Source organism: Mammaliicoccus fleurettii, assembly GCF_003970575.1.
GTDB lineage: Bacteria > Bacillota > Bacilli > Staphylococcales > Staphylococcaceae > Mammaliicoccus > Mammaliicoccus fleurettii.
The window spans coordinates 1-57,671 of the sequence record NZ_RXWZ01000036.1 but is presented as its reverse complement, the minus strand read 5'-3'; the positions used below and the strand labels follow the sequence as shown (position 1 = coordinate 57,671).

General features: G+C 34.4%; 58 protein-coding genes, 1 pseudogene and 1 other annotated feature (1 of these 60 running past the window's edge). Of the genes and pseudogenes, 47 read left to right on the top strand and 12 right to left on the bottom strand.

Annotated elements, in window-relative coordinates:
- Positions 1–1,060 carry the 5' portion of a MocR-like pyridoxine biosynthesis transcription factor PdxR gene (pdxR, locus tag CD129_RS03040; protein WP_115337870.1) on the bottom strand. The gene continues 326 nt to the left of window position 1, outside the view, so only the first 1,060 of its 1,386 coding nucleotides appear in the window; the start codon lies at positions 1,058–1,060; the stop codon falls past the left edge of the window.
- Positions 1,061–1,170: 110 nt separating this feature from the next.
- Here pdxR and pdxS point away from each other — a divergent pair, with 110 nt between their 5' ends.
- A complete protein-coding gene (gene pdxS / locus CD129_RS03035) occupies positions 1,171–2,058 on the top strand; it encodes a pyridoxal 5'-phosphate synthase lyase subunit PdxS (protein ID WP_078357754.1) in 888 nt (295 codons plus the stop codon).
- A 1-nt stretch (position 2,059) separates the two neighbouring features.
- Positions 2,060–2,638 carry a pyridoxal 5'-phosphate synthase glutaminase subunit PdxT gene (pdxT, locus tag CD129_RS03030; protein WP_078357755.1) on the top strand — a complete coding sequence of 193 codons (579 nt, stop codon included), beginning with the start codon at positions 2,060–2,062 and terminating at the stop codon, positions 2,636–2,638.
- Between the two features lie 213 nt (positions 2,639–2,851).
- On the opposite strand, the gene CD129_RS03025 is transcribed toward pdxT, so the two are convergent.
- Positions 2,852–4,072: a NupC/NupG family nucleoside CNT transporter gene (locus CD129_RS03025; RefSeq protein ID WP_078357756.1), complete on the bottom strand. Its 1,221-nt coding sequence runs from the start codon at positions 4,070–4,072 to the stop codon at positions 2,852–2,854.
- A gap of 174 nt (positions 4,073–4,246) precedes the next feature.
- Here CD129_RS03025 and CD129_RS03020 point away from each other — a divergent pair, with 174 nt between their 5' ends.
- The 30 genes from CD129_RS03020 (at position 4,247) to tuf (ending at position 35,259) form a co-directional block, all read left to right on the top strand.
- On the top strand, positions 4,247–4,708 hold the full coding sequence (locus tag CD129_RS03020) for a CtsR family transcriptional regulator (RefSeq protein WP_078357757.1): 462 nt from the start codon (positions 4,247–4,249) through the stop codon (positions 4,706–4,708).
- Positions 4,709–4,722: 14 nt separating this feature from the next.
- Positions 4,723–5,259, top strand: a complete 537-nt coding sequence (locus tag CD129_RS03015) for an excinuclease ABC subunit B (RefSeq protein ID WP_078357758.1) — start codon at positions 4,723–4,725, stop codon at positions 5,257–5,259.
- Positions 5,260–6,264, top strand: a complete 1,005-nt coding sequence (locus tag CD129_RS03010) for a protein arginine kinase (protein WP_115337869.1) — start codon at positions 5,260–5,262, stop codon at positions 6,262–6,264.
- Between the two features lie 19 nt (positions 6,265–6,283).
- Positions 6,284–8,746 carry an ATP-dependent Clp protease ATP-binding subunit gene (locus CD129_RS03005; protein ID WP_115337868.1) on the top strand — a complete coding sequence of 821 codons (2,463 nt, stop codon included), beginning with the start codon at positions 6,284–6,286 and terminating at the stop codon, positions 8,744–8,746.
- Between the two features lie 153 nt (positions 8,747–8,899).
- Entirely contained in the window at positions 8,900–10,270 is a 1,371-nt protein-coding gene (gene radA, locus CD129_RS03000; protein ID WP_078357761.1) for a DNA repair protein RadA, read from the top strand.
- A gap of 22 nt (positions 10,271–10,292) precedes the next feature.
- On the top strand, positions 10,293–11,351 hold the full coding sequence (locus tag CD129_RS02995; protein ID WP_078357762.1) for a PIN/TRAM domain-containing protein: 1,059 nt from the start codon (positions 10,293–10,295) through the stop codon (positions 11,349–11,351).
- 1 nt (position 11,352) lies between these two features.
- Positions 11,353–12,039: a 2-C-methyl-D-erythritol 4-phosphate cytidylyltransferase gene (gene ispD / locus CD129_RS02990; protein WP_115337867.1), complete on the top strand. Its 687-nt coding sequence runs from the start codon at positions 11,353–11,355 to the stop codon at positions 12,037–12,039.
- Complete coding sequence (gene ispF / locus CD129_RS02985) at positions 12,032–12,511, top strand: 2-C-methyl-D-erythritol 2,4-cyclodiphosphate synthase (protein ID WP_115337866.1); 480 nt, start codon at positions 12,032–12,034, stop codon at positions 12,509–12,511. Before ispD ends, ispF begins: the two co-directional genes overlap by 8 nt.
- A 15-nt stretch (positions 12,512–12,526) precedes the next feature.
- A complete protein-coding gene (gltX, locus tag CD129_RS02980; RefSeq protein WP_078357765.1) occupies positions 12,527–13,981 on the top strand; it encodes a glutamate--tRNA ligase in 1,455 nt (484 codons plus the stop codon).
- Positions 13,982–14,236: 255 nt separating this feature from the next.
- Complete coding sequence (cysE, locus tag CD129_RS02975) at positions 14,237–14,878, top strand: serine O-acetyltransferase (protein ID WP_078357766.1); 642 nt, start codon at positions 14,237–14,239, stop codon at positions 14,876–14,878.
- Positions 14,862–16,265: a cysteine--tRNA ligase gene (gene cysS, locus CD129_RS02970; protein ID WP_115337865.1), complete on the top strand. Its 1,404-nt coding sequence runs from the start codon at positions 14,862–14,864 to the stop codon at positions 16,263–16,265. The genes cysE and cysS overlap by 17 nt, the downstream gene beginning before the upstream one ends.
- A gap of 13 nt (positions 16,266–16,278) precedes the next feature.
- Entirely contained in the window at positions 16,279–16,668 is a 390-nt protein-coding gene (locus tag CD129_RS02965) for a Mini-ribonuclease 3 (RefSeq protein ID WP_170167664.1), read from the top strand.
- Positions 16,661–17,407 carry a 23S rRNA (guanosine(2251)-2'-O)-methyltransferase RlmB gene (gene rlmB, locus CD129_RS02960; RefSeq protein WP_078357769.1) on the top strand — a complete coding sequence of 249 codons (747 nt, stop codon included), beginning with the start codon at positions 16,661–16,663 and terminating at the stop codon, positions 17,405–17,407. Before CD129_RS02965 ends, rlmB begins: the two co-directional genes overlap by 8 nt.
- Positions 17,407–17,925: an NYN domain-containing protein gene (locus CD129_RS02955; protein WP_078357770.1), complete on the top strand. Its 519-nt coding sequence runs from the start codon at positions 17,407–17,409 to the stop codon at positions 17,923–17,925. Before rlmB ends, CD129_RS02955 begins: the two co-directional genes overlap by 1 nt.
- Positions 17,926–18,004: 79 nt before the next feature.
- Positions 18,005–18,619 carry a sigma-70 family RNA polymerase sigma factor gene (locus CD129_RS02950; protein ID WP_115337863.1) on the top strand — a complete coding sequence of 205 codons (615 nt, stop codon included), beginning with the start codon at positions 18,005–18,007 and terminating at the stop codon, positions 18,617–18,619.
- A 50-nt stretch (positions 18,620–18,669) separates the two neighbouring features.
- Positions 18,670–18,810, top strand: coding sequence for a 50S ribosomal protein L33 (gene rpmG / locus CD129_RS02945; protein WP_078357772.1), 141 nt, complete (start codon positions 18,670–18,672; stop codon positions 18,808–18,810).
- A 14-nt stretch (positions 18,811–18,824) separates the two neighbouring features.
- A complete protein-coding gene (gene secE, locus CD129_RS02940; RefSeq protein WP_025904856.1) occupies positions 18,825–19,004 on the top strand; it encodes a preprotein translocase subunit SecE in 180 nt (59 codons plus the stop codon).
- Between the two features lie 14 nt (positions 19,005–19,018).
- A complete protein-coding gene (gene nusG / locus CD129_RS02935) occupies positions 19,019–19,567 on the top strand; it encodes a transcription termination/antitermination protein NusG (RefSeq protein WP_078357773.1) in 549 nt (182 codons plus the stop codon).
- A gap of 147 nt (positions 19,568–19,714) precedes the next feature.
- Positions 19,715–20,137 (top strand): 50S ribosomal protein L11, encoded by a 423-nt coding sequence (rplK, locus tag CD129_RS02930; protein ID WP_025904858.1) that lies wholly within the window; start codon positions 19,715–19,717, stop codon positions 20,135–20,137.
- A 115-nt stretch (positions 20,138–20,252) separates the two neighbouring features.
- Positions 20,253–20,945, top strand: coding sequence for a 50S ribosomal protein L1 (gene rplA / locus CD129_RS02925; RefSeq protein WP_078357774.1), 693 nt, complete (start codon positions 20,253–20,255; stop codon positions 20,943–20,945).
- Positions 20,946–20,986: 41 nt separating this feature from the next.
- Positions 20,987–21,127, top strand: a sequence feature (ribosomal protein L10 leader region).
- A gap of 43 nt (positions 21,128–21,170) precedes the next feature.
- Entirely contained in the window at positions 21,171–21,677 is a 507-nt protein-coding gene (rplJ, locus tag CD129_RS02920) for a 50S ribosomal protein L10 (RefSeq protein ID WP_078357775.1), read from the top strand.
- 40 nt (positions 21,678–21,717) lie between these two features.
- On the top strand, positions 21,718–22,080 hold the full coding sequence (gene rplL / locus CD129_RS02915) for a 50S ribosomal protein L7/L12 (RefSeq protein ID WP_237687749.1): 363 nt from the start codon (positions 21,718–21,720) through the stop codon (positions 22,078–22,080).
- An 82-nt stretch (positions 22,081–22,162) separates the two neighbouring features.
- Positions 22,163–22,771 carry a class I SAM-dependent methyltransferase gene (locus CD129_RS02910; RefSeq protein ID WP_115337862.1) on the top strand — a complete coding sequence of 203 codons (609 nt, stop codon included), beginning with the start codon at positions 22,163–22,165 and terminating at the stop codon, positions 22,769–22,771.
- A 206-nt stretch (positions 22,772–22,977) separates the two neighbouring features.
- The gene (gene rpoB, locus CD129_RS02905; RefSeq protein ID WP_115337861.1) at positions 22,978–26,532 is read left to right on the top strand and encodes a DNA-directed RNA polymerase subunit beta; all 3,555 of its coding nucleotides are present in this window, start codon (positions 22,978–22,980) and stop codon (positions 26,530–26,532) included.
- Positions 26,533–26,632: 100 nt separating this feature from the next.
- Positions 26,633–30,250 (top strand): DNA-directed RNA polymerase subunit beta', encoded by a 3,618-nt coding sequence (gene rpoC / locus CD129_RS02900; RefSeq protein WP_115337860.1) that lies wholly within the window; start codon positions 26,633–26,635, stop codon positions 30,248–30,250.
- 135 nt (positions 30,251–30,385) lie between these two features.
- Positions 30,386–30,640 carry a ribosomal L7Ae/L30e/S12e/Gadd45 family protein gene (locus CD129_RS02895; RefSeq protein WP_078357780.1) on the top strand — a complete coding sequence of 85 codons (255 nt, stop codon included), beginning with the start codon at positions 30,386–30,388 and terminating at the stop codon, positions 30,638–30,640.
- Positions 30,641–30,731: 91 nt separating this feature from the next.
- The gene (gene rpsL, locus CD129_RS02890) at positions 30,732–31,154 is read left to right on the top strand and encodes a 30S ribosomal protein S12 (RefSeq protein WP_078357781.1); all 423 of its coding nucleotides are present in this window, start codon (positions 30,732–30,734) and stop codon (positions 31,152–31,154) included.
- Positions 31,155–31,239: 85 nt separating this feature from the next.
- Positions 31,240–31,710 (top strand): 30S ribosomal protein S7, encoded by a 471-nt coding sequence (rpsG, locus tag CD129_RS02885; RefSeq protein WP_115337859.1) that lies wholly within the window; start codon positions 31,240–31,242, stop codon positions 31,708–31,710.
- Between the two features lie 142 nt (positions 31,711–31,852).
- Entirely contained in the window at positions 31,853–33,934 is a 2,082-nt protein-coding gene (gene fusA / locus CD129_RS02880; RefSeq protein ID WP_078357783.1) for an elongation factor G, read from the top strand.
- Between the two features lie 134 nt (positions 33,935–34,068).
- Complete coding sequence (tuf, locus tag CD129_RS02875) at positions 34,069–35,259, top strand: elongation factor Tu (protein ID WP_078357784.1); 1,191 nt, start codon at positions 34,069–34,071, stop codon at positions 35,257–35,259.
- A 120-nt stretch (positions 35,260–35,379) separates the two neighbouring features.
- Here tuf and CD129_RS02870 read toward each other — a convergent pair whose 3' ends face one another.
- Genes CD129_RS02870 through CD129_RS02860 form a run of 3 tightly spaced genes read right to left on the bottom strand, consistent with a single transcriptional unit; the run spans position 35,380 to position 38,909 of the window.
- A complete protein-coding gene (locus CD129_RS02870; RefSeq protein WP_115337858.1) occupies positions 35,380–36,555 on the bottom strand; it encodes a M20 metallopeptidase family protein in 1,176 nt (391 codons plus the stop codon).
- Positions 36,539–37,738, bottom strand: a complete 1,200-nt coding sequence (locus CD129_RS02865) for an amidohydrolase (protein ID WP_126577729.1) — start codon at positions 37,736–37,738, stop codon at positions 36,539–36,541. Before CD129_RS02865 ends, CD129_RS02870 begins: the two co-directional genes overlap by 17 nt.
- A 1-nt stretch (position 37,739) precedes the next feature.
- A complete protein-coding gene (locus tag CD129_RS02860; RefSeq protein ID WP_115337856.1) occupies positions 37,740–38,909 on the bottom strand; it encodes an amidohydrolase in 1,170 nt (389 codons plus the stop codon).
- Between the two features lie 153 nt (positions 38,910–39,062).
- Between CD129_RS02860 and CD129_RS02855 the strand changes: the two genes are divergently transcribed.
- The 4 genes from CD129_RS02855 (at position 39,063) to CD129_RS02840 (ending at position 43,486) form a co-directional block, all read left to right on the top strand.
- A complete protein-coding gene (locus tag CD129_RS02855) occupies positions 39,063–40,250 on the top strand; it encodes a glycine C-acetyltransferase (protein ID WP_078357788.1) in 1,188 nt (395 codons plus the stop codon).
- A 298-nt stretch (positions 40,251–40,548) separates the two neighbouring features.
- Complete coding sequence (locus CD129_RS02850; RefSeq protein ID WP_115337855.1) at positions 40,549–41,511, top strand: L-threonine 3-dehydrogenase; 963 nt, start codon at positions 40,549–40,551, stop codon at positions 41,509–41,511.
- 106 nt (positions 41,512–41,617) lie between these two features.
- Positions 41,618–42,712 (top strand): branched-chain amino acid aminotransferase, encoded by a 1,095-nt coding sequence (locus CD129_RS02845; protein ID WP_078357790.1) that lies wholly within the window; start codon positions 41,618–41,620, stop codon positions 42,710–42,712.
- 63 nt (positions 42,713–42,775) lie between these two features.
- On the top strand, positions 42,776–43,486 hold the full coding sequence (locus tag CD129_RS02840; RefSeq protein ID WP_115337854.1) for an HAD family hydrolase: 711 nt from the start codon (positions 42,776–42,778) through the stop codon (positions 43,484–43,486).
- A gap of 57 nt (positions 43,487–43,543) precedes the next feature.
- On the opposite strand, the gene CD129_RS02835 is transcribed toward CD129_RS02840, so the two are convergent.
- Positions 43,544–44,212 carry a deoxynucleoside kinase gene (locus tag CD129_RS02835; protein ID WP_115337853.1) on the bottom strand — a complete coding sequence of 223 codons (669 nt, stop codon included), beginning with the start codon at positions 44,210–44,212 and terminating at the stop codon, positions 43,544–43,546.
- On the bottom strand, positions 44,202–44,816 hold the full coding sequence (locus tag CD129_RS02830) for a deoxynucleoside kinase (RefSeq protein ID WP_115337852.1): 615 nt from the start codon (positions 44,814–44,816) through the stop codon (positions 44,202–44,204). The genes CD129_RS02835 and CD129_RS02830 overlap by 11 nt, the downstream gene beginning before the upstream one ends.
- 68 nt (positions 44,817–44,884) lie before the next feature.
- On the opposite strand from CD129_RS02830, the gene tadA reads away from it, so the two are divergent.
- From tadA to CD129_RS02815, 3 genes are all read left to right on the top strand, one after another.
- Positions 44,885–45,367: a tRNA adenosine(34) deaminase TadA gene (tadA, locus tag CD129_RS02825; protein ID WP_115337851.1), complete on the top strand. Its 483-nt coding sequence runs from the start codon at positions 44,885–44,887 to the stop codon at positions 45,365–45,367.
- Between the two features lie 59 nt (positions 45,368–45,426).
- Positions 45,427–46,296, top strand: a complete 870-nt coding sequence (locus CD129_RS02820) for a Cof-type HAD-IIB family hydrolase (RefSeq protein WP_078357794.1) — start codon at positions 45,427–45,429, stop codon at positions 46,294–46,296.
- A 106-nt stretch (positions 46,297–46,402) separates the two neighbouring features.
- Positions 46,403–46,984, top strand: a complete 582-nt coding sequence (locus CD129_RS02815; RefSeq protein ID WP_115337850.1) for an NADPH-dependent FMN reductase — start codon at positions 46,403–46,405, stop codon at positions 46,982–46,984.
- A 270-nt stretch (positions 46,985–47,254) separates the two neighbouring features.
- Here the strand turns inward: CD129_RS02815 and folE2 are convergent, their stop codons facing one another.
- The 4 genes from folE2 to CD129_RS02795 form a co-directional block, all read right to left on the bottom strand.
- A complete protein-coding gene (folE2, locus tag CD129_RS02810; protein ID WP_115337849.1) occupies positions 47,255–48,133 on the bottom strand; it encodes a GTP cyclohydrolase FolE2 in 879 nt (292 codons plus the stop codon).
- Positions 48,134–48,151: 18 nt separating this feature from the next.
- On the bottom strand, positions 48,152–48,820 hold the full coding sequence (bshB2, locus tag CD129_RS02805; protein ID WP_078357797.1) for a bacillithiol biosynthesis deacetylase BshB2: 669 nt from the start codon (positions 48,818–48,820) through the stop codon (positions 48,152–48,154).
- Positions 48,821–48,832: 12 nt separating this feature from the next.
- Complete coding sequence (locus tag CD129_RS02800) at positions 48,833–49,192, bottom strand: YojF family protein (RefSeq protein WP_078357798.1); 360 nt, start codon at positions 49,190–49,192, stop codon at positions 48,833–48,835.
- 77 nt (positions 49,193–49,269) lie between these two features.
- A complete protein-coding gene (locus tag CD129_RS02795; protein WP_078357799.1) occupies positions 49,270–50,076 on the bottom strand; it encodes a MurR/RpiR family transcriptional regulator in 807 nt (268 codons plus the stop codon).
- Positions 50,077–50,199: 123 nt separating this feature from the next.
- On the opposite strand from CD129_RS02795, the pseudogene ptsG reads away from it, so the two are divergent.
- The 4 genes and pseudogenes from ptsG to CD129_RS02775 all read left to right on the top strand — a co-directional run bounded on the left by ptsG (position 50,200) and on the right by CD129_RS02775 (position 53,601).
- Positions 50,200–51,735, top strand: a pseudogene (ptsG, locus tag CD129_RS02790) (glucose-specific PTS transporter subunit IIBC).
- A gap of 14 nt (positions 51,736–51,749) precedes the next feature.
- Entirely contained in the window at positions 51,750–52,418 is a 669-nt protein-coding gene (locus CD129_RS02785) for an N-acetylmannosamine-6-phosphate 2-epimerase (RefSeq protein WP_078357801.1), read from the top strand.
- Positions 52,419–52,421: 3 nt separating this feature from the next.
- Entirely contained in the window at positions 52,422–53,162 is a 741-nt protein-coding gene (gene nagB / locus CD129_RS02780; protein WP_115337848.1) for a glucosamine-6-phosphate deaminase, read from the top strand.
- A gap of 103 nt (positions 53,163–53,265) precedes the next feature.
- Positions 53,266–53,601, top strand: a complete 336-nt coding sequence (locus tag CD129_RS02775) for a hypothetical protein (protein ID WP_237687752.1) — start codon at positions 53,266–53,268, stop codon at positions 53,599–53,601.
- 52 nt (positions 53,602–53,653) lie between these two features.
- Here the strand turns inward: CD129_RS02775 and thiD are convergent, their stop codons facing one another.
- Complete coding sequence (gene thiD, locus CD129_RS02770) at positions 53,654–54,484, bottom strand: bifunctional hydroxymethylpyrimidine kinase/phosphomethylpyrimidine kinase (RefSeq protein WP_115337847.1); 831 nt, start codon at positions 54,482–54,484, stop codon at positions 53,654–53,656.
- A gap of 105 nt (positions 54,485–54,589) precedes the next feature.
- Between thiD and CD129_RS02765 the strand changes: the two genes are divergently transcribed.
- The 4 genes from CD129_RS02765 to CD129_RS02750 are packed head-to-tail and all read left to right on the top strand — an operon-like array spanning position 54,590 to position 57,508.
- Positions 54,590–55,258 (top strand): uracil-DNA glycosylase, encoded by a 669-nt coding sequence (locus CD129_RS02765; RefSeq protein WP_256681890.1) that lies wholly within the window; start codon positions 54,590–54,592, stop codon positions 55,256–55,258.
- Positions 55,255–55,593, top strand: a complete 339-nt coding sequence (locus tag CD129_RS02760) for a DUF5327 family protein (RefSeq protein WP_078357806.1) — start codon at positions 55,255–55,257, stop codon at positions 55,591–55,593. Before CD129_RS02765 ends, CD129_RS02760 begins: the two co-directional genes overlap by 4 nt.
- A 21-nt stretch (positions 55,594–55,614) precedes the next feature.
- Positions 55,615–55,977, top strand: coding sequence for a DUF423 domain-containing protein (locus tag CD129_RS02755; RefSeq protein WP_107509277.1), 363 nt, complete (start codon positions 55,615–55,617; stop codon positions 55,975–55,977).
- A 52-nt stretch (positions 55,978–56,029) separates the two neighbouring features.
- Positions 56,030–57,508, top strand: a complete 1,479-nt coding sequence (locus CD129_RS02750; protein ID WP_078357808.1) for an APC family permease — start codon at positions 56,030–56,032, stop codon at positions 57,506–57,508.
- The last annotated feature ends 163 nt before the right edge of the window (positions 57,509–57,671 follow it).

Genomic DNA, 57,671 nt, shown 5'->3' with positions numbered 1-57,671 from the left:
CTTCGTTCATAAACTTACTTAATATATATTGAATATGTCTTGGTACAGTACCACCTTCTATATTCGTTTTCTTTTGATATACTGATATCAAACTTTTAGGAAGAACGGCATATGCTACACGTAAAGAAGGTGTGATTGATTTAGAGAAAGTACTAACATAAATTACACTGTCTGAATTATCTAAACTTTGAAGTGCTGGTATGGGTCTTCCACTATATCTGAATTCTGAGTCATAGTCATCTTCAATTATGTATCGATTGGATTTCTCTGACGCCCATTTTATGAGTTGTGTTCGTCTTTTTAAATCCATTATCACACCAGTTGGAAATTGGTGACTTGGTGTAATGTAGACAACATCATAATCGATCTTCTTAATTTGTTCTATATCTATTCCATTCTCAGTAACAGGTATAAATTCAAATGGAACGTGTTTTCTTTTAAGCAAATTTCTTACTTGTTTATAGAGAGGATCTTCTATCATATATTTAGAGTCTGAAATAATATCAGTGATGATAGATAATAATTGCTCGGTAGATGACCCTACAATAATTTGTTGTGGTGAACAATTTACACCTCGACTATGGAATATATAATGCCCAATTTCTTTTCTTAAATTAATATCTCCTTGTTTATGACCACTGTCTAAAAGATGAATTTGTTGTTCATCGAATGCTTCTTTCGCATATTTTCTAAAAAGATCATTTGGAAAGTGCACTTTATCTATTGCACCTAGTTTAAAACTATATTGATAGCTTATTTCATCTTGCACGTTTTCGTCAGGGACTTTAGATTTATAAGTTACAGGCAAGTTTACAATATCATTTATATAATAGCCTGATCGATTTTTACTGTAAATATAACCTTCATCGCTTAGAAGTTGATATGCATGTTCAATGGTTGTTTGACTAACAGACAAATAGTTACTTAGTTGTCTTTTTGAAGGTAGTTTTTCATCACGTCTCATCACATCATTTATGATATTTTGTTTAATATTTTCATAAAGTTGTTGGTAAATTGGAAGAGAAATATTTCTATTAATATTAAACATAAGCATTTCCATTTTGTTAACCTCAAATCTGACCACTGATTTTTTGATAAATCTGACTCTTTTACCAGTTCAGAATTTAGTATAACCTACTAATAAGCGATTTAAAAGGAGGAATTTTTAAGATGTCAAAGATTACTGGTTCAGATAAAGTTAAAAGAGGTATGGCAGAAATGCAAAAAGGTGGCGTGATCATGGATGTGGTGAACGCTGAACAAGCTAAATTAGCTGAAGAAGCTGGTGCTGTTGCTGTAATGGCATTAGAACGAGTTCCATCTGATATTAGAGCTGCTGGTGGCGTAGCAAGAATGGCTGATCCACGTATAGTAGAAGAAGTAATGAATGCAGTTTCAATTCCCGTTATGGCAAAAGGTAGAATCGGTCATATAACAGAAGCACGCGTTCTAGAATCAATGGGCGTGGATTACATAGATGAGTCAGAAGTGTTAACACCTGCTGACGAAGAGTATCACTTAAAAAAAGATGATTTTACAGTACCATTTGTATGTGGTTGCCGTAACTTAGGTGAAGCTGCTCGTAGAATTGGTGAAGGTGCAGCAATGTTACGTACGAAAGGTGAACCGGGTACAGGTAATATTGTAGAAGCTGTTCGTCATATGAGACAAGTTAAATCTGAAGTGCGCAAATTAGTGGTCATGAGTGATGATGAGATTATGACTGAAGCGAAAAATATTGGTGCACCATATGAAATCTTAAAAGAAATTAAAGACTTAGGTCGTCTACCAGTTGTAAACTTTGCTGCAGGAGGCGTTGCAACACCAGCTGATGCGGCATTAATGATGGAGCTTGGAGCTGATGGTGTATTCGTAGGTTCAGGTATTTTTAAATCAGAAGCACCTGAAAAATTTGCAAAAGCTATCGTTCAAGCAACTACACATTATCAAGATTATAAATTGATTGCTGAACTATCAAAAGAATTAGGGCCAGCTATGAAAGGTTTAGATATCAATCAATTATCATTAGAAGAACGTATGCAAGAGCGTGGATGGTAATATGAGAATAGGTGTTTTAGGCTTACAAGGTGCAGTAAGAGAGCATATTAAGCATATAGAACAAGCTGGACATGAAGGTATTATAATTAAGACTGTAAACCAATTAAATGAAATAGATGGTCTTGTATTACCAGGTGGAGAATCAACGACTATGCGAAGATTAATGGATTTATATCATTTCACTGAAACACTCAGGAATAGTGACTTACCAATGTATGGTACATGTGCAGGACTTATACTGTTAGCGAAGGAAGTAGTAGGTCAGGAAAGTCATTTGAATAAATTAAATGTAGTTGTTGAAAGAAATTCCTTTGGTAGACAGGTGGATAGCTTTGAACAGAAATTAGATGTAGAAGGTATAGAAGAAGCGGTTAATGCTGTATTTATACGTGCTCCTCATATACAATCAGCTCGTGAAGGAGTAGAAGTATTATCTACAGTTGAAGATAGAATTGTAGCCGTCAGACAAAATCAATACTTAGGTATATCTTTCCACCCAGAACTTACAGATGATTATAAGATTATGAAATATTTCATAGAAGAAATTGTTGAACAGTATCAAGTAAAACAACCACATTAAAATAAAAATCATTTTGGCATTTTTTTTGCGCACGCTTTCCGCGGGCATGTTCTCAGCCTGTAGTCTTCGAACCATACCCCTAGGCAAGCATGCACGAACAAAATCGTAAACTCCATAAAAAAATAAGCATATCACTGTAAACTTTAAAAAATCAGTTCAGTGATATGCTTATTTATTTTGTGTTGGGATTTATGACCCAACACCCTTACTTTATTATAAGAAGAATCCAGCGATTGTTGCTGATAAGAATGATACAAGCGTAGCACCGTATAATAATTTTATACCAAAGCGTGCAACGTTATCCCCTTGTTTATCATTTAATGATTTTACAGCACCAGCGATGATACCAATTGATCCAAAGTTTGCGAATGAAACTAAGAATACAGAAATGATACCATTTGCTCTTTCAGAAATATCTGCCTCAGGTAAAATACCCATTGCTACGAATTCGTTTGAAAGAACTTTTGTTGCCATGATACTACCAGATTGTACAGCATCTGCCCATGGAATACCTGCTAAGAAAGCAAATGGTGCAAATACAAATCCAATTAAAGTTTGGAAGTCCCAAGAAACTGAACCACCAGAAACAAATGAGAAGATATTAGATGTAACACCATTTAAAAGACCAATTAATGCTACATAACCGATTAACATAGCTGCAACGATAACAGCTACTTTGAAACCGTCTAAAATATATTCTCCTAACATTTCGAAGAATGACTGTTTTTCTTCTGATTCTTGAATCATAATGTCATCTTCTTTAGGATCTACTGTATATGGATTAATGATTGAAGCCATAATAAATCCACCAAATAAGTTTAATACAATTGCTGTTACAACATATCTTGGTTCAACCATTGTAAAGTACGCTCCGATAATGGATGCAGAAACTGTTGACATAGCTGAAGCAGTTAATGTGTACATACGATGTTTAGGAATTAAAGGAAGTTGTTTCTTAATTGAAATAAACACTTCTGATTGACCTAAAATCGCAGATGCAACTGCATTATATGATTCTAATTTTCCCATACCATTTATTTTAGAAATAACTAATCCTAAATATTTAATGATAAGCGGTAATACTTTAATATATTGTAAGATACCAATAAGTGCTGAAACAAATACGATTGGCATCAATACATTAAGGAAATAAACTGAAACAGGTTTGTCGGACTTTGGATCAATATTTGCCATACCGTCAAACACAAAATTTATCCCTTCCATAGCTTTTGCTATGATATAACTAAATCCATTCGAAATGCCACCTATGATAGTTAATCCACCTGTTGTTTTTAATAATAAGAAAGCAAATATAAACTGGATTACAATCATTAATCCTATATACTGCCATCTGACACGCATTTTATCTGAACTTACTATCCATGCTAGAAATAGGAATAATAAGATACCGATAATCCCGATAATATAATGCATAATTGACACACCTTTCCCCTGAAATTCTCTCTTTGATAACCTACTTTACATGATAACTCATTTCTTTTGAAAGCGGTATATTTTTTTGAATATTTTTAGAGAAACAAATTAATTGAAATAATAAAGTACAAAACATATAATATAGTCAAAGAAGGTCAAAAGAGGTGATGATTAATGCACAATATGTCGGATATCATTGAGCAATACTTAAAGCAATTGCTGGAAGAGGCTCAAGGTGATGTCGTTGAAATAAAACGTGCGCATATTGCTGAAAAGTTTGATTGTGTGCCTTCCCAGTTAAACTATGTTATAAAAACAAGATTTACTAATGAGCACGGTTACGCTATTGAAAGTAAAAGAGGCGGTGGAGGTTATATTCGTATTTCAAAAGTCGAGACGAATAATCAATCAGCATTTATTAGACATTTAATAGATTTGACAGGTGATCAAATATCACAAGCAAATGCATTTAGAATCGTTGACGGATTATTTCAAAATGACTTAATTACGGATAGAGAGAAAAAAATGATTGTTCAAACGCTTCATAGAGATACATTACAAATAGAAATACCATATAGAGACATCATTCGAGCAAATATATTGAAACGTATACTTGCCGTTATACATTATAGTTAAAAAGGAGTGACAGTATGCTTTGTGAAATTTGTGGTAAAGAAGAAGCAACAATTCAATTAACATCGGCTGGTAAGAAACATAAAACTGAACAGTGGATTTGTAAAAACTGTGCTTCAGAACATTTTTATTTCCAAGATGATCAAATGAATGACCAAAATTTAGATCAGGAATTTGTAGTGAATCAATTTTTACAATATCTTGTAGGGAAGCACGGTATTAACTTTAAACAAGTTCAACCACAAGAAGAAAAGCACTGTCCTACTTGTGGTATGACGTTAACTGATATTGCTAAAGTAGGTAAGTTCGGTTGTCATGACTGTTATGAAACATTTAAAGATGATGTACCTCAAATTATTAGAAGAGTTCAAGCAGGAAGTGGTGAACATACAGGTAAAATACCTGTTTCATCAAGAAGTAAAATTCAACTTAAGCAACAAATAGCTGAAAAAGAAAAAATCTTACAAGGTCTAATTGAAGAACAAGCTTTTGAAGATGCTGCTATTGTGAGAGATGAAATTAAAGCTTTGAAAGCAGAAGGTGAGGTCAAGTAGATGGAAGAACATGTTAATGAACATATTAGCGATTGGATGAAAGGTACAGACGATACGCCAATTGTAATGAGTTCCAGAATAAGACTTGCTCGAAACCTTCAAGACGAAGTTCATCCGCTCAAATATGAAGATGACGAAACAGGAAATCATGTAATTGATAAAGTTAGTAAGGCATTATCAAATTTAAAACTTACAAAGTTATCTGATTTAAGTGAACTTGAGCAAAGTAAGTTAGTATTTAAGCATTTAATTAGCCCAGCACTTATGAAACAGAAATTTGGTGCAGTATTATTAAATGAAGATGAATCAACAAGTGTCATGATTAATGAAGAAGACCATGTAAGGATACAAGTAATGGGCAATAATCTTGTGTTAAATGAGCTTTATGACACAGCATCTAAATTAGATGATGAGTTAGACAAACATTTAACTATTTCATATGATGAGCAACATGGATTCTTAACAACATGTCCAACTAACATTGGGACAGGCTTAAGAGCAAGTGTAATGTTGCATTTACCAGGACTCAGCATTATGAAACGTATGAAAAGAATTGGCCAAGCAATAAATCGATTTGGTTATACAATTAGGGGTATATATGGAGAAGGAACTGGTGCCTTAGGTCATGTATATCAAATATCAAATCAATTAACACTTGGTAAGACTGAGGAAGAAATCATTGAAGATTTAACACAAATTGTTGAACAGATTATTAGCGAGGAAGAACAAATTCGACAAAGACTTGATAGATTTAACTATATGGAAACGAAAGATAGAGTACATCGTGCCAAAGGTATCTTAAAGTCAGCTCGGTTAATATCTGTTGAAGAAGCATCACTTAGGTTAAGTGAAATGAAACTTGGTATCGATTTAGGTCATATCGAGAGCAATAACTTTAATTTTGATAATTTAATGGTTACAATACAAACACCATTCTTTGAAGGTGAAGACTCGAAACAATCAATAGATGAAAAGCGAGCAACCTTTTTAAGAGAACACATATAAAAAAATAGGAGGTTAGTTTATGCTATTTGGTAGATTAACAGAACGTGCACAACGCGTATTAGCACATGCACAAGAAGAAGCAATGAGATTGAATCATTCAAATATAGGAACAGAACATTTATTATTAGGCTTAATGAAAGAACCAGAAGGCATTGCAGCTAAAGTATTAGATGCATTTGGAATTACTGAAGAAAAAGTAACTAAAGAAGTTGAAAATTTAATTGGTCAAGGACAAGAGCAAGTAGGTGCTATTCATTATACACCTAGAGCTAAAAAAGTAATCGAATTGTCTATGGATGAAGCAAGAAAGCTTAATCATACATTTGTAGGAACAGAACATCTTTTATTAGGACTTATTCGTGAAAATGAAGGTGTTGCAGCTCGTGTATTTGCTAACTTAGACTTGAATATCACAAAAGCAAGAGCACAAGTTGTAAAATCTTTAGGTAGTCCAGAGCAAGGATCTAAAAATGCACAAACGACTAAAAACCAAGCAACACCTACTTTAGATAGTTTAGCAAGAGATTTAACAGTTATTGCTGAAGATGGCACTTTAGACCCAGTTATTGGACGTTCAGACGAAATAACAAGAGTGATAGAAGTGTTAAGTAGAAGAACGAAGAACAATCCAGTCCTAATTGGGGAACCTGGTGTAGGTAAGACAGCAATTGTTGAAGGTTTAGCACAAGCTATCGTACAAAATGAAGTGCCTGAAACATTAAAAGGTAAAAGAGTAATGTCACTTGATATGGGTACAGTAGTTGCAGGTACTAAATATCGTGGTGAATTTGAAGAAAGATTGAAAAAAGTAATGGAAGAAATTCATCAAGCTGGTAACATCGTGTTATTCATTGATGAGTTACACACACTTATTGGTGCTGGTGGTGCAGAAGGTGCTATTGATGCATCGAATATCTTGAAACCTGCATTAGCACGTGGTGAACTTCAATGTATAGGTGCTACAACTTTAGATGAGTATCGTAAATATATTGAAAAAGACGCAGCGTTAGAAAGACGTTTCCAACCAGTTAAAGTTGATGAGCCAAATACTGAGGATTCAATTTCAATCTTAAAAGGTCTAAGAGATCGCTATGAAGCTCATCACCGTATCAATATTTCAGATGAAGCAATTGAAGCGGCTGTTAATATGAGTGATAGATATATTTCTGATAGATTTTTACCAGACAAAGCAATCGATTTAATTGATGAAGCAAGTTCTAAAGTGAGACTTAGAAATTATACGACACCACCAAGTCTTAAAGAACTTGAGTCAGAATTAGAAACAGTTAAGAAAGAAAAAGATGCAGCTGTACATTCTCAAGAGTTTGAAAATGCTGCTAACTTAAGAGATAAACAAACTAAACTTGAAAAACAGTTAGAAGATACGAAAAACGAATGGAAAAAAGCACAAGGTGAGAAAAACACTTGTGTAACTGCTGAAGACATTGCTGTAGTAGTAGCAAACTGGACAGGTGTTCCAATTACGAAATTGAATGAAACTGAATCAGAACGATTATTAAACTTGGAGTCTATACTTCATGGACGTGTAATTGGTCAAAATGATGCAGTCGAATCTATTTCTAAAGCAGTAAGACGTGCAAGAGCTGGATTGAAAGATCCTAAGAGACCTATTGGTAGCTTTATATTCTTAGGCCCAACAGGTGTAGGTAAAACTGAACTTGCCCGCACATTAGCAGATGCAATGTTTGGCGAAGAAGATGCAATGATAAGAGTTGATATGAGTGAGTTTATGGAGAAACACTCTGTCAGTCGATTAGTAGGTTCTCCTCCGGGTTATGTTGGACATGATGATGGTGGCCAATTAACTGAAAATGTAAGACGTAAACCTTACTCAGTGATATTATTTGATGAAATTGAAAAAGCTCATCCAGATGTATTTAATATCTTATTACAAGTGTTGGATGACGGTCACTTAACTGACTCTAAAGGTCGTAAAGTAGACTTTAGAAATACTGTTATTATCATGACTTCAAACGTTGGTGCTCAAGAACTACAAAATGCTAAATTTGTAGGATTTGGTGCAAAAGAAAGTGGTCGTGATTATGAAACAATTAGAAAAACAATGATGGATGAATTGAAACAACAATTCAGACCAGAATTCTTAAACCGTGTGGATGATATCATTGTATTCCACAAACTAGAAAAATCACATCTTAAAGAAATTGTTGCTAAGATGGCAGGTAACTTAACTAAACGCTTATCTGAACAAGGTATTCACATTACACTTTCAGATTCAGCACAAGATAAAATTGCTGATGAAGGATTTGACCCTGAATATGGTGCGAGACCATTAACTCGTGCTATTCAGAAAAATGTCGAAGATAACTTGAGTGAGTTGATTTTATCTGGTCAAGACTTAGTTGGTAAAGATGTTCTTGTGGATTATAGAGATGACGAATTCAAATTTGATTTATCAGACCATAAAGAAAATGAAGCAAAAGAAGAAACTTCTAAAGCATAATATTAAAATATAATTTTAATATTATAATGAGTCCGCAGACTATTAATATCAATAGTTTGCGGACTTTTAAATTTGTTTGAAAGTATATTAATTTGTTTTTACAGTCAGTCAAGTTTAAAATATAACTATTCAATTAATACGGAGGTAACATGGATGGCAAAAAAGAAAGTAGTATTTGAATGTTTAGCCTGCGGATATCAATCTCCTAAATGGATGGGGAAATGTCCAAATTGTGGGACATGGAATCAAATGGAAGAATCTATAGAACATAAAGAAACTAAAGGACCTAAAAATACATTTAAGTCAGATGTTCCGGCTCAGAAAATAGAAAAATTAAAAGATGTTAAAGAAGAAAACACACCTAGAATAAAGACTAAAATTAATGAATTTAATCGTGTATTAGGTGGAGGTGTCGTAGAAGGTTCGCTTGTATTAATAGGTGGTGACCCTGGGATTGGGAAATCTACATTACTATTACAAATTAGTGCTGCATTATCTCAACAAAAAAATGTACTATATGTGTCAGGTGAAGAATCTGTAAGACAGACTAAATTAAGAGCAGAACGTTTAGTAGAAGATTCAGGTGAATTAAATGTTTATGCTGAAACGAATTTAGAGATTATACATAGTATGGTTCAAAAAGTAAAACCAGACTTATTGATTATTGATTCTATTCAAACAGTTTATCATCCTGAAGTAACTTCAGCGCCAGGTTCGGTATCTCAAGTTAGAGAATGTACACAGAATTTAATGCATATTGCTAAACAGATGAATATCGCAACATTTATAGTTGGACATGTAACTAAAGATGGACAAATAGCTGGTCCAAGATTATTGGAACATATGGTTGATACAGTTTTATACTTTGAAGGTGATACGCATCATGCATATCGTATATTAAGAGCAGTTAAAAACCGTTTTGGCTCAACAAACGAAATGGGTATTTTTGAAATGAAACAAACTGGTCTGAATGAAGTAACAAACCCTTCAGAAATGTTTTTAGAAGAAAGAACGAAACACGTATCAGGTTCAACGATTGTTGCTACAATGGAAGGTACGCGACCTATATTAGTTGAGGTGCAAGCACTTGTCACGCCTACAACATTTCATAATCCTAGAAGAATGGCTACTGGCATAGATCATAATAGATTAAGTTTATTAATGGCAGTACTTGAAAAGAAAGAGAATTTTTTATTACAACAACAAGACGCATATATTAAAATTGCTGGAGGCGTAAAGCTAAGTGAGCCTGCAGTAGACTTAAGTATTATAATAGCGATAGCATCAAGTTTCCAAGACAAGCCAACAAAAGGAGACGATTGTTTCGTAGGTGAAGTCGGTTTGACTGGTGAAGTGAGAAGAGTCGCAAGAATTGATCAAAGGGTACAAGAAGCGGCTAAATTAGGATTTAAACGCATTATAATACCGAAAAATAATATCAAAGGTTTAGAATTTCCTGAAGGCACTGAAGTAATTGGTGTATCAACTACAAGAGAAGCATTGAAAATTGCTTTTAATGCATAATTAACCATAAGGAGGTTACCGTATGAAAATTTTAAAGGGATTAATTATATTATGTTACTTAGTCATAGGTTCCTCACTTGGTATCATGGTAATTCCAGAACTGATTAATGCGTTTAGTATTCAACCTGAACAAGTATTAACTAATCCATACATTGATGGCTTAATTGGAGCAGTCGCTGTTTTCTTATTGTTTGGATTTTTAATAGACAAAATAGTATACATGGCCGATCAAGGAGAAAAGTATTTATTAAAAAGGAGTATTCTTGAAATATTTTTCGCTACTGTTGGTGTCATGATTGGTTTAATGATTGCGGTTATGGTTTCATTCATATTAGAAATGATTGGTGCACCAGTCTTGAAACATATTTTACCAATAATTATTGCTGCTTTTTTATGTTATTTAGGTTTTCAGATTGGATTGCAAAAACGTGAAGAGATACTGCGATTATTTCCAGAAAGTATATCAAATTCATTAACGCGACAAACAACTTCAAGATATGCAAAAATTTTAGACACAAGTGCTATTATTGATGGTCGTATTTTAGATGTTGTAAAATGTCATTTCATAGATGGCGAAATACTTGTTCCACAAGGCGTTATTGAAGAATTGCAAGTAATTGCTGACGCTAAAGATAGTGTTAAGCGAGATAAAGGACAACGTGGATTAGATATTCTAAATGCACTTAAAGAGACGGATTTCTCAATTTCAATTATTGAACCGACTTCAACACATAAAGATGTTGATGCTTTATTAATTACTTTGGCTAAACGTTATCAAGCTAGTATTATTACAACAGATTATAATTTAAATAAAGTCTGTGCTGTGCAAGGTATAAAAGTGCTTAATGTTAACGATTTGTCTGAAGCTATTAAACCAGTCATACATCAAGGAGATATCTTCGATTTATTGATTACGAAAATCGGTAAAGAAGATGATCAAGGTGTTGGGTATTTAGATGATGGCACAATGGTTGTCATTGAAAAAGGTAGAGAATATATTGGCAAAACAATTGCTGTAGAAGTGATGAGTTTATTACAAACTTCCTCGGGTAGAATCATATTTGCGAAGAAGGTGTCATAATTTGGGATTTACAACGATTATACCAGCTGCTGGACAAGGTAAAAGAATGGGAGCTGAGATAAATAAATTATTCCTAGAAATCAATGGAGAAACAATTATTAGAAGAACGGTTTCAGTTTTCCAAGAAATAGAGGAATGTGAACAAATTTTTATCGCCGCACATCCAGAAGAAGTTCATTTAATTGAAGAACATTTGAAAGACTTTAATAAAGTTGCTGGTGTTATCCCTGGTGGTAAAGAAAGACAGCATAGCATCAATGAAGTATTGAAAGTGTTAATCGATACAGAAGTGGTTATGGTTCATGATGGTGCACGACCATTTATTACACAAGAGAAAGTTAAGCAGCTTTATCAAGAAACTTTAAAAAATAATGCTGTTATTTTAGCTGTACAAGCTAAAGACACAATAAAGAAAGTGATCGATGGTGTTGTAGAAGAAACATATGATCGATCGACTTTGTGGCAAGTACAAACGCCGCAGTCATTCAGTAGGCATGTCATTTTAAAAGCATATAATTTAGCTAAAGAACATGATTTTGTAGGTACTGATGATGCTTCATTGGTGGAGAGAGCAGGTTATAAAGTACATATTACAAATGGTGATTACGATAATATCAAAATTACAACTCACGAAGACTTGATAATTGCAGATTCAATATTAGAAAGACGAGGTATTTGTGATGTATAGAATAGGTTATGGTTACGATGTTCATGAATTTGACCAAACACGTCCGCTTATTATAGGTGGTATTGAATTAGAACATTCGCATGGATTAAAGGGACATAGTGATGCTGATGTATTGCTTCATGCAATTACGGATGCTATTCTCGGTGCTGCAAGTCTTGGTGATATAGGTAAACTGTTCCCTGATACCGATCCAACATTTAAAAATGCAGATTCAAAGTTGTTATTAAGAGAAGCTTATAAACAAGTTTTGAAAAAGGGATATAAACTTGGAAATGTAGATGCTACAATTATAGCTGAACAACCAAAATTTAGACCCCACATTGATAGAATGCGAGATGTCATTGCTTCAATATTTGAAGTGGCTATTGAAGATGTAAATGTGAAAGCGACTACTAATGAAAAATTAGGATTTCTAGGAAGAGAAGAAGGCATACAAGCGCAAGCTGTGGTATTATTAACAAGTAAAGAATAAAACAGGAGTGAGACGATGAGTAACAAAGTAAGAGTAAGATACGCGCCAAGTCCGACTGGTTACTTACACATCGGTAACGCAAGAACCGCATTATTTAACTATTTATTTGCTAAACATTATGATGGGGACTTTGTTATACGTATTGAAGATACAGACATAGCCAGAAATTTAGAAGACGGAGAAGCGTCACAATTTTCTAATCTTGAATGGTTAGGTTTAGGTTGGGATGAATCTGTTGATAAAGATGGAGGATACGGTCCATATCGTCAATCAGAACGCGGGCACATATATAAACCACTGATAGAGCAACTATTAGCTGAAGATAAAGCTTATAAATGTTATATGACTTCAGAAGAATTAGAAGCTGAACGTGAAGAACAAATCGCTAGAGGAGAAATGCCTCGATATGGTGGGAAACACGCACATTTAACTAAAGAAGAACAAGAAGCATTTGAAGCTGAAGGCAGACAACCAAGTATTCGTTTCAGAGTACCACAAAATACTGAATACAAATTTGATGATATCGTTAAAGGCGAAGTTGCTTTTGACTCAAATGGTATTGGTGACTGGGTAATCGTTAAAAAAGATGGTATACCAACTTACAACTTTGCTGTTGCAATTGATGATTATTATATGGAAATTTCTCACGTTATTCGTGGTGATGATCATATTTCAAATACACCTAAACAGCTTATGATATATGAAGCGTTAGGCTTTGCACCACCAAAATTTGCACACATGACGTTAATCGTTAATGAAGACCGCAAAAAATTAAGTAAACGTGATGGACAAATTCTACAGTTTATTGAACAATATAAAGATTTAGGTTATTTACCTGAAGCAATCTTTAACTTTATTGGATTATTAGGATGGTCTCCAGAAGGTGAAGAAGAAATCTTCTCTAAAGAAGAATTTATTAAAATATTCGACGAAAAACGTCTTTCTAAATCACCTGCATTCTTTGATAAGAAAAAATTAGAATGGATTAATAACCAATACATGAAAGAAAAAGATTCTGAAACAGTATTCGAAATGACAATTCCACATATGGTTAAAGCTGGTATGTTATCAGAAAGTCCTTCAGAAGCTGAATTAACTTGGGCAAGAGATTTAGTAGGTTTATATCAACAACAAATGAGCTATGCAGGTGAAATTGTTCCGTTATCTGAACTATTCTTCAGAGAACATCTTGATTTCACAGAGGAAGCGCAAGAAGTCTTAGATGGTGAACAAGTACCAACTGTAATGGCTGAGCTTGCAAAACAACTTGAAACTTTAGAGCCATTTGAACCAGCTGAAATAAAAAAATCTATTAAAGCAGTACAAAAAGAAACAGGAATAAAAGGTAAGCAATTATTTATGCCGATTCGTGTTGCTGTTTCAGGTCAAACACATGGCCCAGAGTTACCTAATACAATTGCATTATTAGGTAGAGATAAAGTACTAGCAAGATTAAAACGTTTCGTTTGATTTTTTTAGAATAAGAATCTATTATAAAAATGACTTAAAGGACAAGTAGTTTGGATAATGTGAAATTAGAGAGTACATGGTTGCTGAAAATGTGCCACATTATATAATCGAATGCACCTTTATTACACAAGCATAATATATTGATATTTAAATGAGTGAGCATTTTCTAATGCTAAAAAGAGTGGAACCGTGCAAAAAGGCACCTCTAGCAATTATTGTTAGAGGCGCCTTTTTGTTATCTGAGGGGGGATTTAAATGTTTAAAAGAGTCAAAGATGATATTCAAATGGTATTCGATCAAGACCCAGCAGCAAGATCTTCATTTGAAATCGTTATGACTTACTCAGGACTACATGCTATATGGAGTTATTTAATCGCGAATTGGTTTTTTAAGAAAAAAATGTATTTTATTGCAAGATCGATATCGCAAATATCTCGTTTTTTTACTGGTGTAGAAATTCATCCAGGAGCAACTATAGGTAGTAGATTGTTTATCGACCATGGTATGGGAATTGTAATAGGTGAAACATGTAACATTGGAAATAATGTGACGATATACCAAGGTGTGACACTTGGAGGGACAGGTAAAGAGCGAGGTAAGAGACACCCTGATATAGGTGATAATGTCTTAATTGCTGCAGGAGCAAAAGTACTTGGCAACATAGAAGTAGGAAGTAATGTGAACATTGGAGCGAACTCAGTCGTGTTGAAAGATGTTCCGGATTACTCAACAGTTGTTGGTATACCAGGTAGAATCGTTAAACAAGATGGATTGAAAGTCGGTAAAAACTTTAATCATACGAAGTTACCAGACCCTATATACGAACAATTAAAAGAATTAGAACGTCAACTTGAAAAGACGAAGAATGGAGAGATTGTTGATGATTACGTTATATAATACGTTAACGAGGCAAAAGGAAGAATTTATTCCCATTGAAGAAGGAAAAGTAAAAATGTATGTGTGTGGCCCAACTGTTTATAACTACATTCATATTGGAAATGCGAGAGCGACAGTTGCATTTGATGTCGTAAGAAGATATTTAGAATATCGTGGGTATGATGTTCAATACGTATCTAACTTCACTGATGTTGATGATAAGTTGATCAAGACAGCCAATGAATTAGGTGAAACTGTACCTGAAATTGCAGATCGATTTATAGAAGCATTCTATGAAGATACAGGTGCACTAAACTGTAAACGAGGCACAGCTAACCCTAGAGTTATGGATCATATGGACGATATCATTGCTTTTATAAATGTACTTGTGGAAAAAGGATATGCATATGAAAGTGGCGGAGACGTATATTATCGTACACGACGTTTTGATGGATATGGTAAGTTAAGTCATCAATCCATAGATGATTTAAAAGTTGGTGCAAGAATTGAAACAGGTGAACAAAAAGAAGACGAATTAGATTTCACGCTATGGAAACAAGCTAAACCTGGTGAAATTAAATGGGATAGTCCATGGGGAGCAGGTAGACCAGGGTGGCATATAGAATGTTCTGTAATGGCTCAAGTTCATTTAGGTGATACGATTGATATTCATGCTGGTGGAACAGACTTGCAATTCCCGCATCATGAGAATGAAATAGCACAATCTGAAGCACATAATGATAAGACGTTTGCTAATTATTGGATGCATAATGGATTTGTAAACATAAATAACGAAAAAATGAGTAAATCATTAGGAAACTTTATTTTAGTTCATGACATCATTAAAGAAATTGATCCTGATGTATTAAGATTCTTTATGGTTGGTGCACATTATAGAAGTCCAATTAACTATGATTTAGATCTTGTTCAAGCAGCGAATAAAGGTTTAGAGCGAATTCGTAATAGTTATAAATCTTTAGTAGACAGAGAAAAATTCGCACTACAAGATAAAGATGAAACAAATCAATATATGGAAAGCATCAATCAAACGTTGAAAGATTTTGAAACATATATGGATGATGATTTCAACACTGCTAATGCTATGACTGCATGGTATGATTTGAATAAATTGGCGAATAAATACTTGTTAGAAAATACGACATCAACTCAAACGATTCAATATTTTAAAGAAGTTTATCAAATTTTCAGCGATGTATTAGGCGTGCCTTTAGTTGGTAAAGAGCAAAATGAACTACTAGACGAAGAAATCGAAGCTTTAATCGAAGAACGTAATGAAGCGAGAAAAGCTAAGAACTTCCAAAGAGCTGATGAAATTAGAGATGCTTTAAAAGAACAAAATATTATTCTTGAAGATACAGCACAAGGTGTGAGGTTTAAACGTGGATAAATTAACAGTGAAAATGTTAAATCCTTTATCGTTAGCTTATATGGGAGATTCTATTTTAGACACTTATGTTAGAAAACATATTATCCTTAAAATTAAAGGCAAGCCGAATCGTCTCCATCAATTGTCAAAACAATATGTTTCAGCAAAAGGACAAGCATATGTACTTAATGTATTGATAGGAGAATCATTCTTTAATGAAGAAGAGTTAGAAATCATACAACGTGGTCGAAATGCGAAAAGTCATACTAAGGCTAAAAATACCGACATTCAAACTTATAGAAAAAGTTCGGCAATTGAAGCGGTTATTGGATATTTGTTTTTGATAGATGAAATAGAGCGTCTAGAAGAATTAGTTAATAAAATGATTGAAATTACAGAAGAAAGGGTGAGTACAAATGGATGAATCAGTTATTGTTGGTAGACATGCAGTAAAAGAAGCGATAACTTCAGGGCACACAATTAATAAAGTGCTTATTCAAGAAGGCATCAATAAGAAACAAATCGGTGAGATTTTAAAACTTGCAAAATCTGAAAAAATTGTTGTTCAGACTGTTCCTAAATCAAAAATTGATTATTTAACAGATGTTCCTCATCAAGGTATTGCGGCACAGATTGCACCGTATCCTTATAAGGAATTGGAAGATTTTATTTCAGAAACGAAAGATATTGACCACCAACCTTGTCTATTAATGTTAGATGGTTTGGAAGATCCACATAATTTAGGATCGATTATGAGAACTGCTGATGCTATCGGTATTGATGGAATTATCATACCGAAAAGAAGGTCAGTTCAATTAAATGCAACTGTAGCTAAAGCATCAACTGGAGCTATTCAACATGTTCCAGTGATTCGAGTTACGAATTTGCCACAAACAATTGAACGTCTTCAAGAAGTAGGATATTGGGTTGCAGGTACGGATGCACAGAATGCAACAGATTATCGTCAAATGGATGCTGGAATGCCGCTATTGATTGTTATTGGTAGTGAAGGTGAAGGCATGAGTCGATTAGTTAAAGAAAAGTGTGATTTTTATATTAAATTACCAATGGTTGGTCATGTTAACAGCCTTAATGCATCAGTTGCAGCAAGTCTATTAATGTATGAAGTTTACCGAAAAAGGCACCCTATAGGTCAGTCGTAATGAAAGATATCTATTTAATTATCGATGGCTATAATTTAATAGGACAGTCAAACGAATTATCTTCAATTGCTCAAGTTTCTTTAGAAGAAGCAAGAGATAAACTGTTAATCACACTTATTAATTACAATACACAACATGATGGTGAAATGATTGTTGTTTTTGATGCTTATGGAGTAGAGGGTACAGAATCTATTGAAATTAAACACGGCGTAAAAGTTGTTTACACAAAAGGTAAAGAAACTGCGGACAGCTACATTGAAAAATTAACATACGAACTATATCGTAAGCACATTACACATATAACCGTCGTAACAAGTGATATGAGTGAGCAACATGCTATTTTTGGTTCAGGAGCATATAGAATTTCTTCAAGAGAAATGTGGTCAACGATTGCTAACCAAGAATCTGTAATTACGAAGCGGTTATCCGAAATAGAAACAAAAACACCTAGAAACAGGTTGGACTTACCAGATGAAGTATTAGAACAATTTGAAAAATGGCGACGAAATCACAAATAAACTTTATTTTTTGAAGTTTGATTAAAAAGTATAGCGCTCTGTAAAATATGGTCAACACCTATGATAAGGAATGAACATCATGAATGACATATTTACAGATAAGCAACTTCTAAAATGGATTCATGCTATACAACAAGGGAATACAGAAGTGTTTAGCCAGTTGTTAAACGTTTTTGAAAAAGAGATTACTAAAAGGTTGAATACTTTAAGTTTAACTCATGAAGATAAAGAAGATATCGCGCAAGTTATCAGATATAAAATATATAAACAAGTACTGACTTTTGATTGCCAACAAGATGATTCTTTTGTGCATTGTGTGAACGTTATTATTAAAAATGCTAAGATTGATTATATACGTAAGATGAAAAGCGAAAAGTATAAACTGCATACAGAGTCGCTCAGTATAGATGAAAATAAAAAAGAAGCGTATAGTTTAGTAGAGCGTATTTATGATACTAAAGCTCAGTCATTTGAAGAGATGCTGTTAACAGAAAGTACACTAATATATTTAATGGAACGAAAAAAGTTAACTAAAATGGAAGAAAGCGTAGTAAAATTAGCTTTGCAAGGAAGAACGAAAAAAGAAATCTCAAAAGAACTCGATGTACCTGTGAAACATATATATAACGCACAATACCGATTAAAAAAGAAGTTCAATAGAGCTGAAATTAATTCAGCTCTGTTTGACAATTAGGTGTTTTGTTTTGTATATTAATCTAGGATTAGAATGAATTAGGTGATAAGATGAGAAAAGTCCCTTTAAATTGCGAAAAATGCGGAGCTAGGAATTATACAGTCCCAAAAAAAGATACAGATAACCGTTTAGAGCTAAAAAAGTTTTGTAAAACTTGTAATACGCATACATTGCATAAAGAATCCATCTAAAAGGAGGAAAATCAATGGCTAAAAAAGAAAATTTCTTTCAAGGCGTAAAATCAGAAATGCAGAAAACAAGTTGGCCAACAGGCAAAGAACTTGTTAAATATACAACAATAGTAGTGTGCACAGTAATCTTTTTCTTAATCTTTTTCTATGCACTAGATTTAGGAATTACAGAATTAATTAATTTGATTAGATAGTAAGGAGTGGCAAAATGTCAGAAGATACAGGCGCTAAACGATGGTACGCAGTCCACACTTATTCAGGTTATGAAAACAAAGTAAAAACTAACCTTGAAAAACGTGTTGATACAATGAACATGCAAGAACAAATCTTTAGAGTTGTAATTCCAGAAGAGGAAGAAACTTCTATTAAAGATGGTAAAGCCAAAACACAAATTAAGAAGACATTTCCAGGTTATGTATTAGTAGAACTAATTATGACGGATGAATCATGGTATATTGTTAGAAACACACCAGGTGTTACAGGATTTGTTGGATCTGCTGGTGCAGGTTCTAAACCTAATCCATTGTTACATGATGAAGCGAAATTCATTTTAAAACAAATGGGTATGTCAGAAAAAACAGTCGATGTTGAAGTTGAACTAGGAGAACAAGTTCGTGTAACAAGCGGTCCATTCAATAACCAAGTTGGCGAAATAAAAGAAATAGATGTTGAAAAGTATAAACTAACTGTACTTGTTGACATGTTCGGTAGAGAAACGCCGGTTGAAGTAGAATTCGACCAAATTGAAAAGTTGTAAAAAAACACTTGAAATTCCTGGTTTTCAATGTTATTATTTAAAGGTCGCGCTCGGACTATGCGCAACCATTTCATTATGAAATGAAGAGTGGGAGGGTAAAATATCATTACCCCATGACCACATCACGATATCAAGGAGGTGCACATCGTGGCTAAAAAAGTAGTTAAAGTAGTTAAATTGCAAATTCCTGCAGGTAAAGCAAACCCAGCACCACCAGTTGGTCCTGCATTAGGTCAAGCCGGTGTGAATATTATGGGATTCTGTAAAGAATTCAACGCTCGTACACAAGAGCAAGCAGGTTTAATCATTCCAGTTGAAATTACAGTATTTGAAGATCGTTCATTTACTTTCATCACTAAGACACCACCTGCAGCAGTATTACTTAAAAAAGCAGCTAAAGTAGAAAAAGGTTCAGGTGAACCTAACAAAACTAAAGTTGCAACAGTAACTCAAGATCAAGTACGTGAAATTGCTAACACTAAAATGCCTGACTTAAACGCGGCATCTGAAGAAGCAGCTATGCGTATCGTTGAAGGTACTGCACGTAGCATGGGTATTGTCGTAGAATAATTAAGTATTGAAGTTTAAGCAGGCGGCTATTTCGCTGTCTGCTATTGCATTGTCTTGATGGCAATGCACGTGGGAGGTAACATTCCGCTAAAACCACTAAAGGAGGAAAAACAATATGGCTAAAAAAGGTAAAAAGTATCAAGAAGCAATTGCTAAAGTTGATCGTACTTCAGCTTACGCTGTAGAAGAAGCAATCAAATTAGCAAAAGAAACAAGTACTGTTAACTTTGATGCATCTGTTGAAGTTGCATTTCGTTTAGGTATTGATACTCGTAAAAATGACCAACAAATCCGTGGTGCTGTAGTATTACCACACGGTACTGGTAAAACTCAACGTGTATTAGTATTCGCTAAAGGCGATAAAATCAAAGAAGCAGAAGAAGCTGGAGCAGATTATGTAGGTGAAGAGTACATTAATAAAATCAACCAAGGTTGGTTCGACTTTGATGTAATCGTTGCTACACCTGATATGATGGGTGAAGTTGGTAAACTTGGTCGTGTATTAGGACCTAAAGGTTTAATGCCAAACCCTAAAACTGGTACAGTTACTATGGATATCAAAAAAGCAGTAGCAGAAATTAAAGCAGGTAAAGTAGAATACCGTGCTGAAAAATCTGGTATTGTTCATGCTTCTATTGGTAAAGTATCATTTGATGAACAACAATTAGTTGATAACTTCAAAACAATTCAAGATACATTAACAAAAGCTAAACCAGCATCATCTAAAGGTACTTACTTCAAGTCTGTTGCTGTTACAACAACAATGGGCCCTGGTATCAAAGTTGATACTTCTAGCTTTAAATTATAATATAAATATATTGACTTCACGTCCAAAACGCGTTATAGTTTTGGATGTGTAATATTTAACCTAAGACAGTAGGAGTTCATTTTTGGACTTAAAAGTTAATCCTACCGAGGCCTAAATTGACTTGAACGTATAAATTTCAAGCACTTTTTGCCGTGGGTAAAAAGTGCTTTTTTGTTGAGATACCTCATCATAAAAGCACGTGATAAATAATATGGAGGTGTAAAGATGTCTAACTCAAAAATCGTTGAAGTGAAACAACAAAAAGTTGATTTAATTACTGAACAATTTAAAAATTCTGTTTCAACAATTGTTGTGGATTACCGTGGTTTAACAGTTGCACAAGTTACTGAATTACGTAAACAATTACGTGAAGCTGGAATCGAATATAAAGTTTACAAAAATACTTTAGTTCGTCGTGCTGCTGAAGCTGCTGGAATCGAAGGTTTAGAAGAATCATTAACTGGTCCTAACGCAATTGCTTTTTCAAATGAAGAAGTAGTTGAACCAGCGAAAATTCTTGCTGACTTCGCTAAACAAAACGAAGCTTTAGAAATCAAAGCAGGTGTTATTGAAGGACAAGTTGTTACTGCAGAAGAAGTTAACACAATCGGTTCATTACCATCAAAAGATGGTCTTGTATCAATGTTACTATCTGTATTACAAGCTCCAGTTCGTAACTTTGCTTATGCAGTTAAAGCTGTTGGAGAACAAAAAGAAGAAAGTGCTGAATAATTCAGCAACAAATAAAATTAATTAATGGAGGATATATATCATGTCTAATGAAAAAATTATCGAAGCAATTAAAGAAATGTCAGTATTAGAATTAAATGACTTAGTAAAAGCTATTGAAGAAGAATTTGGTGTAACAGCAGCAGCTCCTGTAGCAGCAGCTGGCGCAGCTGGTGGAGACGCAGCAGCTGAACAAACTGAATTTGACGTTGAATTAACTTCAGCTGGAGATTCAAAAATTAAAGTTGTTAAAGCAGTTAAAGAAGTAACTGGTTTAGGATTAAAAGAAGCTAAAGAAATCGTAGACAACGCTCCTAAAGTTGTTAAAGAAGGTTTATCTAAAGAAGACGCTGAAGCTTTAAAAGAAAAATTAGAAGAAGTTGGCGCATCTGTAGAAGTAAAATAATTTCTGTATTAAATCAAAAACCCGTTATTATCATGATAACGGGTTTTTCTTTACTCATTAAATGCGATAAAGAGGTGGCGTAATGAGTCATTATTTTGATAATGATCCAAATGTGAAGTCGGAACGAGAAAATTTCGATTATTTCTATCGCGACAACAAACTCTCACTTCAAACGGATCATGGTGTATTTTCGAAAGGGAAAATAGATTTTGGATCTGATTTGTTGATTTCTACTTTTTTAAATGCAAATCCCCCTGGTCCTAAAAAGAAAATATTGGATGTAGGTTGTGGTTATGGCCCGATAGGTTTAATGTGTGCAAAAGTACTTCCATACAGCGAAATAACGTTAGTGGATGTTAATGAACGTGCATTGGATTTAGCGAAAGATAACCAGAAATCTAATGAAATAAGTAATGCAAATATACAAGTTAGTAATTGTTTAGATGCTGTCTTAGATTTAAAATTCGATTGTGTATTAACAAATCCTCCAATAAGAGCTGGAAAAGAAATTGTGCATCAAATACTTGAACAAAGTAATGACGTATTATCTAGTGGTGGAGAGCTTTGGGTCGTAATTCAAAAGAAACAAGGCATGCCTTCTGCAAAGAAGAAAATGCAAGATCTTTATGGTAATGCAGAAACAATAGAAAAAAGCAAGGGTTATTACATTTTAAAAAGTGTAAAAGCTTGATTTTGCTGTTTTGTTCTGATATAGTAATAGAATGTTAAAAATTATATTCAATAAGTGTGTACTTTTGCGTCGCCCTTAATTGAATGTTAGGAATAAGTCGTACGAAATAGAAAATGGAATCATTGACTTTCCGTTTTCTTTTTGTCTTATTATATTTATTTTGTAAGACGCAAAGTTATATTCACAATATTTGAGGGGTGAATCTGTTGACAGGTCAACTTATCCAGTATGGAAGACATCGTGTTCGTAGAAGTTATGCGAGAATTTCCGAGATTTTAGAACTACCTAACTTAATCGAGATTCAAACGAAATCATATGAATGGTTTCTTAAAGAAGGTTTACTTGAAATGTTCCGAGACATTTCTCCAATTGATGACTTTACAGGTAACCTATCTTTAGAATTCGTAGATTACCGTTTAGGTGAACCGAAATATGATTTAGAGGAGTCTAAAAACCGTGATGCGACATATGCTGCGCCATTGCGTGTTAAAGTCCGTTTAATCAATAAAGAAACAGGCGAAGTAAAAGACCAAGAAGTATTTATGGGTGATTTCCCATTAATGACTGACACAGGTACTTTTGTAATTAATGGTGCAGAACGTGTTATTGTATCTCAACTTGTACGTTCACCTTCCGTTTATTTCAATGAAAAAGTTGATAAAAACGGTAAAGTGAGTTTTGGAACTACTGTAATTCCTAACCGTGGTGCATGGTTAGAGTATGAAACAGATGCAAAAGATGTTCCTTACGTAAGAATAGACAGAACTCGTAAATTACCAATCACAGTATTAGTCCGTGCATTAGGGTTCTCATCAGATCAAGAAATCATTGATTTACTTGGTGACAATGAATACCTTAGAAATGCTTTGAACAAAGATAATACTGAAACAACGGATCAAGCATTGCTTGAAATCTATGAGCGTTTACGTCCAGGAGAACCACCAACAGTAGAAAACGCTAAAAGTTTATTATATTCACGTTTCTTCGACCCAAAACGTTATGACTTAGCAAGCGTTGGTCGTTATAAAATGAACAAAAAATTACACCTTAAACATCGTTTATTCAATCAAACTTTAGCTGAGCCTATTGTTGATGTTGAAACAGGTGAAATTGCAGCTGAAGAAGGTACTGTACTAGATCGTCGTAACTTAGATAAAATTATCGACGTTTTAGAATCTAACGCTAATATTCATGTATATGAGTTAAATAGCGGTGTATTAGATGAACCAGTTGAAGTACAAGCTGTTAAAATATATATCCCTGGTGATGAAGAAAAACGTACAACAACAGTAATCGGTAATGCATTCCCTGATGAAGCTGTTAAGTGTATTACACCAGCAGATATAATTTCTTCATTATCATATTTCTTTAACTTGTTACATGGTGTAGGTTATACAGATGATATTGACCACTTAGGTAACCGTCGTTTACGTTCAGTAGGCGAATTATTACAAAACCAATTCAGAATTGGTTTATCACGTATGGAACGTGTAGTACGTGAACGTATGTCAATTCAAGATACTGATTCAATCACACCTCAACAATTAATAAATATTCGTCCAGTAATTGCATCTATTAAAGAATTCTTTGGTAGCTCTCAATTATCACAATTCATGGACCAAGCAAACCCATTAGCTGAGTTGACGCATAAACGTCGTCTATCAGCTCTTGGACCCGGCGGTTTAACTCGTGAACGTGCTGGTATGGAAGTACGTGACGTTCACTACTCTCACTATGGTCGTATGTGTCCTATCGAGACACCTGAGGGACCAAACATTGGTTTAATTAACTCTTTATCAAGTTATGCGAGAGTAAATGAATTTGGATTTATTGAAACACCTTATCGTAAGGTTAATATAGAAACAAACCAAGTTACTGACAGAATTGACTATTTAACAGCTGACGAAGAAGATAGTTATGTTGTTGCGCAAGCAAACTCAGTATTAGATGAAACTGGTAAATTCGTTGATGATGAAGTACTTTGTCGTTTCCGTGGGGATAATACTACGAAACCGAAAGAACGTATGGATTACATGGACGTTTCACCTAAACAAGTTGTTTCTGCTGCGACAGCATGTATTCCTTTCTTAGAAAACGATGACTCTAACCGTGCGCTTATGGGTGCAAACATGCAACGTCAAGCAGTACCTTTAATGAATCCAGAAGCACCATTTGTTGGTACTGGTATGGAACACGTAACTGCTCGTGACTCCGGTGCAGCTGTTGTTGCGAAATATAAAGGTAGAGTTGAACACGTTGAAGCTAAAGAAATTCTTGTTAGACGTATTGTTGAAGAAAATGGTAAAGAAATTGAAACGGAATTAGACCGTTATCCATTATCTAAATTCAAACGTAGTAACTCTGGTACTTGTTATAACCAACGTCCAATTATTGCTAGTGGCGATATCGTTACTAAAGGTGAAATTTTAGCTGATGGTCCTTCAATGGAACTAGGTGAAATGGCACTTGGTCGTAACGTAGTTGTTGGTTTCATGACTTGGGATGGTTATAACTACGAGGATGCTGTAATCATGAGTGAACGTTTAGTTAAAGATGACGTTTACACTTCAATTCACGTTGAAGAATATGAATCAGAGGCTCGTGATACTAAATTAGGACCTGAAGAAATTACACGTGATATTCCAAACGTTTCTGACAATGCACTTAAAAACTTAGACGATCGAGGTATTATCTATGTTGGTGCAGAAGTTAAAGACGGAGATATTCTGGTTGGTAAAGTAACGCCTAAAGGTGTAAAAGAACTAACTGCTGAAGAAAGATTATTACATGCAATCTTTGGTGAAAAAGCTCGTGAAGTTCGTGATACTTCATTACGTGTACCTCATGGTGCAGGTGGTATTGTATTAGATGTTAAAGTGTTCAATAGAGAAGAAGGCGATGATTCATTATCTCCTGGTGTTAACCAATTAGTACGTGTATACATCGTTCAAAAACGTAAAATACATGTCGGAGATAAAATGTGTGGTCGACATGGTAACAAAGGTGTTATTTCGCGTATCTTACCTGAAGAAGATATGCCTTATTTACCAGACGGAACACCAATTGATATCATGTTAAACCCATTAGGTGTACCTTCTCGTATGAATATCGGACAAGTGTTAGAACTTCATCTTGGAATGGCAGCTAAGAATTTAGGTATTCATGTTGCTTCACCAGTATTTGATGGTGCAAACGATGATGATGTTTGGTCAACTATTGAAGAAGCAGGTATGGCTCGTGATGGTAAAACTGTACTTTACGATGGTCGTACTGGTGAACCGTTTGATAACCGTGTATCTGTAGGTGTTATGTACATGCTTAAACTTGCACACATGGTAGATGACAAATTACACGCACGTTCTACTGGACCATACTCACTAGTTACACAACAACCACTTGGCGGTAAAGCTCAGTTTGGTGGACAACGTTTTGGTGAGATGGAGGTATGGGCACTTGAAGCATATGGTGCTGCATATACTTTACAAGAGATTTTAACTTATAAATCTGATGATACTGTAGGTCGTGTTAAAACTTATGAATCCATTGTTAAAGGTGAAAACATCCCTAAACCGGGTGTTCCTGAATCGTTCCGCGTATTAATGAAAGAATTACAAAGTTTAGGTCTAGACGTTAAAGTTATGGACGAACATGATAATGAAATCGAAATGCGTGATTTAGAAGATGAAGAAATGATGGACAAAAAAGTTGATTTAGGTGTTTCACAAGATGCAGCAATAGAAGGACAACAAGTAACTGATTAAAAGTTAATAAAGCGCATTTGGTATTACCTTTGCGCTTTTCATTTGTTATACATTATCAATCAACCGGCACAACTAATTTAAATTGAAGGAGGTAGGCTCCTTGATTGATGTAAATAATTTCCATTACATGAAAATAGGACTTGCTTCACCTGAAAAGATTCGTTCTTGGTCATTTGGTGAAGTGAAGAAACCAGAAACAATTAACTACCGTACGTTAAAACCTGAAAGAGATGGTTTATTCTGTGAGAAAATTTTTGGTCCAACTAAGGACTGGGAATGTAGTTGTGGTAAATATAAAAGAGTACGTTATAAAGGCATGGTTTGTGACAGATGTGGTGTAGAAGTTACTAAATCAAAAGTGCGTCGTGAAAGAATGGGGCACATTGAATTAGCAGCACCAGTTTCTCATATTTGGTACTTCAAAGGTATCCCAAGTCGTATGGGACTATTACTTGATATGTCACCACGTTCACTTGAAGAAGTTATATATTTTGCTTCTTATACAGTAATTGATCCAGGTCCAACTGGATTAGATAAGAAACAATTATTAACTGAAGGTGAATTCCGTGAATACTACGATAAATATCCTGGTAAATTTACAGCAAAAATGGGTGCAGAAGCCATTCGTGATTTACTAAATGATATTGATTTAGAAAAAGAACTGAAAGTGTTACGTGAAGAATTAGAATCAGCAACTGGACAAAGATTAACTAGAGCAATCAAACGTTTAGAAGTTGTTGAATCATTCCGTCACTCTGGCAATGATCCATCATGGATGATTTTAGATGTGTTACCAATTATCCCACCTGAAATTCGTCCAATGGTTCAATTAGATGGTGGCCGTTTTGCTACAAGTGATTTAAATGATTTATACCGTCGTGTCATCAACCGTAATAATCGTTTGAAACGTTTATTAGACTTAGGTGCACCTGGTATTATCGTACAAAATGAAAAGCGTATGTTACAAGAAGCTGTAGATGCGTTAATCGACAATGGTCGTCGTGGTCGTCCTGTTACAGGTCCGGGTAACCGTCCGTTGAAATCACTATCACATATGTTAAAAGGTAAACAAGGTCGTTTCCGTCAAAACTTACTAGGTAAACGTGTTGACTATTCAGGTCGTTCAGTTATCGTAGTAGGACCAAGCCTTAAAATGTACCAATGTGGTTTACCAAAAGAAATGGCGCTTGAATTGTTCAAACCTTTCATTATGAAAGAACTTGTTGAACGTGAAATCGCTACTAACATCAAAAATGCAAAAGGTAAAATCGAAAGAATGGAAGAAGAAGTTTGGGACGTACTTGAAGATGTTATTAAAGAACATCCAGTATTACTAAACCGTGCGCCAACACTTCACCGTTTAGGTATTCAAGCATTTGAACCTACATTGGTAGAAGGTCGTGCGATTAGACTTCATCCACTTGTTACAACAGCTTATAACGCTGACTTTGATGGTGACCAAATGGCTGTCCATGTTCCATTATCAAAAGAAGCACAAGCAGAAGCTCGTATGTTAATGCTTGCGGCACAAAACATCTTAAACCCTAAAGATGGTAAACCAGTTGTTACACCTTCTCAAGATATGGTATTAGGTAACTATTACTTAACTCTAGAGCGTAAAGGTGCAATAGGAGCTGGAGATATCTTTAGTGAAACAGATGAAGTTATTAAAGCTTATGTAAATGGCTATGTACATTTACATTCTCGTATAGCTGTTCATGCAAGATCATTAAAGAACCCAACATTTACTGAAGAACAAAATAGCAAATTATTAATTACATCTGTTGGTAAAGTTATCTTTAATGAAATTATGCCGGAATCATTCCCTTATATAAATGAACCGACTAATTTCAATTTAGAAAAATCAACACCAGATAAATACTTTGTTTCACCTACTGATATTCCAGAAGGTGGTTTGATTGAATACCTAGAAGATGTTGAACTTGTTAAACCATTCAACAAAAAATTCTTAGGTCAAATCATTGCTGAAATCTTCAATAAATTCCATATTACAGATACTTCAATGATGCTAGATAAGATGAAGGATTTAGGATTTAAATACTCATCTCGTGCTGGTATTACAGTTGGTGTTTCTGATATTGTGGTTCTTCCTGAGAAACAAGAAATTATCGGAGAAGCAGAAATTAAAGTAGATAAAGTACAAAAACAATTCAGCCGTGGTTTAATTACTGAAAGCGAACGTTATGCAGCTGTTATCGAGATTTGGACTAGAGCGAAAGATGATATTCAAGCTAAATTAATGATGTCATTAGATAGCTTAAACCCAATCTTTATGATGAGTGACTCAGGAGCGCGTGGTAACGCATCTAACTTCACTCAGTTAGCTGGTATGCGTGGTTTGATGGCCAATCCATCTGGTAAAATTATCGAGTTACCTATTAAATCTTCATTCCGTGAAGGTTTAACAGTACTTGAATACTTCATCTCTACTCACGGTGCTCGTAAAGGTCTTGCCGATACAGCGCTGAAAACTGCCGATTCAGGTTACTTAACACGTCGTCTAGTTGACGTAGCACAAGATGTTATCGTTAGAGAAGAAGATTGTGGTACTGACCGAGGATTACTAGTTTCTGATATAAGAGAAGGTTCAGAACTAATTGAACCATTTATTGAACGTATAGAAGGTCGTTACTCTAAAGAAACGTTACGTCATCCTGAAACGGACGAAGTAATTATTAAAGTGAACGAACTTATTACAGCAGAAATTGCTAAAATAATCGTTGATGCTGGTATTACTGAAATGCATATCCGTTCAGCATTTACTTGTAACACACGTCATGGTGTATGTGAAAAATGTTATGGTAAGAACTTAGCAACTGGTGAACAAGTTGAAGTTGGTGAAGCAGTTGGTACAATTGCTGCACAATCAATCGGTGAACCAGGTACTCAGCTTACAATGCGTACATTCCATACCGGCGGTGTTGCAGGAGCCGATATTACTCAAGGTTTACCTCGTATTCAAGAGTTATTTGAAGCGCGTAATCCTAAAGGTCAAGCGGTAATTTCTGAAATTAACGGTGAAGTAACTGAAATAACAATCGTTAAAGATCGTCAACAAGAAATTAAAGTTAAAGGCGAAAATGAAATCCGTACTTATAACGCTCCTGGTACTTCTCGACTTAAAGTTGAAGAAGGACAATACGTTGAACGTGGTGAAGTAATGACTGAAGGTTCAATTGAGCCTAAAGGATTATTAGCAGTTGCAGGCTTAAATGCTACTCAAAAATATCTACTTAAAGAAGTTCAAAAAGTTTACCGTATGCAAGGTGTTGAAATTTCAGATAAACACGTTGAAGTTATGGTTAGACAAATGCTTCGTAAAGTTAGAATTATTGAAGCAGGGGATACTAAATTATTACCAGGTGCATTAGTTGATATTCATACATTTACTGATGCTAACAGAGAAGTATTTGCTACGCGTAAGCGTCCAGCAACTGCAAAACCTGTATTACTTGGTATTACTAAAGCATCTCTAGAAACAGAAAGTTTCTTATCTGCAGCTTCATTCCAAGAAACAACAAGAGTTCTTACAGATGCTGCTATTAAAGGTAAGCGTGATAACTTACTTGGACTTAAAGAAAATGTTATCATCGGTAAATTAATTCCTGCTGGTACAGGTATGAGAAGATATACTGGTGTTGACTTTGAAAAAGTTGAAAAGAAAGTTTTACCTGAAGAACCAGTCGTTACTGACTAATATATATAGGCTGTTCTAGGTGTCTAGAACAGCTTATATTTTATTATAAAAACGGCATGAAATATATTGACTTTAAAACTGTACGATGTTATTATTGTTAAGGTTGATGAAAGCAGACGCTTTGGAGGATATCAAATGTCTAATGAAAAAGCCTTAAGCTTAAATCAAGACAGTTATGTCATTGGTTTAAAACAAACCACTAAAGCATTATTGAAGCATGAGGTACGTAAAGTAATTATTGCTCAAGATGTCAATATTCATATTTTGTCTAGGGTGTTAACTTTAGCATTTGAGACAGGCGTTCCGTTAAGTTATAGTCCTAGTAGACAAGAACTTGGATCGCATTATGGAATAGAAGTTAATGCGACAGTTGTTGCATTGCTTAAATAAATTTGTAAGCTGTGCTTACTATTTTTATTTGCCTTAAAATGAACCACCTGGATGTGTGGAATTAAGAAATGAAGAGAGGAGGACATTAAAGATGCCTACAATTAACCAATTAGTACGTAAACCTCGTACTAGTAAATCACAAAAATCAAACTCACCAGCGTTAAACAGAGGTTACAATAGCATGAAGAAAAAAATGACTACTGTATACTCTCCACAAAAACGTGGTGTTTGTACGCGTGTGGGAACTATGACACCTAAAAAACCTAACTCAGCTTTACGTAAATATGCTCGTGTTCGTTTATCAAACAACATCGAAGTTAACGCGTATATCCCTGGTATCGGCCATAACTTACAAGAACACAGTGTTGTACTTATTCGTGGTGGACGTGTAAAAGACTTACCTGGTGTGCGTTATCATATCGTACGTGGTGCTTTAGATACTTCTGGTGTTGACGGTCGTATGCAAAGCCGTTCACTTTATGGTGCTAAAAAACCAAAAGCTGCAAAAAAATAATCTAACGTTAAATTTCTGTAAATAACAGTTTTTTAAATGACGATAAATCAAATAAACTTTATAATAAGGAAGGAGGATTACGATTATGCCTCGTAAAGGTCCAGTTGCAAAAAGAGATGTATTACCAGATCCAATTCACAACTCAAAATTAGTAACAAAATTAATCAACAAAATCATGCTTGATGGTAAACGTGGTACTGCTCAAAGAATTCTTTATTCAGCATTTGATCTTGTTCAAGAACGTTCAGGTAAAGATGCAATCGAAGTATTCGATGAAGCTATCAGCAACATCATGCCTGTACTTGAAGTTAAAGCTCGCCGTGTAGGTGGTTCAAACTATCAAGTACCTGTTGAAGTACGTCCAGAGCGTCGTACAACTTTAGGTTTACGTTGGTTAGTTAACTATGCTCGTCTTCGTGGTGAAAAAACTATGGAAGAGCGTTTAGCTAATGAAATCTTAGATGCTGCCAACAATACTGGTGGCGCAGTTAAGAAACGTGAAGATACTCACAAAATGGCAGAAGCTAACAAAGCATTTGCTCATTACCGTTGGTAAGATAGAACTTAGGACCCTAAGCGTTAAAATCATAAAGATTCCTTTTTTAAGGTCATCTCTAGTTTTTTAAACACTTAGGGTATCAAAGTATCTATACGAACAACAACCAAATATCCAATATTTTGGAAGGAGTAAGAATACTATGGCAAGAGATTTTTCTTTGAAAAACACTCGTAATATCGGTATCATGGCACACATCGATGCTGGTAAAACAACGACTACTGAACGTATTCTTTATTACACAGGCCGTATCCATAAAATTGGTGAAACACATGAAGGTGCTTCACAAATGGACTGGATGGAACAAGAGCAAGAGCGTGGTATTACAATCACTTCTGCTGCGACTACTGCACAATGGGATGGTCACCGTGTAAACATCATCGATACACCAGGACACGTAGACTTCACTGTTGAAGTTGAACGTTCATTACGTGTACTTGATGGTGCAGTAACTGTACTTGATGCACAATCAGGTGTTGAACCTCAAACTGAAACAGTTTGGCGTCAAGCTACAACTTACGGAGTACCACGTATTGTATTCATTAATAAAATGGATAAAATGGGTGCGAACTTTGAATATTCAGTTGGTACATTACATGATCGTTTGCAAGCAAATGCTCACCCAATTCAATTACCAATCGGTGCGGAAGATGATTTCAGCGCTATTATTGATTTAGTAGAAATGAAATGTTTCCAATACAATAACGATTTAGGTACTGAAATTGAAGAAGTTGAAATTCCTGAATCTCATAAGCAACAAGCTGAAGAAGCTCGTGAAGCTTTAATTGAAGCTGTAGCTGAATCAAATGACGAATTAATGGAAAAATATTTAGGTGGAGAAGAAATTTCAATCGAAGAGCTTAAAGCGGCTATCCGTAAAGCTACTTGTGACGTTGAATTCTACCCAGTACTTTGTGGTACTGCATTCAAAAACAAAGGTGTTCAATTAATGTTGAACTCAGTTATTGATTACCTACCATCTCCATTAGATGTTAAACCAATTGTTGGACATAGAGCTGACGATGACGAAGAAGAAGTAATTGCTAAACCTGATGACTCAGCACCTTTTGCTGCATTAGCGTTCAAAGTAATGACTGACCCATTCGTAGGTAAATTAACATTCTTCCGTGTTTATTCAGGTACAATGGAATCAGGTTCATACGTAAGAAACTCTACTAAAGGTAAACGTGAACGTGTAGGTCGTATCCTACAAATGCACGCTAACTCTCGTGAAGAGATTTCTACTGTATATTCTGGTGACATTGCTGGTGCTGTAGGTCTTAAAGATACTGCAACTGGTGATACTTTATGTGATGAAAAAGATAACATTATCTTAGAATCAATGGAATTCCCAGAACCAGTTATCCACTTGTCAGTTGAACCTAAATCTAAAGCTGACCAAGATAAAATGACTAACGCGTTAGTTAAATTACAAGAAGAAGACCCAACATTCCATGCACACACTGACCATGAAACTGGACAAGTTATCATCGGTGGTATGGGTGAATTACATCTTGATATCTTAGTAGACCGTATGAAACGTGAATTCAAAGTTGAGTGTACTGTTGGTGCGCCAATGGTATCTTACCGTGAAACGTTCAAAACACCTGCTCAAGTACAAGGTAAATTCTCTCGTCAATCAGGTGGACGTGGACAATATGGTGATGTTCATATCGAATTCACACCTAACGAACAAGGTGGCGGTTTCGAATTCGAAAACGCTGTTGTCGGTGGTGTAGTTCCTCGTGAATACATTCCATCAGTTGAAGCTGGTCTTAAAGATGCTATGGAAAACGGTGTATTAGCTGGTTATCCATTAGTTGATGTTAAAGCTAAACTTTATGACGGTTCATACCATGATGTCGATTCATCAGAAATGGCCTTCAAAGTAGCAGCATCATTAGCACTTAGAGAAGCAGCTAAAAAATGTGATCCAGTAATCTTAGAGCCAATGATGAAAGTTGAAATCGTTATGCCTGAAGAGTACATGGGTGACATTATGGGTGACGTAACAAGTCGTCGTGGACGTGTTGAAGGTATGGAAGCACGCGGTAACGCTCAAGTTGTTCGTGCATTTGTTCCACTTTCAGAAATGTTCGGTTACGCTACAAACTTACGTTCTAACACTCAAGGTCGTGGTACTTATACTATGGTATTTGATCACTACGAAGAAGTTCCTAAATCAATTTCAGAAGAAATTATCAAGAAAAACAAAGGTGAATAATAAATTCGCTTTAATAAATTGATTTTTTCATCAAAATGATTTATAAAGTAAATATATGTATCCTCATGATGGTGAGTAACCATCATGAGGCTTAAATAAAAAATAATTTTAATATGAATAGGAGAGATTTCATAATGGCTAAAGAAAAATTTGATCGCTCAAAAACACATGCCAATATTGGTACTATCGGTCACGTTGACCATGGTAAAACTACTTTAACAGCTGCAATCGCAACTGTATTATCAAAACGTTCTGGTGACGGAGAAGCTCGTTCTTACGACCAAATCGATAACGCTCCAGAAGAAAAAGAACGTGGTATTACAATTAATACTTCACACATCGAATATGAAACTGAAAAACGTCACTATGCTCACGTTGACTGCCCAGGACACGCTGACTATGTTAAAAACATGATCACTGGTGCTGCTCAAATGGACGGCGGTATCTTAGTAGTATCTGCTGCTGACGGCCCAATGCCTCAAACTCGTGAACACATTCTTTTATCACGTAACGTAGGTGTTCCTGCATTAGTAGTATTCTTAAACAAAGTTGACATGGTTGACGATGAAGAATTATTAGAATTAGTTGAAATGGAAGTTCGTGACTTATTATCTGAATATGACTTCCCTGGCGACGATGTTCCTGTAATCGCTGGTTCAGCATTAAAAGCTTTAGAAGGCGACGAAGCTTATGAAGACAAAATCATGGAATTAATGGAAGCTGTAGATACTTTCATTCCAACTCCAGAACGTGATTCTGACAAACCATTCATGATGCCAGTTGAGGACGTATTCTCAATCACTGGTCGTGGTACTGTTGCTACAGGCCGTGTTGAACGTGGTCAAATCAAAGTTGGTGAAGAGATTGAAATCATCGGTTTAACTGAAGAATCTTCTAAAACAACTGTAACTGGTGTTGAAATGTTCCGTAAATTATTAGACTTCGCTGAAGCTGGAGATAACATCGGTGCTTTATTACGTGGTGTTGCTCGTGAAGACGTTAACCGTGGTCAAGTATTAGCTAAACCAGGTTCAATCACTCCTCACACTAAATTCAAAGCGGAAGTTTATGTATTATCAAAAGAAGAAGGTGGACGTCATACTCCATTCTTCACTAACTACCGCCCACAATTCTATTTCCGTACAACTGACGTAACTGGTGTAGTAAACTTACCAGAAGGCATTGAAATGGTTATGCCTGGCGACAACGTTGAAATGGACGTTGAATTAATTTCACCAATCGCTATTGAAGACGGTACTCGTTTCTCAATTCGTGAAGGTGGACGTACAGTTGGATCAGGCGTTGTTACAATCATCGAAGCTTAATTTTCGATATTGAACACGATTGATTAAACTAATAAAATAGAAAGAGCTATCATGCTCTTTCTCAAAATAAACCTCCCAATCCGTTAGTATTAACTTTCGGTTTGGGAGGTTTTTTAATATTTATTTTACTAAGTCCGAACTATGTTCAATTATTGATAAAAATAGCTTCACACTGTTTTGTAGTGATTGCTCATCCAAATCGAATTTTGGATGGTGATGTGGATAATTAGCTTTAAGTGCTTCGTTTCCGACACCTGTAAAGAAATAAGTGCCAGGTACATGTTGTAAGAAATAACCTACATCTTCTCCTCCAAGTGAAGGTGGGAAATCGAATGCTTCTTCAATTGTATCAATTTCTGATGCAAGACTTTTAGCCCATTCTGTTTCTTTTTCGTGATTAACAACTGGAGGATAACCATCATGATAATTCAAATGGCACTTCACGCCATAACTTGATTCAATACCGTTTAAAATGCCGTTTAAACGTTCTTTAATTTGATCTTTCACAGTAGGTAAGTATGTTCTGATTGTACCAGTAAGTTGTACTGTATCAGCTATAACATTGAATGCATTACCACCTTTAAATGTACCAAATGTTACAACAGCAGATTCTAATGGATCTATCGTTCTAGAGACAATGCTTTGTGCTTGAACGATAAGTGAAGATGCAGCAACGATAGGGTCTTTAGCTAATTGAGGCATTGCTCCGTGGCCACCTGAACCTTGAATATCTATTTCAAATGAATCAGCTGCTGCATATGCTGGTCCTGAACAAAAGCCAACTTTATTTGCTTCTATATGACTTGCTGTATGTGTACCAAAAACATAATCTACACCATCAAGTGCGCCAGCTGCTACCATGGATTTTGCTCCTCCTGGAAGTGATTCTTCGGCATGTTGATAGATTAATACGACATTGCCATGAATTTCAGCTTCGTGTTGTTTTAGGATTTTAGCTGTGATTAATAAGCTTGCTGTGTGAGCATCATGACCACATGCATGCATAACACCATCCACTGTAGATTTATAAGGTACATCTTTCTCATCTTGAATTGGCAAAGCATCAAAGTCAGCTCTTAAAGCAATCGTAGGTCCGGCATTACCGCCTTTAATATAACCTAGGAGCCCGTTACCACCGACATCTTTTTTAACTTCTATACCTAAATTCTCAAGGTAATCAGCTATATATTTTTTTGTATTTTCTTCTTGGAAAGATAGTTCTGGATTTTGATGCAAATGTCTTCTGATATCTATTAATTCATCCATATATAGATTAACTTCAGTCGTTAAATTCATTATTATAATTCCTTTCCATAAACTTAAATGTAGTTAATAAGAATATTCGAACAGCGTTGATTAGTCCTTGCTCATCTATATCAAATTTCGGATGATGATGTGGATAATCCGCTTTGAAATGTTCATTTCTTGTTCCTGTATAGAAAAATGCACCAGGTACACGTTGCTGATAATAAGAAAAGTCTTCTCCACCTAAACTTGCTTCTAATTCAACTAATTCTTGAACACTAGCTATTTCTTTAGTAGCTTCTAATATTAGGTCTGTTTCTTTTTCAGTATTTATAACAGGTGGATAACCTTTACTGTATTTTAAATCGTAAGTGACATCAGTAGAAGTAGCGATACCTTCTAGTACTTTTTTAAATCCTTCAATTACACTTACTTGAGTATCTGAGTCGAATGTTCTGATCGTACCTCCAATTTTACAAGTATCAGGTATGACGTTGTTGGTTTCTCCAGCATTAAACATCGTTATGGATAATACAGCAGGTGATAATGCACTTGTTTTACGTGAAACAATATACTGTAAATCATTACATAATTGAATACCTGCAGCTAGTGGATCAATAAGTTGATCTGGGTGAGCTGCATGTCCACCTCGTCCTTTTAAAGTAATCCAAAAATCATCAGGGATACCTGTCGTTGTACCGTATTTGTAGCCTACTTTACCGACATCTAAACTACTTGATACATGTTGTCCAATGATAGCGTCAACACCCGTTAAACAGCCGTCAGCGATCATTTGTATAGCACCACCAGGATCCACTTCTTCAGCGTGTTGATGAATAAACACTACACGACCATTTATTTCATCTTTATGCTCGGATAATATTTTTGCAGTCATTAAGAGAACAGCCGTATGTGCATCATGTCCACAAGCATGCATAACGCCATCAACTGTTGATTTGTAAGGTACTTCTTTTTCATCTTGTATAGGTAAAGCGTCAAAGTCGGCTCTTATAGCTAATGTTGGACCGTCTTTCTCTTTATTAAGTGTGCCTACTACACCTCGTCCACCAACACCTTCTCTAACATCTATACCTAGATTTCTTAAATAATTAGCGATATAGGCAGGCGTTTTAACTTCTTCAAAAGATAATTCAGGATTCATATGTAAGTGTCTTCTAATTTCTATCATTTCATCATAATAATGATCAACTTTTTGTAGTAATATATTTTTCATCTTATAGAACACCTTCAATCTCAAGGACTTTTATGAACATTTCAGTTGTTGTTTTCATTGCATCTTCATCTAAATCAAACATAGGGTGATGATGAGGTGCTGTTGAAGCTTTACCCTCATTACCACTACCAGTTAAGAAGAAACAGCCAGGGCGATTGAGAAGGTAATATGAGAAGTCTTCACCAATCATCATTGGCGGTATATCTTCGTATGTTAAATGTAATGACTCAGCTGCTTCTTTTACAACGTTATATTGTTCTTCATGGTTAACAACAGTAGGGTATCCTCTGCGATAATTGAATTCATAAGTAGCATTATTGGCAATACAAATGCCTTTTAATAATCGTTCTAGCTCTTCTTCAATCGTGTCTTTTACTTCAGGTTTGAAAGTTCTAACTGTACCTTCGATGGTAGCTGTATCACTTATAACATTAAAAGCACTTCCTGCATCTATCTTACCAACTGTTATGACACCTCTATCTATAGGATCAATATGTCGAGATATAATTTTTTGTAAACTAGAAATGTATTCAGCAACAATTACAATCGGATCAATCGATGTATGTGGTTTAGCACCGTGTCCACCTTTACCTTGAATCGTAATATCAAAATAGTCCGGTGAAGCCATCATATCAGCAGGCTTTGTCTTAATTGAAGATGTTTCATGACCGCTCCAAAAATGATTTCCGTACACTTTATCAACGCCTTCTAACGCCCCATCATTTATCATAGGACTTGCACCACCAGGACTTAACTCCTCAGCGTATTGAAAAATAAAAACAACATTCCCTTTAAGTAAATGTTGATGTTCATGAAGTAATTCGCAAAATGTTAAAAGTGTCGCTGTATGACCGTCATGTCCACAAGCATGCATAACACCGTCGACAGTAGATTTATATGGAACGTCTTTTTCGTCTTGAATAGGTAAAGCATCGAAATCAGCACGGAATGCGATTGTTTGACCAGGTTGATTACCTTCTAGCTTTGCAACAATTCCACGCTCTCCAACGCGCTCTCTAATCGTCAATTTATCTAGCTTTTTTAATTCAGATAAAAGAAAATCATGAGTTTTTTCCTCATGAAATGAAAGTTCTGGGTTCTTATGCATATATCGTCTAATTTCGACTAAACGATCAAATTTATTTGCTACTTTTTCTTTCCAATTTATCATTAATAAACCTTCTTTCAATTCCATCAAAATATAGTATGACTATTGTAGCAAAGTTTATAGAAAATTTAAACAATTCAATTTACTATGATAACGCTTAATTCTTTGATTTTGATGTGTTATGATAAATAAAAAGTGCTAAAGGAGAAAGTGTATATGGTACAAACATTAGATACATTCTTAACAACAAATTTAAATGAATTGAAAGACAATGGTTTGTATAATGAAATTGATATCGTTGAAGGTGCAAATGGCGCTGAAATAACAATTGGCGGTAAAAATTATATCAACTTATCATCAAATAACTATCTTGGATTAGCTACAGACGAAGACTTGAAAAAAGCAGCTAAAGATGCAATAGATTCACATGGTGTAGGTGCTGGTGCAGTACGTACTATAAATGGAACATTAGATTTGCATAGAGAGTTAGAAGAAACATTAGCACAATTTAAAGGTACGGAAAGCGCTATTGCTTATCAATCAGGATTTAACTGTAACATGGCAGCTATTTCAGCAGTCATGAATAAAAATGATGCAATATTATCTGATGAATTAAATCATGCTTCAATTATTGATGGTTGTCGTTTATCAAAAGCAAAAATCATTCGAGTAAATCACTCAGACATGGAAGACTTAAGAGCAAAAGCGAAAGAAGCGGTTGAATCAGGTCAATATAATAAAGTCATGTACATCACTGATGGTGTGTTCTCAATGGATGGGGACGTAGCTTTATTACCTGAAATCGTTGAAATAGCTGAAGAATTTGGTTTAATCACTTATGTTGATGACGCACATGGTTCAGGTGTAATGGGTAAAGGTGCTGGAACTGTTAAGCATTTTGGTTTACAAGATAAAATTGATTTCCAAATTGGTACACTTTCTAAAGCGATTGGTGTAGTAGGCGGTTATGTGGCAGGTACTAAAGATTTAATTGATTGGTTAAAAGTCGCTTCAAGACCATTTTTATTCTCAACATCTTTAGCTCCTGGAGATACTAAAGCAATTACAGAATCCGTTAAAAAATTAATGGCCTCAACAGAATTACATGATAAATTATGGGATAATGCTAATTATTTAAAAGAAGGCTTAAAAGCAAAAGGTTTCGATATAGGTCATTCTGAAACACCAATCACACCAGTCATTATCGGTGAAGAGAAAAAAGCACAAACATTTAGTAAACGACTTATGGATGAAGGTGTATATGCAAAAGCAATCGTATTCCCAACAGTTCCTAGAGGTACAGGTCGTGTTAGAAATATGCCAACAGCTGCACATACTAAAGAACAACTAGATGATGCAATTGAAGCATATGAAAAAATTGGTAAAGAATTAGGATTATTATAAATAGAATAACTATAAAAAAGCAGTAGAAATTCATTGTATCAATTGAATTTCTACTGCTTTTTCTCATATTTATGAAATGAGTATGTTGTTAAGTGTTAGCTAATTGGCAGTATTGAGAATAATGTCCCTAAGTATCTCTTATACAATTGGTTTTTGTATTAAGTAACTTATTTATTCTTGCTATGTACTTCTGAAGTATACAAATTGGGTGAAATATAGTAAAATATCAATAAAGAAAGCGTTTTTGTTTTTCTCAAGAGTACAAATGAACGTTTCAACAATACAGGAGGATTTTATAATGAAAAAAATCATGATTACTGGGGCGCTAGGGCAAATCGGGACAGAATTAGTTATGAAATTAAGAAAGAAATATGGTAATGAAAATGTTTTAGCAACAGATATAAGAGAACCAGAAAGTGAAAGTGAAATAAATAATGGTCCATTTGAAATTTTAGATGTAACCGATCAAGATAGATTCCATTCATTAGTTAAGAATTTTGAAGCGGATACTTTAATGCATATGGCAGCACTTCTTTCAGCTACTGCTGAAAAAAATCCATTATTCGCATGGAATCTGAATATGGGTGGACTAGTAAATGCTCTTGAAGTAGCTCGAGAATTTGATATGCAGTTCTTTACACCAAGTTCAATCGGTGCGTTTGGTCCAAATACACCTAAAGATATGACACCTCAAGTTACAATTCAAAGACCAACTTCAATGTATGGTGTTAATAAAGTAGCGGGTGAATTGTTATGTGATTATTACTACACTAAATTTGGTGTTGATACGAGAAGTATGAGATTTCCTGGTTTAATTTCTTATATAAAAGAACCAGGTGGAGGTACTACAGATTACGCAGTTGAAATTTACTTCAAAGCAATTCGTGAAGGCAAATACGACAGTTATATTGCGAAAGATACGTATATGGATATGATGTTCATGGACGATGCCATCGATGCAATCATTCAGTTAATGGAAGCAGACAGTGAACGATTGATTAACCGTAATGCATATAATGTGAGTGCAATGAGCGTTGATCCAGAAACAATTAAAACAGCTATTCAAAAGAAAATGCCTAACTTTGAACTAGGATATGATGTTGATCCAGATCGTCAAGCAATTGCCGAGAGTTGGCCAAACGCTATCGATTCATCTTGTGCTAAAGAAGAATGGGGATTTTCTCCAAGTTATAATTTAGATAGTATGACTGAATTAATGCTTAAAGCAATTGAAGAAAAAGATAACTTAGCCAAAAGTTAACTTTAATGTGTATATTTTTTAAATTTTCCAAAAATTCATTGAATAACACCTCTATGACTGATATACTTGTTAACATTAATTATTAATTAGCCTAGGGGGAATCATTATGTCAGAAACATTTTACGTAGAAAAGCGTGAGCAGCTTAAAGAGAAACCGGACTTTCAAAATTTAGTCTTTGGTGAAATCTTTACTGATTATATGCTGTCTATGTCATATAAACAAGGTGAAGGCTGGTCAGAGCCTAAAATAATTCCATATGGGCCGATTACTTTGTCACCAAGTGCACAAGGACTTCATTACGGACAAACAGTATTTGAAGGTATGAAAGCTTATAAAGATGGTGATGATGTTGCACTATTCAGACCAGACCAAAATTTCAAGAGAATTAATTTATCTTTAAAAAGACTTGAAATGCCTCAAATCGATGAAGAAAAAGTATTAGATGGTCTATTACAACTTATAGATTTAGAACGTGAATGGATCCCAAGTGGTGAAGGACAATCTTTATATGTTAGACCATTTGTATATGCTACTGAACCTTACTTAGGTGTACGTTCTTCAACAGACTATGAATTTTTAGTGATTCTTTCTCCAGTAGGCGCTTATTATGGTGATGAACAAATGAAACCTACTAGCATTTATGTAGAAGATGAATTTGTACGTGCAGTAAGAGGCGGCGTTGGCTTTGCTAAATGTGGTGGTAACTATGCGGCTAGTTTAATTGCACAAACACGTGCTAATGAATTAGGTTTCGATCAAGTATTGTGGTTAGATGGTGTAGAACAAAAATATATCGAAGAAGTAGGAAGTATGAATATTTTCTTCGTTATTGATGGAAAAGTAGTAACACCGGAATTAAACGGCAGTATTTTACCAGGTATTACGCGTAAAACTGTACTCGAACTTGCTCAAGAAATGGGCTATGAAACTGAAGAGAAACGATTATCTATCGATGATATTATTAATGCACATCACGATGGTCGTTTAACAGAAATTTTCGGTACAGGAACTGCAGCAGTTATTTCTCCAGTAGGATTCTTAAAATACGAAGAGGCAGAAATTACAATTAATAATAATGAGATTGGTCCAATAACTCAAGCGTTATTTGATGAATATACAGCAATTCAAACTGGTAAAAAAGAAGATAAAAATGGTTGGAGAGTTGTAGTAGGACAAGAAAGTCATATCGAAATAGTATAATTGAGAAACAATAAAGAGCGGCCTACTAGTTGTAGTGCCGCTCTTTTTAAAGGAGTACAAATAATGATTAAATGGTTATTGTTCGATAAAGATGGTACATTACTCAAATTTGATGAAACATGGTCAGAGATTTCATTAGTTATGATAGATCGATTTGTAGAACAGTACCAAGTTGATAATAAGCAAGCCTTACAAGAAAAAATAGGATACGTAAATGATAGATTTTTATCTAGTGGCATACTTGCTTCAGGTACATTGTCAGATATTATAGATGTCTTCTCTGAATACGCACCAACTATAGATAAAAAAGAAATTGAAAAATGGACGGTAAAAATAAGCAAAGACTTAATAAGTGAATATAAACCTGAGACTATCGTCATTGAAGGATTAATAGAAACTTTAACAGCTTTTAAAGACAAAAAATATAATATTGGCATCATCACAAGTGATGATATAGACGGTACAGAACGATTTATTAAAGACGCAAAAGTAGAACATTTGATTGATGAAAAAATTACAGCATCTATAAATGGCTATCAAAAGCCAAACCCTAAAATGGTAGAAAAATTTTATGAAAAATGGGACGTAGCACCTGATGAAATCGCAATAATAGGAGATACACCAACTGATATACAAATGGGCAAAAATGCTCATTTCAAAGTAGTTGTTGGCGTGCTTAGTGGTACAGGAGATAAAGCAGATTTAACAGGTGCAGATTATATTTATAAAGATATTAACGAGTTTTATGAAAAAGAAGCGGAATGGAATAAATAAGATAATTTAAAAAATGCTCCAAACCATTTGAAATAATTAATGGTTTAGAGCATTTTTTTATTTTACTCGTGTATCGATTGAACGGTGTGTTTCTATAACATGTGCAATCTTGTTGATAATGTGATTGATTGATTCTGGATCTTCGTATAAGTCATAATCATTTATATTTACACGTACTACTGGGCATTCTGTGAAATTGTTAACCCAATTATCATAACGTGCGAAAAGTTTTTTCCAGTATGCTTCGTCTGTTTCGATTTCCATTTGGCGACCTCTATTTTTGATGCGTTGTATAACGTCTTCGTAGTCGCATTCTAAATAAATTAATGCATCAGGTTTAGGGAAGTATGGCGTCATAACCATTGCTTCAAATAGATCTCTATAAGTTGCATAGTCTTCTTTTGTCATTGTTCCTTGTTCTTCATGCATTTTTGCGAAAATATCAACATCTTCGTAGATTGAGCGGTCTTGTATAAATCCTCCGCCATATTCAAACATTCTTTTTTGTTCTTTAAAACGTTCCGCTAAAAAGTATATTTGTAGGTGGAAACTCCATCGTTCGAAATCATGATAAAATTTTTCTAAATACGGGTTATTGTCGACTTTTTCAAAAGAAGTCTTAAAGTTTAAACGTTCGCTAAGTGCTTGTGTTAAAGATGATTTTCCAACACCAACAGTACCAGCAATTGTGATAATAGCATCACTTGGTATGACTTTATTTGTCATGTGTAATCTCTCCAATCAAAGGTTGTAATAATTTTAAAATTTGTTGATAATCTGCGGTGTTATTTACGAAATCTAAATGAGAAGTATCAATTTGAATAGCATCGATTTCACTTTTCACTTCTTCGTAGAATTGATTATAATCACTTTTTAGTTGTGCTAAGTAATTATTTTCTATTTGTGATTCATATGATCTATTACGATGGGCAATACGTTGTTGTAGGACTTCTAATGAGGCATCGAGAAAGATAATTTGATCAGGCATACGAATATCTTCAGTTAAAATATCATAAATTCGACTAAATTTATCAAATTCACTATCGTTTAAAGTGTTTTTTGCAAAAATCTTATTTTTAAAAATATGATAATCACTTACGATTCCTTTAATATTCTTTAAATCTGTTAGCTGTTTGTAACGATGACATAAGAAGAACATCTCCGTTTGAAAACTCCATTTAGAAATATCATCATAAAAATCACTTAAGAAAGGATTTTCGTCAACAATTTCAAATTCTTCAGTATAATTTAAAGCTTCAGCAAGCTTTTTAGTTAAGGAGCTTTTCCCGACTCCAATAGGTCCTTCGATTGCAATAAAGTTTTTTTTCATATATATCTCCCTAGATGTTAAAATAGACATACTTATTCTATCATAAATTAAACGGAGTGAAATATAGCGTGCATGAAAATTATATGAAACTTGCAATTGAAGAAGCAAAAAAAGCTTGGGAAATGGATGAAGTACCAATTGGTGCAATTGTTGTATATAAAGGAGAAGTGATTGGAAGAGGTCATAACTTAAGAGAGAATGATCAAGATCCAATTGCACATGCTGAAATGATTGCGATACAAGAGGCAGCCAAGTATCTGAAATCGTGGAGACTAGAAGAAACTACTTTATATGCTACTTTAGAGCCCTGTGTCATGTGTTCAGGCGCGATTGTGATGAGTAGAATAACGCATGTCGTTTATGGTGCAACAGATCCTAAAGGTGGCTGTAGTGGTAGCTTAATAAATTTAATAGAAGATACTCGGTTTAATCACCGTGCTACAGTTGAAAGAGGGATACTTGAGCAAGAATGCGGTGAGATGTTACGAACGTTTTTTAGAGAGAAAAGAAGCCTAAAAAAACAAATTAAGCAGAATAATACAGATTTATAGAGATTATTACTTTTATTTGTTAAAATTTATGTTGAATATAAAGAAAAGAGGTTACTTTCATGATAAAGTTAATCGCAACAGATATGGACGGCACTTTGCTGAACGCAGCACATGAAGTTTCAAATGAAAATTATGAAGCAATAAAATTTGCACAATCAAAAGGTATCTCGGTAGTTATTGCTACTGGAAGAGCATTTTACGAGGCACATAGCCCAATTGAAAAAACAGATTTATCATTACCATACATTTGTTTAAATGGAGCAGAAGTAAGAGATGAAGAATTTAATATCGTCCATACTTCTAAATTAACACGACCTTTAATCAATAAAATTACGGGAATTTTGAACAAAGAAGATATTTATTATCAAGTTTATACGAACTTTGGTATTTATACCGAAGACCCTGAGAAAGACTTGGAAATTTATGTCGATATAGCAGAAAAAGCTGGTCAAAAAGCTGATGTCAAAAAAATCCGTGCCAATATTCAAAGTAGAATTGATAACGGAACTTTAAAAACAGTAGATAGTTACGATGAAATTGAAAGTCGTCCAGGGGAAATTATATTGAAAATTTTAGCATTTGCGAGTGATTTATCTAAAATTGATAGAGCTAAAGCTGAAATTTCAGAATCACAAAGTTTAGCAGTTTCATCATCTTCAAGAGGGAATATTGAAATCACACATTCTGATGCGCAAAAGGGAATTGCATTAGAAGCAATAGCAAATCAATTAAACATTCCAATGTCAGATGTGATGGCAATTGGTGATAACTTAAATGATGTTTCAATGTTAGAAAAAGCCGGGTATGCTGTTGCAATGGAAAACGGAGCACCTGAAGTGAAAGAATTAGCTGATTACGTTACGGATACTAATGAGCATAGTGGTGTAGGAAAAGCGATTATTCATGCATTGAAAAATTATGACCGTTAATATACATCGTCCATAAGAATGATTTTTAATGAAAATTAAATTCTTAGTTTCTCAGTATGCTATAATGATACGTAATTAATATCATTAAAATTTTGAGGTGACAACAGTGAAAGTATTACTTATTGTAGGTAGCGCTAAGCAATATTCACATACACACGCCCTTGCACAATTTGTTCGTGGGAACTTAGAAGACCAAGGTGCAGAGGTAACTTTGTTTGATTTATATGACAAACCAATACCGTTCTTAGACGTATCAGGTCAACATTTAAACGATGAACGAATTAAAGTTAATGTAAATGAATTACGCGAAAAAGCTGAAGAAGCAGATGCGATTATAATTGGTACGCCAAATTACCACGGTTCATATTCTGGTATTTTAAAAAATGCTTTAGACCATTTAACAATGGATCAATTTAAAATGAAACCAGTAGGCTTAATATGTAATAGTGGTGGGATGAGAAGTACAGAGCCATTATCACATTTGAGAATTATTATGAGAAACTTATTAGGAATTGCAGTTCCTGTCCAAATTTCAACACAAGATGCTGACTTCGGTAAAACAGAAGATGGCACATATTATATTGATGTAGATGACATTAAATTACGTGTTAAATTGTTTACAGAGCAAATTACAAAACTAATTAAAAACAATCCTTGGATAGTAGCAGAAGAACAAGTGAATTCATAAAGAGGATAGAGGGCAACAGCAGAGGCTGTTGCCTTCTTTTTGTTCTATATAAGAAAATATGGACCGATAAATAAAATTACCGGTCCAGAAACGGGAAATACGGACCGATAAATAAAATTAGGGGTCCAGAAACGGAAAATACGGACCGATAAATAAAATTACCGGTCCAGAAATGAGAAATACGGACCTATAAAATCAATTATCGACCCGAAAATGCGAAATACATAAAAATACAGACCGGCTCATGGAGGCGGTCTGTTCATATTTAGATTACTTTGTATATTTTAGTCTTGCGAATGCATCGTGTTGGTGTATGGATTCTTCGTTACGACATTCTATTTCGAATCCTTGTATCCAGTCAAGATCTACTAAATCAGCAGCTACTAATCTAATTAAGTCTTCTACAAATCTTGGATTCTCATATGCTCTTTCTGTAACGGCTTTTTCGTCTGTACGTTTCAATATTGGATACAACATTGAACTTGCGTTAGCCTCCATACCGTCTAATACGATGTCTTTGTAGTTATCAGGTAGGTCTATTTCGGGATCTAAGTCAATGAGTACTGTTATGATGCCACGTTGGTTATGTGCTGAATATTCACTGATTTCTTTAGAACATGGGCATAACGTTGTAACAGGTACTTCAATGCCTAAAGATTTTTTAGTCACTTTATCATCTGAAACAGAAAGTATATATCTAATGTCTGCATGTCCGACTGCTTTTTGGTTAGTCACAGGACTAAAACGGTTAAAGAACCATTTAGCTGTAACATCTAATGATGCAGTGTTTTGGAGCATGACAGATTGAAGTGTATTCAATAATGTTGTTAAATGGTCAAATTCTAATTTCACACCGTTATCATAATGCTTTTCAACACTTTCTATAATACGGCTCATATTGATGCCTTTTTCATCTTGATTTAAACTAGTTGAAAATTCGAAGTTTCCAACTGTTTGAAAATCATCTATTCTGACAGGGTAAATTAAGTTTTTGATACCAACATGTTCAATTTCGAATAGGAAATCTTTTTTAGAGCTTTGCAAATCTGGCATCTTTTCTTTTTCGGTAGGTTTATTTCCTTTTATAGGATCAACTGAACCGAAATATTTCCATCTCGCTTCACGTGTTGATAAATCTAATTGTGTCATACACATTGCCTCCACTATCTATTCAATATGATATGTCCAGAAATGTTCTGTCTTCAACCACATATCTTTAGCCGCTTCACTTTCTTGTGTATTTGAAGCGAGATTTTGTAACATTGGACCGGTTTGAGACGCATGAGCTTGAAGGACCTTCATCTTGCGTTCTTCATAACCAGTAATATCTATATTTATATCTGGTTCTCCTAAATCGCTGTATGTGTCATTACTAAACGCTACTAAATGTAGTTTAGGTCTAGATGATTCATCCATGCGACTAACTGTTCTTACTACTGATTCTGCTGTTGCTTCATGATCTGGATGAACAGAATAACCAGGATAGAATGAAATAATAAGTGATGGATTAAGTTCATCTATTAATGATTTTACCATACTATCTATTTCATCTTTAGGTTCAAATTCAATTGTTTTATCTCTATATCCCATTTTTCTTAAATCTGTTATACCAATTGCTTCAGCAGCTGCATCCAATTCACGTTCTCTAATATGTGGTAAAGATTCACGTGTAGCAAAAGGTGGGTTACCAAGATTACGCCCCATCTGACCTAAAGTTAAACATGCATACGTTACAGGGGTACCATCATCTACAAATTTACTAAGTGTGCCAGATGTACCGAATGCTTCGTCGTCAGGATGTGGAAAAATAACTAATACTTGTCTTTCATCATTCATTGTATTCACCTCTTAATCCTTGAAAGGATTGCTACTTATTTCTAATGTCGCAGCAAGTTGTCCTTCATAATTTAGTCCTGCTAATAATAGTTCTTTATCTTCAGTTACCTCAAAGTGTGTTAAACCTTGTACATAGACCCAACCATTGTTGTCTAATTTTAATCCCACACGATAAGGCTCTTTATTCCCACCAGTTAAATGTGCATGGGTAAATGTGACTTGGATATTTCTTAAAAATGTACCAGCATTAAATACTTTGTTGTCGAAATGGTTAGCATAAGCTCCATTTGTCGTTTCTACATGGAGATATACTGGCTTATTTTCATATTCTGATATTAGTGTTTGTACTTGATCTACTTGAATTAATTCCATGCCTTTCACTCCTCATAGTATATACTTTACTATTCTACTAAATTCTTGAGTAAATTTATATACAATCTGCTCACAACCTATGATTTATTATCTTTTAATATTACATCTCTAGTGTGTTGATATTGATTCATATTATTTTGGTATTCTAACAACATATAACTCACTACATCAATTAGAAAATGAGCTGAAATTTGTGTATTAATAAATTGTTTGTCGTTCACTCTTGTTTGATCAATTGTCATGATCACAATGTCAGAGTTTGCGGTAAGTTCACTTCCAGCATAATTGGTTATAGCGATAACTGTAGCATTTTGTGATTTGGCGATTTTTGCAGCATTTATGAGTTCATCCGTCTTCCCACTATTTGAAAATGCTATAAGTACATCCTTCTCAGATAATAATGATGCGCCAATTTTCATTTGATGCGCATCTGTTACGGCACTACCATTTATGCCCATTCTCATTGTTCTATAGTAAAACTCAGTTGCAGTTAATCCAGAACTTCCTAAACCTGCAAAAAGTGTTTGTTCACTATTAGATAAAGTACTAATAAGTTGATTGATTTTCTCATTAGATATAAATTCACCTGTTTGTTGAATAATTGTTTGATGATATTCATGAATTCTTTTAATAAGTGGAACATTTTGAATATCTGTTTTTTCATAAGTTTGTTGAATGTTAAATTTCATATCTTGAAAGTGTTGATAATTCAATTTATGACTGAACCTTGTAATACTTGAAGTAGAAACATCGATAGCGTATGCCAATGAAGTAATAGTTGAAAAATGGTCTCCTACAGGATGATCTAATATGTATCTAGCAATTTTTTCGTCAGCTTTTGTGAAAAGGTATGAAAATTGCTGAATACGATTTTCAAAATTCATAATTTACACCTCTATTTAATTAGTAATTATGAGTATATATGAAAATGTTTTTCAAAACAAATAATAGTATTGACTATAATTTTCATGATGTTATATTTAGGATAAATAGGAGGTGCGTATTTTATGAGTAAAATTTTTGATAAAGCGCAACAATTCGGGAAATCATTTATGTTACCAATCGCCATTCTACCAGCAGCAGGTTTGCTATTAGGTATTGGTGGTGCATTAAGCAATCCAAATACAATTAAAGCATATCCAATTTTGGATATAGATTTTTTGCAATATATATTTATCTTAATGTCTTCAGCGGGTAATATCGTTTTTGCTAACTTGCCAGTGCTATTTGCAATCGGGGTGGCTATAGGTTTGGCGAAAAGTGATAAAGGAACAGCAGGATTAGCAGCAATGTTAGGTTTCTTAATCATGAATGCTACAATGAACGCATTATTAACCATTACTGATGATGTCGCAGCACAAGAAGAATTAGCTAAAGCTGGACAAGGCATGGTCTTAGGGATTCAAACTGTTGAAACAGGTGTGTTTGGCGGGATTATTGTAGGTATTATGACAGCAATGCTACATAATAAGTACAATAAAATTTCATTACCACCATTTTTAGGGTTCTTTGGTGGATCTAGATTTATACCAATTGTAACTTCAGTAGCTTCTATAGGATTAGGCGTTATCCTATTCTTTATTTGGCCAACGATTCAAGGTTGGATATTCAATGCAGGTGGACTTGTTAATAAAACAGGTGTAATTGGTACATTTATTTATGGATTTGTATTACGTATGCTTGGACCATTTGGTTTACATCACATATTCTATTTACCATTCTGGCAAACTGCTTTAGGTGGAACTATGGAAATCAATGGCAAAATTGTACAAGGTACACAAAACATCTTCTTTGCACAATTAGGAGATGCAAATGTAACGCAATATTATTCAGGTATTTCTAGATATATGTCAGGTCGATTTATTACGATGATGTTTGGACTATTAGGTGCAGCTTTAGCAATTTATCATACAGCTAAACCAGAAAAGAAAAAAGTAGTCGGTGGTTTAATGCTGTCAGCAGCATTGACATCATTTTTAACGGGTATAACAGAACCATTAGAATTTAGTTTCTTATTTATAGCTCCAGTGTTATATGTTATTCATGCCATATTTGATGGATTAGCATTTATGATGGCAGATATATTTAATATTACAATTGGACAAACATTTAGCGGTGGCTTTATTGATTACATTCTATTTGGCGTGTTACAAGGAAACAGCAAGACTAACTTCTTACTTGTCATTCCAATAGGTATAGTTTGGTTCTTATTGTATTATGTAACATTTAGATTCTTAATTACGAAGTTTAACTTTAAGACACCTGGCCGTGAAGATGAAGATTCAGTCAAATCTGTTGATGTGAGTGATCGCGCAAAGACAATCATCGAAGGCTTAGGTGGCAAAGACAATATAGATACAGTTGATTGTTGTGCAACACGTCTTAGAGTAACAATCAATGATGAAAAACTTTTCAATGAAGATGTTATTAAGACAATTTAATCGAGAGGTGTTGTACAAAAAGGAACAGGTGTTCAAATCATTTACGGTCCACATGTTACAACAATAAAAAATGAAGTAGAAGAAGCATTAGAAAATAAATAAGGAGTGCTTAATAAATGTTACCACAAGGATTAATTGTTTCATGTCAAGCTTTACCAGAGGAGCCTTTGCATTCATCATTTATAATGAGTAAGATGGCATTAGCAGCATATCAAGCAGGTGCAAAAGGAATTCGAGCAAATACGAAAGAAGATATCATCGCAATAAAAGAAGAAATCAGTTTACCAGTAATAGGTATTGTAAAGCGTGATTATGAAGGTTCTAAAGTCTTTATTACAGCTACATCTAAAGAAGTCGATGAGTTAATTGAAAGTGGTTGTGAAGTGATCGCTTTAGATGCAACGAAACAAGAAAGACCTAAAGAATCACTTGAGGAACTTGTTTCATATATTAGAGAGCATGCACCAAATGTTGAGATTATGGCAGATGTATCTGATTTAGAAGAAGCGGTTAATGCTGATAAACTAGGGTTTGATTACGTTGGTACAACATTAAGAGGATACACAGAATATACTAAAGGGCATGTTTTATACGAAAATGATTTTCAATTTTTAAAAGACGTGTTAAGCAATGTTAATGCAAAAGTAATAGCAGAGGGAAATGTTATTACACCAGAAATGTTTAAACGTGTTACGGATTTAGGCGTGCATTGTACAGTAGTTGGAGGAGCCATCACAAGACCTTTAGAAATAGCAAAACGATTTATTAAAGAAATAGAGGGATAAATAATGAAAATTATTAACTTAGGTTCTAAAGAGGAAGCGTGTCATTACGTAGCAAATGAGTTGTTAAAACAAATTATTTCAAATAAAAAGAGTGTGCTAGGTTTAGCTACAGGCGGAACGATGGTTCGAGTATATGAGCAACTTGTTAATTTAATTAGAATTAATGAAATTGATTTAAGTGAAATTACGACATTTAACTTAGATGAGTATATTGGAATAGATTATGACCATCCGGAAAGTTATTACACATATATGCATGACGTGTTGTTCAATCACTTACCAACTTGGAACGAAGAGAAAATACATTTGCCAAACGGGTCAGCTGAAAATCTTCAAGAAGAAATAAAACGTTACGAAGATTTATTAGATAAAGAAGGACCGATAGATGTACAAATATTAGGAATTGGTGAAAATGGGCATATCGGTTTTAATGAACCAGGGACATCATTTGATAGTTTAACAAGTGTCGTAGGTTTAACACAGTCTACAATAGAAGCAAACAGCAGATACTTTGAAACAAAAGAAGAAGTGCCTGAACAAGCAATATCAATGGGAATTCACTCTATATTGAAAGCAAAACGTATTATCTTATTAGCATATGGACCTAAAAAAGCTGATGCAATTCGTAAATTATTAACTGGTGAAATCACAACTGATTTACCAGCATCAGCTTTATACAATCATCCAAATGTGGAAGTAATATTAGATAATAACGCATATTTAAGTGAACAAGAAGAAATTTAGAACATTGCATTGTTTTTAAATTCACTTGAATGATTATTAGCTTTAAAGTACAATTACTACTGAGATTAGCCTCAAGAAATGGCGGGTGGAAGTAGTGGAAACAATGCGTATTTCATTTAATGATGAAGCGGTATTGGATTATTGCAATATTATGGGGTACCAATATTTTGAAGAAGTACCTGTTCAATATTTGTTAAGTATTCTTCGGGAGTTTAATAGTTTTAAGCCTTTTATGGGGAGTAAGACGAAACTCAGACAAATTAAAAGTGAGTTCGAACAAACAGAACGTATTATGACATTAGAAAATTACAACGCAGAATTAGAATGTCTTAAAGAAAATAAAGATGGAGATAATGCATTTTACCAATATCAAATGACATTATTTAAGAATCGCAAAGTTGTAGCTAAAGTTACAGCAGAATTTAGTATAATGTACTAGTAAATATAAAAAAACTGCCTACAAAGTCGGAAACCTTTGTAGGCAGTTTTTATTATACTTCTTCAGCATATACTTCGATTTTTTCAATTCGATTTGAAGCACCGTGATCTACTGGTCCTACAAAATCATTCATTTTCCAGCCATTTTTAATTGCAGATGCTACAAATGCTTTTGCATGTTTAACCGCTTCTTCTGGTGTTTCACCATTTGCTAAATTAGCTGTTGTTGCTGCGGCGAATGTACATCCTGCACCGTGATTATAACTAGATTGGAATTTGTCTGTTGAAAGCAGAACGTGCTTTTGACCATTGTAGTATAAGTCATATGCTTTATCTGATTCTAAAGCTTTTCCACCTTTAATGACGATATATTGTGCACCAAGGTCGTGGATTTTTTCTGCTGCTTTTTTCATATCATCAATTGTTGTAAGTTTACCTAAGCCTGAAAGTTGACCAGCTTCAAATAAGTTTGGTGTTACGACAGTAGCTTTTGGTAATAGTTCTTTAATCATTGCTTCAGTATTTCCTGGGTTAAGTACTTCATCGTCACCTTTACATACCATTACAGGGTCAACTACAAAAATTTCAGATCCTGATTCATCATATGCTTGACGTGCACGTTTAATGACTTCTTCTGAACCGAGCATACCCGTTTTAATTGCATCAGGGCCAATTGAAATAGCAGTGTTTAACTGTTTATCTAATAAATCAAGAGGTAATGGCGTTACATCATGTGCCCATGTTTTTGGGTCCATAGTAACGACTGCTGCTAATGCTACCATTCCGTATGTGTCGTGTTCTTGGAATGTTTTTAAATCAGCTTGCATTCCAGCTCCAGCACTTGTGTCAGATCCTGCTATTGTTAAGACTTTTTTTAATGCCATTGATGATTCCTCCCAATATTTCATATGTTACATCATATCATGTTTTTTAATTGTAAAAAATAGTTATGACCTTTTCATTAGTGCTATGTTATCATTTTGATTGAGGTGAATAATATGGATTGGCAAGAAATATTTCACAATATAAAAAAAGAGCATGACTTTAGCGAAATGGAGTCGTTTCTTGAAGAAGAATATCAAAACAAAACAATCTATCCAGATAGGGAAAATATTTATCAAGCGTTTGATTTAACCCCTTTAGATAGAGTGAAAGTGGTTATACTTGGTCAAGATCCATATCATGGACCTAATCAAGCACATGGTTTAGCTTTTTCAGTTCAACCTGATGCAAAGTTTCCACCTTCATTAAGAAATATATATAAAGAATTAGAGGAAGATATAGGGTGTAAACGCGAAACACCACACTTGCAAGATTGGGCAAATGAAGGCGTGCTATTGTTAAACACTGTATTAACTGTAGAAGCACATAAAGCACATTCTCATAAAGATATTGGTTGGGAAATATTCACGGATGAAATCATTAAAAGTGTTTCTCGTGAACTAGATGATGTTGTGTTTGTCTTGTGGGGAAAACCAGCGCAATCTAAAATTAAGCTGATTGATACAGAACGTCACCATATTATACAATCTGTTCATCCAAGTCCGTTATCAGCTTATAGAGGATTCTTTGGCTCGAAACCATTTAGTAAAACAAACGAAAATCTGACTTCAAATGGAAAAGATCCTATAAAATGGTGTGGAGGTGACAATTTATGATTAGTAGAGATCAATTAATTGCTGCCATTGAAGAAGAACTAGTTGGAGCTGATAATGCCTCAACAAATGAAGTTTTTAATCGTCATATGCATGCAATTCATACTTTAAGTGGATTAGTTGATAAAAAAGAGGGTATTAATCACGATATAAAAGTGGAACAAAACTTCTCTTCGACTCCAAAAAATCCAATTAAAAAATCACAATCAAAAGTCTCTAATGAAGAAATTAGAAAGATGGGTGGAAAAGTACTTGATCAACCATCTGCTAATAAAACTGAAAATCAATTAACAACAGATGATGGTGTAGGTAATGGAAATTCAATTTTTGATTTTTAATAATAGAAAGGAAGATAAAAAATGAAATTATTTATAATTATAGGTGCGATTAATGCAATGATCGCAGTAGCAGCTGGAGCATTTGGTGCACATGGTTTAGAAAACAAATTATCAGCTAAATACTTAGATATATGGGAAAAAGCTACAACATACCAAATGTACCATGCATTAGGATTGATATTACTTGGTATTATTTCGGGAGCAACATCAACTAGTTTAAATTTAGCAGGTTGGTTGATGACATTCGGAATTGTATTCTTTAGTGGGTCATTATATATTTTAGCTGTAACACAAATTAAAATATTAGGTGCTATTACGCCAATTGGTGGCGTACTGTTCATTGCAAGTTGGATTTTACTCGTAATTGCTGTTTGGAAATCTTAAGAAGTAGTTAATTACGTTTCACGAAACATATATATATAAAGGTGGAACATTTATGGCAAGAAAAAAGAAAGATTTATCAAGAGGAAATTTAGATAAAAATTTATCTGAAAAATTTGTTTGGGCTATTGCTTACGGTTCAAGTATCGGATGGGGAGCGTTTATACTTCCTGGTGATTGGATTAGTCAAGCAGGTCCATTAGGTGCATCAATCGGTATCTTTATTGGTGCTTTACTCATGATCGTTATTGCAGTTAGTTATGGTGCACTCGTTGAGAAGTTTCCAGTTTCCGGTGGCGCATTTGCTTTTGGATATTTAGGATTCGGTAAATATGTATCATTCTTCTCATCATGGTTTCTAACATTTGGTTATATATGTATCGTTGCATTAAACGCTTCGGCATTTAGTTTGCTCTTTAAATTTGTTATGCCAGGATTTTTAGAACAAGGTAAATTATATACAGTTGCAGGTTGGGACGTGTACATAACTGAAATTATACTATCCTCACTTATTTTATTAATTTTTGCTTGGATTAGTATAAAAGGATCAAGTTTTTCAGGTAGTTTACAATATGTATTCTGCGTTATATTAGCTGTTGTAGTGATATTATTATTTGCAGGATCATTTTTCACTCAAGATTTTTCATTCTCTAATTTGAAACCAGTCGTTAATAACGACGTTGGTTGGTTATCGTCTATCGTAGTAATTTTGGCAGTTGCTCCGTGGGCATATGTAGGATTTGACAATATTCCACAAACAGCAGAAGAATTTAATTTTTCACCGAGTAAGACATTTAAGTTAATCGTATTCAGTTTATTAGCTTCAGCATTAACTTATGTCATGATGATATTGTTAACAAGTTGGTTATTTAAAGATGCATCAGCAGTAGGCGGAGACTTATGGGTAACAGGGTCAGTTGTCCAAGAAGCATTCTCGTTTGTTGGATTGGCAGTGTTAATTGTTGCGATCATGATGGGGATATTTACAGGTTTAAACGGATTCTTTATGAGTTCTAGTAGATTATTATTCTCCATGGGTAGAGCATCCGTTATGCCAAGCATCTTCAAAAAATTACATCCAAAATATAATACACCATATATCAGTATTATATTTATATTAGTGCTTGCGTTAGTAGCACCTTGGTTAGGAAGAACAGCTTTAACATGGATTGTAGATATGTCTTCAACAGGTGTATCAATCGCATACTTTATAACATGTTTATCAGCATTTAAACTATTCTCTTATGATAAAAGAAGTATGATGTATCATCCGAAATATAAAACATTTGCTATCATCGGAGCAATGATTGCAGGTATATTCTTATGTTTATTACTAATTCCAGGATCACCAGCAAGTTTATCACTACCATCGTATATCGCACTATTTGTATGGTTCGTACTTGGAATTATATTCTTCATGATAAGATATCCATCACTTAAAAAAATGACAAACGATGAATTGAATTATCTCGTATTAGATAAAACAAAAGAAGAAATGATAGAACTAGAAGCAAAAACAGAAATTAAAGATTAAACAAAAAACAGACTAAATATTAGTCTGTTTCAGACTGTGGACAAACTGAACTTAATTTTATAAGTTCAGTTTTTTTTTTTGTTTTAATAAGTATGTTTTATTAAATTTAAGCTTAAACTGCGTTTAAACTAGGCTGTTTGTGGCTCTTTTACAAGCCACATTG

What these genes read in the sequence shown, in the direction of transcription:
- CD129_RS02835 (WP_115337853.1), bottom strand. Translation starts at nt 44,212, where the DNA reads ATGACAAATAAAGTCATACCAAGTGATGCTATTATCACAATTGCTGGT.
- cysE (WP_078357766.1), top strand. Translation starts at nt 14,237, where the DNA reads ATGTTTAAAAGAGTCAAAGATGATATTCAAATGGTATTCGATCAAGAC.
- CD129_RS03020 (WP_078357757.1), top strand. Translation starts at nt 4,247, where the DNA reads ATGCACAATATGTCGGATATCATTGAGCAATACTTAAAGCAATTGCTG.
- thiD (WP_115337847.1), bottom strand. Translation starts at nt 54,484, where the DNA reads ATGGCATTAAAAAAAGTCTTAACAATAGCAGGATCTGACACAAGTGCT.
- CD129_RS02865 (WP_126577729.1), bottom strand. Translation starts at nt 37,738, where the DNA reads ATGAAAAATATATTACTACAAAAAGTTGATCATTATTATGATGAAATG.
- CD129_RS02755 (WP_107509277.1), top strand. Translation starts at nt 55,615, where the DNA reads ATGAAATTATTTATAATTATAGGTGCGATTAATGCAATGATCGCAGTA.
- CD129_RS02855 (WP_078357788.1), top strand. Translation starts at nt 39,063, where the DNA reads ATGGTACAAACATTAGATACATTCTTAACAACAAATTTAAATGAATTG.
- CD129_RS02775 (WP_237687752.1), top strand. Translation starts at nt 53,266, where the DNA reads ATGCGTATTTCATTTAATGATGAAGCGGTATTGGATTATTGCAATATT.
- pdxS (WP_078357754.1), top strand. Translation starts at nt 1,171, where the DNA reads ATGTCAAAGATTACTGGTTCAGATAAAGTTAAAAGAGGTATGGCAGAA.
- CD129_RS02910 (WP_115337862.1), top strand. Translation starts at nt 22,163, where the DNA reads ATGAGTCATTATTTTGATAATGATCCAAATGTGAAGTCGGAACGAGAA.
- fusA (WP_078357783.1), top strand. Translation starts at nt 31,853, where the DNA reads ATGGCAAGAGATTTTTCTTTGAAAAACACTCGTAATATCGGTATCATG.
- CD129_RS03015 (WP_078357758.1), top strand. Translation starts at nt 4,723, where the DNA reads ATGCTTTGTGAAATTTGTGGTAAAGAAGAAGCAACAATTCAATTAACA.
- rlmB (WP_078357769.1), top strand. Translation starts at nt 16,661, where the DNA reads ATGGATGAATCAGTTATTGTTGGTAGACATGCAGTAAAAGAAGCGATA.
- CD129_RS02820 (WP_078357794.1), top strand. Translation starts at nt 45,427, where the DNA reads ATGATAAAGTTAATCGCAACAGATATGGACGGCACTTTGCTGAACGCA.
- CD129_RS02950 (WP_115337863.1), top strand. Translation starts at nt 18,005, where the DNA reads ATGAATGACATATTTACAGATAAGCAACTTCTAAAATGGATTCATGCT.
- secE (WP_025904856.1), top strand. Translation starts at nt 18,825, where the DNA reads ATGGCTAAAAAAGAAAATTTCTTTCAAGGCGTAAAATCAGAAATGCAG.
- rpsG (WP_115337859.1), top strand. Translation starts at nt 31,240, where the DNA reads ATGCCTCGTAAAGGTCCAGTTGCAAAAAGAGATGTATTACCAGATCCA.
- CD129_RS02860 (WP_115337856.1), bottom strand. Translation starts at nt 38,909, where the DNA reads ATGATAAATTGGAAAGAAAAAGTAGCAAATAAATTTGATCGTTTAGTC.
- nagB (WP_115337848.1), top strand. Translation starts at nt 52,422, where the DNA reads ATGAAAATTATTAACTTAGGTTCTAAAGAGGAAGCGTGTCATTACGTA.
- bshB2 (WP_078357797.1), bottom strand. Translation starts at nt 48,820, where the DNA reads ATGAATGATGAAAGACAAGTATTAGTTATTTTTCCACATCCTGACGAC.
- CD129_RS02840 (WP_115337854.1), top strand. Translation starts at nt 42,776, where the DNA reads ATGATTAAATGGTTATTGTTCGATAAAGATGGTACATTACTCAAATTT.
- rplJ (WP_078357775.1), top strand. Translation starts at nt 21,171, where the DNA reads ATGTCTAACTCAAAAATCGTTGAAGTGAAACAACAAAAAGTTGATTTA.
- CD129_RS02955 (WP_078357770.1), top strand. Translation starts at nt 17,407, where the DNA reads ATGAAAGATATCTATTTAATTATCGATGGCTATAATTTAATAGGACAG.
- CD129_RS03005 (WP_115337868.1), top strand. Translation starts at nt 6,284, where the DNA reads ATGCTATTTGGTAGATTAACAGAACGTGCACAACGCGTATTAGCACAT.
- rpmG (WP_078357772.1), top strand. Translation starts at nt 18,670, where the DNA reads ATGAGAAAAGTCCCTTTAAATTGCGAAAAATGCGGAGCTAGGAATTAT.
- CD129_RS02895 (WP_078357780.1), top strand. Translation starts at nt 30,386, where the DNA reads ATGTCTAATGAAAAAGCCTTAAGCTTAAATCAAGACAGTTATGTCATT.
- CD129_RS02845 (WP_078357790.1), top strand. Translation starts at nt 41,618, where the DNA reads ATGTCAGAAACATTTTACGTAGAAAAGCGTGAGCAGCTTAAAGAGAAA.
- CD129_RS02995 (WP_078357762.1), top strand. Translation starts at nt 10,293, where the DNA reads ATGAAAATTTTAAAGGGATTAATTATATTATGTTACTTAGTCATAGGT.
- rplL (WP_237687749.1), top strand. Translation starts at nt 21,718, where the DNA reads ATGTCTAATGAAAAAATTATCGAAGCAATTAAAGAAATGTCAGTATTA.
- cysS (WP_115337865.1), top strand. Translation starts at nt 14,862, where the DNA reads ATGATTACGTTATATAATACGTTAACGAGGCAAAAGGAAGAATTTATT.
- CD129_RS03010 (WP_115337869.1), top strand. Translation starts at nt 5,260, where the DNA reads ATGGAAGAACATGTTAATGAACATATTAGCGATTGGATGAAAGGTACA.
- nusG (WP_078357773.1), top strand. Translation starts at nt 19,019, where the DNA reads ATGTCAGAAGATACAGGCGCTAAACGATGGTACGCAGTCCACACTTAT.
- CD129_RS02785 (WP_078357801.1), top strand. Translation starts at nt 51,750, where the DNA reads ATGTTACCACAAGGATTAATTGTTTCATGTCAAGCTTTACCAGAGGAG.
- CD129_RS03025 (WP_078357756.1), bottom strand. Translation starts at nt 4,072, where the DNA reads ATGCATTATATTATCGGGATTATCGGTATCTTATTATTCCTATTTCTA.
- rpsL (WP_078357781.1), top strand. Translation starts at nt 30,732, where the DNA reads ATGCCTACAATTAACCAATTAGTACGTAAACCTCGTACTAGTAAATCA.
- CD129_RS02795 (WP_078357799.1), bottom strand. Translation starts at nt 50,076, where the DNA reads ATGAATTTTGAAAATCGTATTCAGCAATTTTCATACCTTTTCACAAAA.
- rplA (WP_078357774.1), top strand. Translation starts at nt 20,253, where the DNA reads ATGGCTAAAAAAGGTAAAAAGTATCAAGAAGCAATTGCTAAAGTTGAT.
- CD129_RS02965 (WP_170167664.1), top strand. Translation starts at nt 16,279, where the DNA reads ATGTTAAATCCTTTATCGTTAGCTTATATGGGAGATTCTATTTTAGAC.
- radA (WP_078357761.1), top strand. Translation starts at nt 8,900, where the DNA reads ATGGCAAAAAAGAAAGTAGTATTTGAATGTTTAGCCTGCGGATATCAA.
- CD129_RS02850 (WP_115337855.1), top strand. Translation starts at nt 40,549, where the DNA reads ATGAAAAAAATCATGATTACTGGGGCGCTAGGGCAAATCGGGACAGAA.
- folE2 (WP_115337849.1), bottom strand. Translation starts at nt 48,133, where the DNA reads ATGACACAATTAGATTTATCAACACGTGAAGCGAGATGGAAATATTTC.
- ispF (WP_115337866.1), top strand. Translation starts at nt 12,032, where the DNA reads ATGTATAGAATAGGTTATGGTTACGATGTTCATGAATTTGACCAAACA.
- CD129_RS02760 (WP_078357806.1), top strand. Translation starts at nt 55,255, where the DNA reads ATGATTAGTAGAGATCAATTAATTGCTGCCATTGAAGAAGAACTAGTT.
- tuf (WP_078357784.1), top strand. Translation starts at nt 34,069, where the DNA reads ATGGCTAAAGAAAAATTTGATCGCTCAAAAACACATGCCAATATTGGT.
- CD129_RS02750 (WP_078357808.1), top strand. Translation starts at nt 56,030, where the DNA reads ATGGCAAGAAAAAAGAAAGATTTATCAAGAGGAAATTTAGATAAAAAT.
- CD129_RS02830 (WP_115337852.1), bottom strand. Translation starts at nt 44,816, where the DNA reads ATGAAAAAAAACTTTATTGCAATCGAAGGACCTATTGGAGTCGGGAAA.
- CD129_RS02800 (WP_078357798.1), bottom strand. Translation starts at nt 49,192, where the DNA reads ATGGAATTAATTCAAGTAGATCAAGTACAAACACTAATATCAGAATAT.
- pdxT (WP_078357755.1), top strand. Translation starts at nt 2,060, where the DNA reads ATGAGAATAGGTGTTTTAGGCTTACAAGGTGCAGTAAGAGAGCATATT.
- CD129_RS02870 (WP_115337858.1), bottom strand. Translation starts at nt 36,555, where the DNA reads ATGAATTTAACGACTGAAGTTAATCTATATATGGATGAATTAATAGAT.
- gltX (WP_078357765.1), top strand. Translation starts at nt 12,527, where the DNA reads ATGAGTAACAAAGTAAGAGTAAGATACGCGCCAAGTCCGACTGGTTAC.